Origin of the sequence: Streptomyces sp. NPDC002265 (assembly GCF_040296125.1) — a bacterium.
Lineage (GTDB): Bacteria > Actinomycetota > Actinomycetes > Streptomycetales > Streptomycetaceae > Streptomyces.
This window is the reverse complement of sequence record NZ_JBEOWS010000013.1, coordinates 1-57,671: the sequence shown is the minus strand read 5'-3', so window position 1 is coordinate 57,671 and position 57,671 is coordinate 1. Positions and strand designations below refer to the sequence as shown.

Annotated in this window: 52 protein-coding genes (1 of these 52 running past the window's edge); 35 read left to right on the top strand and 17 right to left on the bottom strand. The window is 72.4% G+C overall.

The genetic code is table 11. The features are described from left to right. Window positions 1-631 carry the 5' portion of a DUF3097 domain-containing protein gene (locus ABT085_RS04305; protein WP_351601809.1) on the bottom strand. 176 nt of this gene lie to the left of the window's left edge, so the window shows 631 of its 807 coding nt (coding positions 1-631); it begins with the start codon at window positions 629-631; its stop codon lies beyond the left edge, outside the window. A gap of 34 nt (window positions 632-665) precedes the next feature. Next, window positions 666-1,556: an MBL fold metallo-hydrolase gene (locus tag ABT085_RS04300; protein WP_351601806.1), complete on the bottom strand. Its 891-nt coding sequence runs from the start codon at window positions 1,554-1,556 to the stop codon at window positions 666-668. A 165-nt stretch (window positions 1,557-1,721) separates the two neighbouring features. Here ABT085_RS04300 and hrcA point away from each other — a divergent pair, with 165 nt between their 5' ends. From hrcA to ABT085_RS04245, 11 genes are all read left to right on the top strand, one after another. Next, window positions 1,722-2,738: a heat-inducible transcriptional repressor HrcA gene (gene hrcA, locus ABT085_RS04295; RefSeq protein WP_351601828.1), complete on the top strand. Its 1,017-nt coding sequence runs from the start codon at window positions 1,722-1,724 to the stop codon at window positions 2,736-2,738. After that, on the top strand, window positions 2,739-3,878 hold the full coding sequence (dnaJ, locus tag ABT085_RS04290; protein ID WP_162469791.1) for a molecular chaperone DnaJ: 1,140 nt from the start codon (window positions 2,739-2,741) through the stop codon (window positions 3,876-3,878). A gap of 167 nt (window positions 3,879-4,045) precedes the next feature. After that, entirely contained in the window at window positions 4,046-5,122 is a 1,077-nt protein-coding gene (locus tag ABT085_RS04285; RefSeq protein WP_351601803.1) for a nitronate monooxygenase, read from the top strand. Then, on the top strand, window positions 5,119-5,859 hold the full coding sequence (locus ABT085_RS04280; RefSeq protein WP_351601801.1) for a 16S rRNA (uracil(1498)-N(3))-methyltransferase: 741 nt from the start codon (window positions 5,119-5,121) through the stop codon (window positions 5,857-5,859). Before ABT085_RS04285 ends, ABT085_RS04280 begins: the two co-directional genes overlap by 4 nt. A gap of 16 nt (window positions 5,860-5,875) precedes the next feature. After that, complete coding sequence (locus ABT085_RS04275; protein WP_351601798.1) at window positions 5,876-6,268, top strand: VOC family protein; 393 nt, start codon at window positions 5,876-5,878, stop codon at window positions 6,266-6,268. A 130-nt stretch (window positions 6,269-6,398) separates the two neighbouring features. Next, entirely contained in the window at window positions 6,399-6,932 is a 534-nt protein-coding gene (locus ABT085_RS04270) for a hypothetical protein (protein ID WP_351601795.1), read from the top strand. 45 nt (window positions 6,933-6,977) lie between these two features. Then, on the top strand, window positions 6,978-10,214 hold the full coding sequence (locus ABT085_RS04265; RefSeq protein WP_351601792.1) for a S41 family peptidase: 3,237 nt from the start codon (window positions 6,978-6,980) through the stop codon (window positions 10,212-10,214). Window positions 10,215-10,353: 139 nt separating this feature from the next. Next, window positions 10,354-11,577 (top strand): RNA-guided endonuclease InsQ/TnpB family protein, encoded by a 1,224-nt coding sequence (locus tag ABT085_RS04260; RefSeq protein WP_351601789.1) that lies wholly within the window; start codon window positions 10,354-10,356, stop codon window positions 11,575-11,577. A 102-nt stretch (window positions 11,578-11,679) separates the two neighbouring features. Then, window positions 11,680-12,033 carry a histidine triad nucleotide-binding protein gene (locus ABT085_RS04255; RefSeq protein WP_351601786.1) on the top strand — a complete coding sequence of 118 codons (354 nt, stop codon included), beginning with the start codon at window positions 11,680-11,682 and terminating at the stop codon, window positions 12,031-12,033. A 6-nt stretch (window positions 12,034-12,039) separates the two neighbouring features. Continuing rightward, window positions 12,040-12,945 (top strand): ribonuclease Z, encoded by a 906-nt coding sequence (locus ABT085_RS04250; protein ID WP_351601783.1) that lies wholly within the window; start codon window positions 12,040-12,042, stop codon window positions 12,943-12,945. A gap of 20 nt (window positions 12,946-12,965) precedes the next feature. After that, complete coding sequence (locus ABT085_RS04245) at window positions 12,966-13,958, top strand: adenosine deaminase (protein ID WP_351601780.1); 993 nt, start codon at window positions 12,966-12,968, stop codon at window positions 13,956-13,958. A gap of 46 nt (window positions 13,959-14,004) precedes the next feature. On the opposite strand, the gene ABT085_RS04240 is transcribed toward ABT085_RS04245, so the two are convergent. Beyond that, complete coding sequence (locus ABT085_RS04240) at window positions 14,005-15,255, bottom strand: MFS transporter (RefSeq protein ID WP_351601776.1); 1,251 nt, start codon at window positions 15,253-15,255, stop codon at window positions 14,005-14,007. 298 nt (window positions 15,256-15,553) lie between these two features. On the opposite strand from ABT085_RS04240, the gene ABT085_RS04235 reads away from it, so the two are divergent. From ABT085_RS04235 to ABT085_RS04195, 9 genes are all read left to right on the top strand, one after another. Next, window positions 15,554-16,849 carry a glucarate dehydratase family protein gene (locus ABT085_RS04235; protein WP_351601774.1) on the top strand — a complete coding sequence of 432 codons (1,296 nt, stop codon included), beginning with the start codon at window positions 15,554-15,556 and terminating at the stop codon, window positions 16,847-16,849. A 234-nt stretch (window positions 16,850-17,083) separates the two neighbouring features. After that, the gene (locus ABT085_RS04230) at window positions 17,084-18,187 is read left to right on the top strand and encodes a carbohydrate kinase family protein (protein ID WP_351601825.1); all 1,104 of its coding nucleotides are present in this window, start codon (window positions 17,084-17,086) and stop codon (window positions 18,185-18,187) included. Between the two features lie 143 nt (window positions 18,188-18,330). Beyond that, window positions 18,331-19,389 carry a PhoH family protein gene (locus ABT085_RS04225; RefSeq protein WP_152884144.1) on the top strand — a complete coding sequence of 353 codons (1,059 nt, stop codon included), beginning with the start codon at window positions 18,331-18,333 and terminating at the stop codon, window positions 19,387-19,389. 13 nt (window positions 19,390-19,402) lie between these two features. After that, complete coding sequence (ybeY, locus tag ABT085_RS04220; RefSeq protein WP_351601771.1) at window positions 19,403-19,900, top strand: rRNA maturation RNase YbeY; 498 nt, start codon at window positions 19,403-19,405, stop codon at window positions 19,898-19,900. Then, on the top strand, window positions 19,897-21,207 hold the full coding sequence (locus ABT085_RS04215; protein WP_351601768.1) for a hemolysin family protein: 1,311 nt from the start codon (window positions 19,897-19,899) through the stop codon (window positions 21,205-21,207). Before ybeY ends, ABT085_RS04215 begins: the two co-directional genes overlap by 4 nt. Further along, complete coding sequence (locus ABT085_RS04210) at window positions 21,204-21,563, top strand: MmcQ/YjbR family DNA-binding protein (protein WP_351601765.1); 360 nt, start codon at window positions 21,204-21,206, stop codon at window positions 21,561-21,563. Before ABT085_RS04215 ends, ABT085_RS04210 begins: the two co-directional genes overlap by 4 nt. Before the next feature lie 49 nt (window positions 21,564-21,612). After that, the gene (locus ABT085_RS04205; RefSeq protein WP_351601762.1) at window positions 21,613-21,966 is read left to right on the top strand and encodes a cytidine deaminase-like protein; all 354 of its coding nucleotides are present in this window, start codon (window positions 21,613-21,615) and stop codon (window positions 21,964-21,966) included. Between the two features lie 147 nt (window positions 21,967-22,113). Continuing rightward, window positions 22,114-23,442 carry a beta-xylosidase gene (locus tag ABT085_RS04200; RefSeq protein WP_351601759.1) on the top strand — a complete coding sequence of 443 codons (1,329 nt, stop codon included), beginning with the start codon at window positions 22,114-22,116 and terminating at the stop codon, window positions 23,440-23,442. Between the two features lie 199 nt (window positions 23,443-23,641). Beyond that, complete coding sequence (locus ABT085_RS04195) at window positions 23,642-24,736, top strand: WxL protein peptidoglycan domain-containing protein (RefSeq protein ID WP_351601757.1); 1,095 nt, start codon at window positions 23,642-23,644, stop codon at window positions 24,734-24,736. Here the strand turns inward: ABT085_RS04195 and ABT085_RS04190 are convergent. Continuing rightward, window positions 24,630-24,968, bottom strand: coding sequence for a P-II family nitrogen regulator (locus tag ABT085_RS04190; RefSeq protein WP_152884130.1), 339 nt, complete (start codon window positions 24,966-24,968; stop codon window positions 24,630-24,632). The two genes, ABT085_RS04195 and ABT085_RS04190, sit on opposite strands and share 107 nt — an antisense overlap. Then, entirely contained in the window at window positions 24,965-26,299 is a 1,335-nt protein-coding gene (locus tag ABT085_RS04185) for an ammonium transporter (RefSeq protein WP_351601753.1), read from the bottom strand. The genes ABT085_RS04190 and ABT085_RS04185 overlap by 4 nt, the downstream gene beginning before the upstream one ends. A gap of 165 nt (window positions 26,300-26,464) precedes the next feature. On the opposite strand from ABT085_RS04185, the gene era reads away from it, so the two are divergent. Then, window positions 26,465-27,427 (top strand): GTPase Era, encoded by a 963-nt coding sequence (era, locus tag ABT085_RS04180; RefSeq protein WP_351601750.1) that lies wholly within the window; start codon window positions 26,465-26,467, stop codon window positions 27,425-27,427. Window positions 27,428-27,525: 98 nt separating this feature from the next. Here era and ABT085_RS04175 read toward each other — a convergent pair whose 3' ends face one another. Genes ABT085_RS04175 through ABT085_RS04160 form a run of 4 tightly spaced genes read right to left on the bottom strand, consistent with a single transcriptional unit; the run spans window position 27,526 to window position 31,536 of the window. Further along, window positions 27,526-28,794, bottom strand: a complete 1,269-nt coding sequence (locus ABT085_RS04175; RefSeq protein WP_351601747.1) for an MFS transporter — start codon at window positions 28,792-28,794, stop codon at window positions 27,526-27,528. Then, window positions 28,791-30,125 (bottom strand): GH1 family beta-glucosidase, encoded by a 1,335-nt coding sequence (locus ABT085_RS04170; protein WP_351601744.1) that lies wholly within the window; start codon window positions 30,123-30,125, stop codon window positions 28,791-28,793. The genes ABT085_RS04175 and ABT085_RS04170 overlap by 4 nt, the downstream gene beginning before the upstream one ends. Window positions 30,126-30,183: 58 nt before the next feature. Then, window positions 30,184-30,450: a protealysin inhibitor emfourin gene (locus ABT085_RS04165; RefSeq protein ID WP_351601741.1), complete on the bottom strand. Its 267-nt coding sequence runs from the start codon at window positions 30,448-30,450 to the stop codon at window positions 30,184-30,186. Between the two features lie 21 nt (window positions 30,451-30,471). Beyond that, the gene (locus ABT085_RS04160; protein ID WP_351601738.1) at window positions 30,472-31,536 is read right to left on the bottom strand and encodes a M4 family metallopeptidase; all 1,065 of its coding nucleotides are present in this window, start codon (window positions 31,534-31,536) and stop codon (window positions 30,472-30,474) included. Between the two features lie 332 nt (window positions 31,537-31,868). Here ABT085_RS04160 and leuA point away from each other — a divergent pair, with 332 nt between their 5' ends. The 6 genes from leuA to ABT085_RS04130 all read left to right on the top strand — a co-directional run bounded on the left by leuA (window position 31,869) and on the right by ABT085_RS04130 (window position 39,993). Further along, window positions 31,869-33,590, top strand: coding sequence for a 2-isopropylmalate synthase (gene leuA, locus ABT085_RS04155; protein ID WP_351601735.1), 1,722 nt, complete (start codon window positions 31,869-31,871; stop codon window positions 33,588-33,590). A 188-nt stretch (window positions 33,591-33,778) separates the two neighbouring features. After that, window positions 33,779-34,477: a TerB family tellurite resistance protein gene (locus ABT085_RS04150; protein WP_351601733.1), complete on the top strand. Its 699-nt coding sequence runs from the start codon at window positions 33,779-33,781 to the stop codon at window positions 34,475-34,477. Window positions 34,478-34,624: 147 nt separating this feature from the next. Next, a complete protein-coding gene (locus tag ABT085_RS04145; RefSeq protein ID WP_351601730.1) occupies window positions 34,625-36,700 on the top strand; it encodes an MMPL family transporter in 2,076 nt (691 codons plus the stop codon). A 203-nt stretch (window positions 36,701-36,903) separates the two neighbouring features. Continuing rightward, window positions 36,904-38,070, top strand: coding sequence for a sensor histidine kinase (locus ABT085_RS04140; RefSeq protein WP_351601822.1), 1,167 nt, complete (start codon window positions 36,904-36,906; stop codon window positions 38,068-38,070). Beyond that, on the top strand, window positions 38,067-38,729 hold the full coding sequence (locus tag ABT085_RS04135; protein ID WP_351601727.1) for a response regulator: 663 nt from the start codon (window positions 38,067-38,069) through the stop codon (window positions 38,727-38,729). The genes ABT085_RS04140 and ABT085_RS04135 overlap by 4 nt, the downstream gene beginning before the upstream one ends. A gap of 79 nt (window positions 38,730-38,808) precedes the next feature. Further along, a complete protein-coding gene (locus ABT085_RS04130) occupies window positions 38,809-39,993 on the top strand; it encodes a sialidase family protein (protein WP_351601724.1) in 1,185 nt (394 codons plus the stop codon). Between the two features lie 66 nt (window positions 39,994-40,059). Here the strand turns inward: ABT085_RS04130 and ABT085_RS04125 are convergent, their stop codons facing one another. The 8 genes from ABT085_RS04125 to ABT085_RS04090 all read right to left on the bottom strand — a co-directional run bounded on the left by ABT085_RS04125 (window position 40,060) and on the right by ABT085_RS04090 (window position 49,042). Continuing rightward, window positions 40,060-40,995: a dihydrodipicolinate synthase family protein gene (locus tag ABT085_RS04125; protein WP_351601717.1), complete on the bottom strand. Its 936-nt coding sequence runs from the start codon at window positions 40,993-40,995 to the stop codon at window positions 40,060-40,062. Beyond that, entirely contained in the window at window positions 40,995-42,014 is a 1,020-nt protein-coding gene (locus ABT085_RS04120) for an oligopeptide/dipeptide ABC transporter ATP-binding protein (RefSeq protein WP_351601714.1), read from the bottom strand. The genes ABT085_RS04125 and ABT085_RS04120 overlap by 1 nt, the downstream gene beginning before the upstream one ends. Next, window positions 42,011-44,014 (bottom strand): dipeptide/oligopeptide/nickel ABC transporter permease/ATP-binding protein, encoded by a 2,004-nt coding sequence (locus ABT085_RS04115; protein WP_351601711.1) that lies wholly within the window; start codon window positions 44,012-44,014, stop codon window positions 42,011-42,013. The genes ABT085_RS04120 and ABT085_RS04115 overlap by 4 nt, the downstream gene beginning before the upstream one ends. Beyond that, the gene (locus tag ABT085_RS04110) at window positions 44,011-44,970 is read right to left on the bottom strand and encodes an ABC transporter permease (protein ID WP_351601708.1); all 960 of its coding nucleotides are present in this window, start codon (window positions 44,968-44,970) and stop codon (window positions 44,011-44,013) included. The genes ABT085_RS04115 and ABT085_RS04110 overlap by 4 nt, the downstream gene beginning before the upstream one ends. A gap of 16 nt (window positions 44,971-44,986) precedes the next feature. After that, entirely contained in the window at window positions 44,987-46,618 is a 1,632-nt protein-coding gene (locus tag ABT085_RS04105; RefSeq protein ID WP_351601706.1) for an ABC transporter substrate-binding protein, read from the bottom strand. 375 nt (window positions 46,619-46,993) lie between these two features. Then, on the bottom strand, window positions 46,994-47,986 hold the full coding sequence (locus tag ABT085_RS04100) for a hypothetical protein (protein WP_351601703.1): 993 nt from the start codon (window positions 47,984-47,986) through the stop codon (window positions 46,994-46,996). Then, complete coding sequence (locus ABT085_RS04095; protein WP_351601700.1) at window positions 47,983-48,531, bottom strand: SigE family RNA polymerase sigma factor; 549 nt, start codon at window positions 48,529-48,531, stop codon at window positions 47,983-47,985. Before ABT085_RS04095 ends, ABT085_RS04100 begins: the two co-directional genes overlap by 4 nt. Before the next feature lie 58 nt (window positions 48,532-48,589). Then, a complete protein-coding gene (locus tag ABT085_RS04090) occupies window positions 48,590-49,042 on the bottom strand; it encodes a GNAT family N-acetyltransferase (protein WP_351601698.1) in 453 nt (150 codons plus the stop codon). 178 nt (window positions 49,043-49,220) lie between these two features. Here ABT085_RS04090 and ABT085_RS04085 point away from each other — a divergent pair, with 178 nt between their 5' ends. From ABT085_RS04085 to ABT085_RS04050, 8 genes are read left to right on the top strand one after another with little or no spacing between them, the layout of a single operon-like run. Beyond that, window positions 49,221-50,015 (top strand): SCO2525 family SAM-dependent methyltransferase, encoded by a 795-nt coding sequence (locus ABT085_RS04085; RefSeq protein ID WP_351601695.1) that lies wholly within the window; start codon window positions 49,221-49,223, stop codon window positions 50,013-50,015. Window positions 50,016-50,055: 40 nt separating this feature from the next. Next, window positions 50,056-51,894 (top strand): SCO2524 family protein, encoded by a 1,839-nt coding sequence (locus tag ABT085_RS04080; RefSeq protein ID WP_351601692.1) that lies wholly within the window; start codon window positions 50,056-50,058, stop codon window positions 51,892-51,894. Between the two features lie 2 nt (window positions 51,895-51,896). After that, on the top strand, window positions 51,897-52,814 hold the full coding sequence (locus ABT085_RS04075) for an SCO2523 family variant P-loop protein (protein WP_351601819.1): 918 nt from the start codon (window positions 51,897-51,899) through the stop codon (window positions 52,812-52,814). Beyond that, complete coding sequence (locus tag ABT085_RS04070; protein ID WP_351601689.1) at window positions 52,811-53,794, top strand: SCO2522 family protein; 984 nt, start codon at window positions 52,811-52,813, stop codon at window positions 53,792-53,794. The genes ABT085_RS04075 and ABT085_RS04070 overlap by 4 nt, the downstream gene beginning before the upstream one ends. A gap of 1 nt (window position 53,795) precedes the next feature. Beyond that, complete coding sequence (locus ABT085_RS04065) at window positions 53,796-54,779, top strand: SCO2521 family protein (RefSeq protein ID WP_351601686.1); 984 nt, start codon at window positions 53,796-53,798, stop codon at window positions 54,777-54,779. Between the two features lie 39 nt (window positions 54,780-54,818). Further along, the gene (locus tag ABT085_RS04060; RefSeq protein ID WP_351601678.1) at window positions 54,819-55,805 is read left to right on the top strand and encodes a hypothetical protein; all 987 of its coding nucleotides are present in this window, start codon (window positions 54,819-54,821) and stop codon (window positions 55,803-55,805) included. 57 nt (window positions 55,806-55,862) lie between these two features. Next, window positions 55,863-56,612 carry a DNA repair protein RecO gene (gene recO, locus ABT085_RS04055; protein ID WP_351601675.1) on the top strand — a complete coding sequence of 250 codons (750 nt, stop codon included), beginning with the start codon at window positions 55,863-55,865 and terminating at the stop codon, window positions 56,610-56,612. Between the two features lie 31 nt (window positions 56,613-56,643). Next, window positions 56,644-57,486: an isoprenyl transferase gene (locus ABT085_RS04050; RefSeq protein ID WP_152884097.1), complete on the top strand. Its 843-nt coding sequence runs from the start codon at window positions 56,644-56,646 to the stop codon at window positions 57,484-57,486. Window positions 57,487-57,671: the final 185 nt, after the last annotated feature.

The window sequence follows — 57,671 nt, the reverse complement described above, 5'->3', positions numbered from 1 at the left end:
GCGGCCACGCCGGGATGCCCAGGGCCGACGGTTTCACCGCCTCCCAGACGTCGATGAACGGGTGGCCCACCACCAGCGCGTGCTCGCTCGTCACCGACGCGGCGATACGGGACTCCTTGGAGCCCGGCACCAGATGGTCCACCAGGACGCCGAGGCGGGCGTCCGGGCCGGGGGAGAACGCGGCGACGATCGACGGGAGGTCGTCGACACCCTCCAGGTACTCCACGACCACGCCCTCGATGCGCAGGTCGTCGCCCCAGACCTTCTCGACCAGCTCGGCGTCGTGCCGACCCTCGACATAGATCCGCCCGGCGCGCGCCACCCGGGCGCGTGCGCCGGGTACGGCGACCGAGCCGGACGCCGTACGGGCGGGCTGCGCAGGGCCGCCCGCGGACGGCCGGACCAGCGTCACCACGGCGCCCTCCAGGAGGAAGCCCCGCGGCTCCAGCGGGAACACCCGGTGCTTGCCGAACCGGTCCTCCAGCGTCACCGTGCCCGCCTCGCAGCGGATCACCGCGCCGCAGAACCCCGTCGCGGGCTCCTCGACCACGAGACCGGGTTCGGCGGGGACCTCCGGTACGGGTCCGGGCTTCTTCCACGGCGGCGTCAGGTCGGGTGAGTACGAGCGCATTCGCACGACGATAGGAGAAGTCGTCGGCGCGGTCTCACGACACGCCGAAACGCCGCGCCAGCGCGTCCCGCTGGGCCCGGACGAAGGCCGCGTCCACCACCGCTCCGTGACCGGGCACGTACAACGCGTCCTCGCCGCCCAGTTCCAGCAGCCGGTCCAGGGCGGCGGGCCAGCGCGACGGTACGGCGTCGGGACCGGCCTGCGGTTCGCCGGACTCCTCGACCAGGTCGCCGCAGAACACCACCACCGGGTCGCTCGCCACCACCACCGCGAGGTCCCGCGCGGTGTGCCCGGGGCCCACGTCCGCCAGCAGGATCCGCGGGCCGCCGGCCGGCTCCAGGGCCAGGGTGCCGTGCACGGTCCGGTGGGGGCGTACGAGGGCGTCGGCGGCCTCCTCCGCGGCCCGGCGGCCGAGGCCGTTGCGCACCGCGTCCGCACACATCCCGGCGCGATCCGCCCCGTAGAAGTCCCCGCCCCGGTCCGCGGTCCCGCGCCCGCCCTCGCGCCCGTGCCCGTCCCCGGCCGCGCTCCCGCCCGCGCTCCCGCGCCCGTGCGCGTCCGCGCGCTCGTTCCCACTCCCGGTCCCGCCCCCGCCCCCGTTCCCCGTGACGGCCGCCCCCGGCGGCGCGGGCGGTGCGCCTTCTCCCGCCGCCACCAGTACCGTCGCGCCCGCGAACGCCGCCGCCCCGAAGACGTGGTCGAAGTGGGGGTGGGTGAGGGCGAGACGGCGCACCCGGCAGCCGGCGAGCGCCTCCGCCTGCCCGCGCAGCCGGGCACCCTCGGCGAGGCTCGACCCGGCGTCGACCAGCAGCGCGGATCCTGCCCCTGTGATCAGTCCCACCGTGCAGTCCCACACCGGCAGCCGGCACCGCCCGACCCCCTCCGCCAGCCGCTCCCACCCCAGCTCTTCCCAAGTCACCGTCATACCGCGACGCTAATGCCGGAAGCGGGCCCGGCACGACGTCGCAGGCCCAGCCTTGCCCGGGGTGTACCCCACGGCCGTACACTGACTCGGGGACCGTTGGCACTCGCGCGCGCAGAGTGCCAGGCGGCAGGCATCAGGGGACGACAGTCTGGAGGTGTGCGCGAGATGCTGAGCGAACGCAGGCTTCAGGTGCTGCGCGCCATCGTCCAGGACTACGTCGGCACCGAGGAGCCGGTGGGCTCCAAGGCGCTGACCGAGCGGCACAACCTCGGTGTGTCCCCGGCGACGGTGCGCAACGACATGGCGGCCCTGGAGGACGAGGGGTTCATCGCCCAGCCGCACACCAGTGCGGGGCGGATCCCCACCGACAAGGGCTACCGGCTGTTCGTCGACAAGCTCGCGGGCGTCAAACCGATGACGGCACCCGAGCGGCGCGCGATCCAGAGCTTCCTCGACGGGGCCGTGGACCTCGACGACGTGGTGGCCCGTACGGTACGGCTGCTCGCGCAGCTGACCCGGCAGGTCGCCGTCGTGCAGTACCCGTCGCTGACCCGCTCGACCGTGCGGCACGTGGAGCTGCTGTCGCTGGCGCCCGCGCGGGTGATGCTGGTGCTGATCACCGACACCGGCCGGGTCGAGCAGCGCGTGGTCGACTGCACGGCGCCGTTCGGCGAGACCTCCCTGGCGGATCTGAGGGCGCGGCTGAACAGCCGGGTCGCGGGCCGCCGGTTCGCGGACGTGCCGCGGCTCGTGGAGGACCTGCCGGACGCGTTCGAGGCGGACGACCGCGGCACGGTCTCGACGGTGCTCTCCACCCTGCTGGAGACACTGGTCGAGGAGAACGAGGAGCGGCTGATGATCGGCGGCACCGCCAATCTGACCCGCTTCGGACATGACTTCCCTCTCACGATCCGCCCGGTGCTCGAAGCGCTGGAGGAGCACGTCGTGCTGCTCAAGTTGCTTGGCGAGGCTGGTGATTCGGGCATGACGGTGCGGATCGGTCATGAGAACGCCTATGAGGGACTCAACTCCACTTCGGTGGTCTCGGTCGGCTACGGTTCGGGCAACGAGGCGGTCGCCAAGCTCGGTGTGGTCGGACCGACTCGTATGGATTACCCGGGAACGATGGGAGCGGTACGCGCAGTGGCACGGTACGTCGGACAGATCCTGGCGGAGTCCTGAGTGGCCACGGACTACTACGCCGTTCTCGGCGTGCGCCGCGACGCGTCGCAGGAAGAGATCAAGAAGGCCTTCCGGCGGCTCGCGCGCGAGCTGCATCCGGATGTGAACCCCGATCCGAAGACCCAGGAGCGGTTCAAGGAGATCAACGCCGCCTACGAGGTGCTGTCGGACCCGCAGAAGAAGCAGGTCTACGACCTCGGCGGCGACCCGCTCTCCCAGTCCGGCGGCGCCGGCGCCGCGGGCGGCTTCGGTGCGGGCGGCTTCGGCAACTTCTCCGACATCATGGACGCGTTCTTCGGCACGGCGTCGCAGCGCGGACCGCGCTCGCGCACCCGCCGGGGCCAGGACGCCATGATCCGGCTGGAGATCGAGCTGGACGAGGCGGCCTTCGGCACCACGAAGGACATCCAGGTCGACACGGCGATCGTCTGCACCACCTGCAACGGTGAGGGCGCGGCGCCGGGCACGACCCCCCAGACCTGTGACATGTGCCGCGGTCGCGGTGAGGTCTCGCAGGTCACGCGGTCCTTCCTCGGCCAGGTCATGACGTCCCGGCCCTGCCCGCAGTGCCAGGGCTTCGGAACCGTCGTGCCCAACCCGTGCCACGAGTGCGCGGGCGACGGCCGGGTGCGCTCCCGCCGGACGCTGACGGTGAAGATCCCGGCCGGTGTCGACAACGGCACGCGGATCCAGCTGGCCGGCGAGGGCGAGGTCGGTCCCGGCGGCGGTCCGGCCGGCGATCTGTACGTCGAGATCCACGAGCTGCCGCACTCCACCTTCCAGCGGCGCGGCGACGACCTGCACTGCACGGTCACGATCCCGATGACGGCGGCGGCCCTCGGCACGAAGGTGCCGCTGGAGACGCTGGACGGCATGGAGGAGGTCGACATCCGGCCCGGCACCCAGTCCGGCCAGTCGATCCCGCTGCACGGCCGTGGCGTCACCCACCTGCGCGGCGGCGGCCGGGGCGACCTCATCGTCCATGTCGAGGTCCAGACCCCGAACAAGCTCGACCCCGAGCAGGAGCGCCTGCTGCGCGAACTGGCCAAGCTGCGCGGCGAGGAGCGTCCGCAGGGGCAGTTCCAGCCGGGACAGCAGGGACTGTTCTCGCGGCTGAAGGACGCGTTCAACGGGCGCTGACCCGAGCGGCCGAGGACATGAAGGGCCCGGGGGCTGCCTGCCCCCGGGCCCTTCGTCCGTACCGCGCGTCCGCTCGCGGCCGCGGCCCGTACGGCACCCGCAGGTCCGGCCGCGGGCCGCGGACGGCCCGATTCGGACTTGTCCGGGGGACGTGACAACATGCCGACATGTCCTCCGCACTGACCGATCTCTGCGCGCATCCGATCGTGCAGGCGCCCATGGCGGGCGGTGTCTCCGTGCCGAAGCTCGCCGCCGCCGTCTGCGAGGCGGGCGGACTCGGCTTCCTGGCCGCCGGGTACAAGACGGCCGACGGCATGTACCAGGAGATCAAACAGCTGCGGAGCCTGACGGCCCGCCCCTTCGGCGTGAACGTGTTCATGCCGCAGCCGGAGTACGCGGAGACCGGCGCCGTCGAGGTGTACGCGCACCAGCTGGCCGGTGAGGCCGCCTGGTACGGCGTGGAGCTCGGCGACCCGGACAGCGGGCGCGACGACGGCTACGACACCAAGCTCGCGGTGCTGCTGGACAACCCGGTGCCCGTGGTCTCGTTCCACTTCGGGGTGCCCGACCGGGACACGCTGGACGCCCTGCGCCGGGCCGGCACCCGCACGATGGTCACCGCGACCACCGTCGAGGAGGCCCTCGCCGTGGAGCGGGCGGGCGCAGACGCGGTGATCGTGCAGGGCGTGGAGGCGGGCGGACACCAGGGCACCCACCGCGACCTCCAGGAGAACGACGGCTGCGGCCTCGCCCTGCTCGCCCTGCTCGCGCAGGTCCGCGAGAGCGTGGGCCTGCCGCTGGTGGCCTCCGGCGGCATCATGCGCGGCAGCCAGATCGCCGCCGTGCTGGCGGCCGGCGCCGAAGCGGCCCAGCTCGGCACGGCCTTCCTGGCCACCACCGAGTCCGGCGCGCACACCGTGCACAAGCAGGCGCTCACCGATCCGCTGTTCGCCCGCACGGAGCTGACCCGCGCGTTCTCCGGGCGGCCGGCCCGCGGCCTGGTCAACCGCTTCCTGCGCGAGCACGGGCCGTACGCGCCCGCCGCGTATCCCGAGATCCACCACCTCACCGCGCCGCTGCGCAAGGCCGCCGCCCTGGCCGCCGACGCGCAGGGCATGGGGCTGTGGGCGGGCCAGGGCCACCGGATGGCCCGCGAGCTGCCCGCCGGGCGGCTGGTCGAGGTGCTGCGCGCCGAACTGGACGCGGCCCGGGCCGCCTTCTCGCAGGGTGGTGAGGTCCGATGACCGCTCCGGTCTTCGTCGTCGACGACGTCCGCGCCGACGGCGCCGGGCAGTACGTCCTCGACGGCCCCGAGGGACGGCACGCGGTGTCCGTGAAGCGGCTGCGGGCGGGCGAGACGGTCGTCCTCACCGACGGCGCCGGACGCTGGGCCGAGGGCGAGGTGGCCGCAGCCGAGGGCAAGGACCGGCTGGTCGTCGACGTGCGCGAGGTGCACGAGGAGCCGGTGCCCACGCCCCGTATCACCGTCGTGCAGGCGCTGCCGAAGGGCGACCGGGGCGAGGTCGCCGTCGAGACCATGACCGAGGTCGGTGTCGACGCGATCGTGCCGTGGGCGGCCTCCCGCTGCATCACCCAGTGGAAGGGCGAGCGCGGGCTGAAGGCGCTCGGCAAGTGGCGGGCCACCGCCCGCGAGGCCGGCAAGCAGTCCCGGCGGGTGCGCTTCCCGGAGGTCGCGGACGCGGCGACGACCCGTCAGCTCGGCGCGCTGCTGGCGGCCGCCGACTTCGCCGCCGTGCTCCACGAGAGCGGCGACGCGCCGCTGGCCGCCGCCGAACTGCCCACCGAGGGCGAGATCGTGCTCGTGGTCGGTCCGGAAGGCGGCGTCTCCCCCGAGGAGCTGGCCCTGTTCGAGCAGGCCGGGGCGCGCCCCTACCGGCTGGGCCCCAGCGTGCTGCGCACCTCGACCGCGGGCACCGCGGCCGCGGCCCTGCTGCTCGGCCGCACCGGACGCTGGTCCTGACCGCAGGGAGGACACCGTGGAACTCGCCCAGGTACGGCTGCTCGTCACCGACTTCGCCGCCTGTTACCGGTTCTACGCCGACGTCCTCGGCCTCAGACCGCAGTCGGGGGCGACGCAGGGGCCGTACGAGAAGTTCGGTCCCGCCGCCGGATCGGCGGGCATCGCCCTCCAGGACCGCGCGACGATGGCCCGCATCCTCGGTGAACTCGGCGACCCGGCGACCGGCCACCGCTCGCTGGTGGTCCTGCGCGTCGACGACCTGGACGCCTACTGCGCGCAGATCACCGCCCGCGGCGCGATCCTGCTGCACGGCCCGGCCGAGATGACCGAGCGGATGCGGGCCGCCCACCTCAAGGACCCCGAGGGCAACATGGTGGAGCTCCAGGAGTGGCTGTTGTTGCGCGACTGACCCGGTTCCCGCGCGCTCCCCTCGCGCCCTGCCCGGTGACCCCGGTACGCCCCCTCGGCGGCCCCCGCAGGCCCCATCGTGACCGTATGCGGTCTACCGCCCCACGCCCAGGAGTGGCACGCTGCCGTCCATGGGGGCATTGAGGTGGATTTGGGGCCGCCCGCGCGGGACGCGGGCGCTGGCCGTGGCGTGGTGCGCGCTGGTCGTCGGCGCGGGTGCGGTGGCGTGCGATCCGGGCGGACTGAGTTCCGCCTCGGTGGCGTACACCACCGACCAGACCGCGACGAAGGAGCTTCAGCGCCGGCAGGTGGACGTGCGCTGGCTGACCTGCACGGCCGCGTTCGGCGACAAGGCGGCCACGGCGAGCGCGAGCACCGTCGCCACCGTCGACTGCCAGGGCAGGACGGGCGACGGCCGGGACATCACCGTCACCGGGAAGGTCACCCGGGCCGTGGACGGCGCCTGTGTGCGCGGCGACCTGACCGCCAAGGTGGGCGGCAAGGTGGTCTTCCACGTGAGCGGCCTCGGCGACTGCAGGACCACCCCCTCGCCCGTCGGCGGCGGTCCCGGCGGACAGCACGGCGGGCCGACCGCCACGGTGACCGTCACCAGGACCGTCTGGTGCGTGGACGATCCGCGGTGCCGGCCCGTCCAGGGCAAGTGAACGTCCCTCTGTTCCCGCGTGCCCCTGGCTGCATAGGGTGACCGCGTGACCCAGCCTGCGGCCTCCGCTCCCCTGTCGGCGTACCTTCGTTTCCCGCATCTGCACGGCGAGTCGGTGGCCTTCACGGCCGAGGACGACGTATGGCTCGCGCCCCTGGACGGCGGGCGGGCCTGGCGGGTCAGCGCCGACAACATGCCCGTGACCATGCCGCGCATCTCGCCCGACGGCACCACCGTCGCCTGGACCTCCACCCGCGACGGAGCCCCCGAGGTGCACATCGCCCCGGTCGACGGCGGCCCCACCGAACGGCTCACGTACTGGGGCAGCGCGACGACCAGGGTGCGCGGCTGGACCCCGGACGGCCGGGTCCTCGCCGTCACCACCCAGGGTCAGGCCAGTTCGCGCCGCAGCTGGGCGCGCGCCGTCCCGCTGGACGGCGGACCGGCCGCCGTGCTGCCGTACGGGCCCGTCGGGGACGTGGCGTACGGACCGCACACCGTGCTGCTGTCCGCGCCGATGGGCCGGGAGGCCGCCTGGTGGAAGCGCTACCGCGGCGGCACGGCGGGCAAGTTGTGGATCGACCGCGGCGGCGACGGCGAATTCGAGCGGCTGCACGAGGAGTTGGACGGCAACCTGGAGTTCCCGGTGTGGGTGGGGGAGCGGCTGGCGTTCCTCTCCGACCACGAGGGCACCGGCGCGCTGTACTCCTCCCTCGCCGACGGCTCCGGCCTGCGCCGGCACACCCCCGTCGACGGCTTCTACGCCCGGCACGCGGCGAGCGACGGCCGCCGGGTCGTGTACGCCTCGGCCGGTGAACTCTGGCTGCTGGACGACCTCGACGGGGCCGAGCCGCGCCGCCTCGACGTCCGCCTCGGCGGGCAGCGCACCGACCGGCGGCCTTACCCGGTCAACGCCGGCCGCTGGTTCGGCTCCGCCTCCCCCGACCACACCGGGCGCGGCAGCGCGGTCGCCGTGCGCGGTGCCGTGCACTGGGTCACCCACCGGGCGGGACCGGCCCGCGCGCTGGCCGCCCGGCCGGGGGTACGCGCCCGGCTGCCGCGCACCTTCCGCACGGAGGGCGAGGAGTGGGTGGTGTGGGTCACCGACGCCGAGGGCGACGACGCCCTGGAGTTCGCGCCCTCGACCGGCCTCGCCCCCGGCGCGACCCCGCGCCGGATCGCCGCCGGACGGCTCGGCCGGGTCCTGGACCTGGCGATGGCGCCCGACGGCAGCCGGGCCGCGGTCGCCGCGCACGACGGCCGGCTGCTGCTGGTCGAGCGGGAGTCCGGCGAGGTGCGCGAGGTCGACCGCAGCGAGCACGGCGACGTGGAGGGCCTCGCCTTCTCGCCGGACTCCGCCTGGCTCGCCTGGTCGCACCCCGGCCCGAGCCCGCTGGCCCAGCTCAGGCTCGCCAACACCACCGATCTGTCGGTCACCGAGGCGACCCCGCTGCGCTTCCAGGACTACGCGCCCGCGTTCACCCTCGACGGCAGGCACCTGGCGTTCCTGTCGACCCGTGCCTTCGACCCGGTCTACGACGAGCACGTCTTCGACCTGTCGTTCGTCGAGAGCACCCGCCCGCACCTGATCACGCTGGCCGCGACCACCCCGTCGCCGTTCGGGCCGCAGCGCCACGGCCGGCCCTTCGAGGCCCCCGACAAGGACGAGACGCCCGACAGCGAGGGCACCCCGGCGACCCGGATCGACCTCGAAGGGCTCGCCGACCGCATCGTGCCCTTCCCGGTCGAGGCCGCCCGCTACTCCACCCTGCGGGCCGTCAAGGGCGGTGTGCTGTGGCTGCGCCACCCGGTGCGCGGGGTCCTCGGCGCCTCCCGCGCCACCCCCGACGACCCCGATCCCAAGACCGAGCTGGAGCGCTACGACCTGGACCGGCAGCGCATTGAGCACCTGGCCGCCGACGCCGACGGCTTCGAGGTCACCGGCGACGGCAAGCGGCTGCTGCTGTGGACCGACGGCCGGCTGAAGGTCGTCCCCAGCGACCGGCGCGCCTCGGGCGACGACGACGGCGACTCCCACACCACCGTCGACCTCACCCGGGTACGGCAGAGCGTCGACCCGGCGGCCGAGTGGCGGCAGATGTACGAGGAGACCGGCCGCATCATGCGGGACAACTACTGGCGGGCGGACCTGGGCGGGACCGACTGGCCGGGGGTCCTGGACCGCTACCGTCCGGTGCTGGACCGGGTGGCCACCCATGACGACCTGGTCGACCTGCTGTGGGAGGTGCAGGGCGAACTCGGCACCTCGCACGCGTACGTCGTCGCGCCCGGGGGCCACGGCGGCGGTGCCCGCCAGGGCCTGCTCGGCGCCGACCTCTCCCGGCACCCGGACGGCACCTGGCGCATCGACCGGGTCCTGCCCTCGGAGACCTCCGACCCCGACGCCCGCTCCCCGCTGGCCGCTCCGGGTGTCGCGGTGCGCGCGGGGGACGCGGTCGTCGCGGTCGCCGGACATCCGGTGGACCCGGTGACCGGCCCCGGCCCGCTCCTGGTGGGCACGGCAGGCAAGCCGGTGGAGCTGACGGTCTCCCCGGCCGACGGCGGCGACCTGCGGCACGCGGTCGTGGTACCGACCGCCGACGAGGAGCCGCTGCGCTACCACGCCTGGGTCGCCGGCCGGCGGGCGTACGTGCACGAGCTGTCCGGCGGCCGGCTCGGCTATCTGCACATCCCCGACATGCAGGCGCCCGGCTGGGCGCAGATCCACCGCGACCTGCGGGCGGAGGTGGGCCGCGAGGGCCTGGTGGTGGACATCCGGGAGAACCGGGGCGGCCACACCTCCCAGCTGATCGTGGAGAAGCTGGCGCGCCGGATCGTCGGCTGGAACGTGCCGAGGGGCATGCGGCCCCTGAGCTATCCGCGTGACGCGCCCCGCGGACCCGTCGTCGCCGTCGCCAACGAGTTCTCCGGCTCCGACGGCGACATCGTCAACGCGGCGATCAAGGCGCTGGGCATCGGACCGGTCGTCGGCACCCGCACCTGGGGCGGTGTCGTCGGCATCGACAGCCGCTACCGCCTGGTCGACGAGACCCTGGTCACCCAGCCCAAGTACGCGTTCTGGCTGGAGGGTTACGGGTGGGGCGTGGAGAACCACGGGGTGGATCCCGACATCGAGGTGGTGCAGCGCCCGCAGGACCACGCGGCCGGACGGGACGTCCAGCTCGCGGAGGCCGTCCGGATCGCGCTGGAGGCGCTGGAGACGACACCCGCCAAGTCCCCGCCGGACCTACCGGATCTCCCCGGCGGCCCGGACGCCGGGTGACACTCCGGCTCGCTACCGGAGTTCATTCGCAGTGCATTGGCCTGACCAAGACCAAATGCACATGGATCACGAAAGTACAGTGCCGACCAGTTCTGATCTCTGCATCTGACCCGTAGCCCAAGTATGTAGCGTGACGGACGTGCAGCTCAGGTACAGCTTCCGTCTCTACCCGGACACCGGTCAGCAGGCGGCGTTGGCGAAGGCGTTCGGGTGCGCCCGCGTCGTGTTCAACGATGCCGTGCGCGCCCGTGAGGACGCCCGCAGGGCTGGGCTGCCGTTCCCGAAGGCCGGTGTGCTGTCCACCCGCCTGATCACCGAAGCCAAACGGACACCGGAACGGTCCTGGCTGAGTGAGGTCTCCGCGGTGGTGCTCCAGCAGTCCTTGCGTGACGCCGAGACCGCATACCGCAATTTCTTCGCCTGCCTCAAGGGCACCCGCAAGGGTCCCAGGACTGGTGCGCCCCGGTTCAAGTCCCGCAAGGACAGCCGTCAGTCGATCCGGTTCACCGCCAACGCCCGCTGGTCGGTCACCGGCGGCGGCAGGCTGAACCTGCCGAAGATCGGCGCGGTGAAGGTGAAATGGTCCCGCGCCCTGCCCACCGCTCCCTCCTCGGTCACCGTGATCAAGGACGCGGCCGGGCGGTACTTCGCCTCCTTCGTCATCGACACCGACCCGGCCGTCGACGCCGCCCGGATGCCCGACACCGATCAGACGGTCGGCATCGACCTCGGCCTGACCCACTTCGCCGTGCTCTCCGACGGTACGAAGATCGGCTCTGCGCGGTTCCTGCGCCGGGCGGAGAAGAAGCTGAAGAAGGCCCAGCGGGAGCTGTCCCGCAAGCAGAAGGGATCCAGGAACCGGGAGAAGGCCCGCCTCAAGGTCGCCCGCGCCCACACCAAGGTGGCCGACGCGCGCCGTGATTTCCTCCACCAGCTCTCCACCAAGCTGATCCGCGAGAACCAAGCGATCGGCGTGGAGGGCCTGGCGGTGAAGGGACTCGCGCGTACCAGGCTGGCCAAGAGTGTGCATGATGCGGGCTGGGCACAGTTCGTGGCCATGCTGGAGTACAAGGCGGTCAGGTACGGTCGCACCCTGGTCAAGATCGGCAGGTTCGAGCCGACCTCCCAGACCTGTTCCACCTGCGGCGTCAAAGACGGCCCCAAAACTCTGAACACCAGGGAGTGGACGTGCCTGGCGTGCGGCACCCTCCATGACCGGGACCACAACGCCGCGATCAACGTGAAGACGGCCGCCGGACTGGCGGCATCGGCCTGCGGAGCGCCGGTAAGACCAGGAGCGATCCCGGCACAGCGCGAAGAAACAGGAAGCCGCGGACTCTCGCCCGAACCCTGTGCCGCATAGCGGCGCAGCAATCGGCGGAGAGGGCCGGAATTCTTGGGCTTCGGCCCGAGGAGCATGTCAAGATGCGCTGGTACGCGACCGACCGCGCGAGGAGGCACACGCATGGCAGGGGAGCCGCAGGACGACTGCCTGTTCTGCAAGATCGTGGCGGGGCACGTCCCGGCGACGATCGTCCGTGAGACGGAGACGACCGTCGCGTTCCGGGACATCAACCCCCAGGCGCCGACGCACGTCCTGGTGATCCCCAAGGCGCACTACGCGAACGCCGCCGAGCTCGCCGCCGCCGACCCCGCGCTCACCGCGGACGTGCTGCGCGAGACGCAGACGGTCGCGGACGAGGACAAGCTGGAGAGCTACCGCGTCGTCTTCAACACCGGCGCCGGCGCCGGCCAGACCGTCTTCCACGCCCATGCGCACGTCCTGGGCGGGCGCGGCATGCAGTGGCCCCCCGGGTAGGCGGCGGTGTCCGTACGCGAACTGGTGGTCCTCGGCACCGCCAGCCAGGTGCCCACCCGGCACCGCAACCACAACGGCTACCTGCTGCGCTGGGACGGCGAGGGTCTGCTCTTCGACCCCGGTGAGGGCACCCAGCGCCAGATGCTGCGGGCCGGGGTCGCCGCCCACGACCTGAACCGGATCTGTGTCACCCACTTCCACGGGGACCACAGTCTGGGTCTGGCCGGGGTGATCCAGCGCATCAACCTCGACCGGGTGCCGCACGAGATCACCGCGCACTACCCGCGCTCCGGCCGGTACTTCTTCGAACGGCTGCGCTATGCCACGGCCTACCGTGAGACCGTCGACATCAAGGAAGTCCCCGTCGCCGAGGACGGCACGCTCGCCGTGACGGACACGTACCGGCTGGAGGCGCGCAGGCTCTCCCACCCCGTCGAGTCCTACGGCTACCGGCTCGTGGAGCCCGACGGCCGCCGGATGCTGCCCGAGCGGCTCGCCGCCCACGGCGTCAAGGGCCCGGACGTGAGCCGGATCCAGCGCGAGGGCGCGATCGGCTCCGTCCTGCTGGAGGACGTCAGCGAGGTGCGGCGCGGGCAGCGGTTCGCGTTCATCATGGACACCCGGCTCTGCGACGGCGTGCACGCGCTGGCCCAGGACTGCGACCTGCTCGTCATCGAGTCCACCTTCCTCGACGAGGACGAGGACCTCGCCGTGGAGCACGGGCATCTGACGGCCGGCCAGGCGGCCCGGGTGGCCCGGGACGCGGGCGTACGGCACCTGGTGCTCACCCACTTCAGCCAGCGCTACACCGAACCGGACGAGTTCGAGCGGCAGGCGCGGGCTGCGGGCTTCGAGGGGGAGCTGAGCGTGGCGCACGACCTGCTCCGAGTGCCGGTTCCGAAGCGCAGATAAAACCCCCGTACCATGCTTTGATGCCCCTCCCCAAAGCTGAACTGCACCTGCATATCGAAGGCACCCTGGAGCCCGAGCTGGCGTTCGCGCTGGCCGCGCGCAACGGTGTCACGCTGCCGTACGCCGACACGGAAGAGCTCCGCGAGGCGTACCGGTTCGACGATCTCCAGTCCTTCCTGAACCTGTACTACGAGCTCATGGCGGTGCTGCGCACCGAGCGGGACTTCGAGGACCTCGCGAACGCCTACCTCGCCCGCGCCGCCGCGCAGGGCGTGCGGCACGCGGAGATCTTCTTCGACCCGCAGGCCCACCTCGCCCGGGGAGTGGCGATGGGCACGGTCGTCGAGGGGCTGTGGCGGGCCCTCGGCCGCAGCGAGGAGAACCACGGGGTCTCCACCCGGCTGATCCTGTGCTTCCTGCGCGACGAATCCGCCGAGTCGGCGATGGAGACCCTGGACGTGGCGAAGCCGTACCTCGACCGGATCACCGGGGTCGGCCTGGACTCCGCCGAGGTCGGCCACCCGCCGGTGAAGTTCCGCGAGGTGTACGAGGCGGCCGCCGCCCTGGGTCTGCGCCGCGTGGCGCACGCCGGCGAGGAGGGCCCGCCGCAGTACGTCACCGAGGCCCTGGACGTGCTCGGCGTCGAGCGCGTCGACCACGGACTGCGCTGCATGGAGGACCCGGACCTGGTCGAGCGGCTGGTGCGCGAGCGCATCCCGCTGACCCTGTGCCCGCTGTCCAACGTCCGGCTGCGCACGGTGGACGTGCTGGCCGACCACCCGCTGCCCGCCATGCTGGACGCCGGTCTGCTGTGCACGGTCAACTCCGACGACCCCGCCTACTTCGGCGGCTACGCGGGCGACAACTTCGACGCGGTGCGCGCCGCCCTCGGCCTGGACGAGGACCGGCTGCGCGAGCTGGCCCGCAACTCCTTCCTCGCCTCCTTCCTGGAGGACGACGAGGAGCGGCGCTCGCGCTACCTCGCCGAGGTGGAGGCGTACGAGTTCCCGTAGGTCCGGTCCGGTCCGGCCCGTCCCGCCCGCCCCCGCGGACGGGCGTTCAGCCGACCGTCTCGAAGGCGCTGCGGGCGGGGACGGGCGGGGCGTCCGGCGTCGCCTCGACGACGCGCACGCCCGCGCCCCGCCGCCGGACCGCGTCCGGCAGCAGCGGGCGCCCGGCGGCGCGCAGCGCCACGGCCGTCATGGGCACGGCGGCGAGGAGCAGTACGGCGGCGAGCACCACGCCCATGACGGGGAACCCGGCCCGCGCCGCCAGCAGGCTCCCGGTCAGCGGTCCCGCCGCCGTGCCGAGCGAGGCGGCGGACCCGACGAGCACCGCCCAGCGGCCGCACGGGGCGAGCGAGGCGGCGAGCCCGATGACGTACGACATCACCACCGGGTAGACCGTGTTCCAGGCGATCTGGCCGATCGCGAAGGTCGTCGGTCCGGTCGCGGACGCGCTGAGCGCGACACAGCCGGCGATGAGCGCGGTACCGGCCCCGATCGGCAGCGCCCGCCCCAGCCGCGGCCCCAGCGCCCGTGCGCCCAGCACCCCCAGCAGCGCCGCCCCGAGCGCGACGGCGAAGACCACGCCGACGGCCGCCTCGGTGAGGTGCGCCTGGGTCAGTCCTATCCGGCCGCTGACCCCCCACAGGGAGTTCTGCACCAGGGACCAGCAGGGCATCACCGAGACCAGCACGAGACCGGAGCACGGCCGCAGCCGCCGGGGCCGTTGCCGCCGGGCCCGCTGCCTCCGGGGGACCGGGGCGGCGGCCGCGGGCGCCGGGAGACGGCCCGTCAGGGGCCAGACGGCGAGCGCGGTCAGGGCGAGCGCGAGCAGCGGCCGGCCGTGCCCCGGACCGAGGTGCGGCAGCGTCAGATAGAGGAGTCCGGCGAGCCCGGAGACGCCGAGCAGGCCGAGAGCCGAGGCGCGGTGCGGGTCGGGCTGCGTGGCGATCCGGGTGGCGGCCACCGCGGTGAGCGTGCCGGACCCGAACCCGCCCAGCAGCGCGCCGAGCACGACGGCCGGTACGGCGCCGGTGAGTGCCGCGCCGCCGTAGCCGATCGCGGCGAGGGCGAGGCCGACGCGGGCCAGTCGCCGCGCCCCGATCCGGTCCACGCGCGAGGCGAACAGGAATCCGGCGGCGGCCGAACTCAGCAGCAGGGCGCTGCCGACCGCCCCGGCCTGGGTGGCCGACAGGGGCAGTCCGGAGTCCAGTCGGCCGACCAGGGTGGGCAGCAGGTACGGGGCGAGGCAGCCGGCCGTGAACAGCGCGACGAGGGGCCAGGGGCTGGTGCGAGGGGTGGACACGGGCGTTCCCGGGGCATGCGAGAGGAGCGGCTCAGCGGCTCACGGCGGGGGAGGGGCGACGCCCGTCGACGGACGGGAACGTGCGGGCAATTTGTATCAAAAGCGCCGTTCGGGAAGAAGAGTTCAGGATGGGATGTGAGGAACGTCCCGTTTGGGGCGCCGGGGTGCCGTGAGACGGCATCGTTGACGGTGTCCGTTCGCGTATCTAACCTTCATTTTCATATGTAGATGATGTTCCGATGGCTGCCCCGACCGCCCGGCCGGCGGCCACCGGACCCGACCTCGCAGGAGCCACCCCGTGACGCGCGACCTGACCATCACCGAGGTACGGCTGACCCCGATCCTGGTGGCCGACCCGCCGCTGCTGAACACCCAGGGCGTGCACCAGCCCTACACCCCCCGCCTGATCGTCGAGATCGTCACCGCCGACGGCGTCACCGGACTCGGCGAGACCTACGGCGACACCAAGTACCTGGAACTCGCCCGGCCCTTCGCCGACCGTCTCGTCGGCCGCCGGGTCAGCGACCTGAACGCGCTGTTCCCGCTCGCCGACGAGGTCGCCGTCGACGACTCCCGCACCTCCGGCCGGGTCGACGTCGGCGGTCTGCGGGGCGTGCAGACCGCCGACAAGCTGCGTCTGTCCGTCGTCTCCGCCTTCGAGGTCGCCTGTCTCGACGCCCTCGGCAAGGCCCTCGGTCTGCCCGTGCACGCCCTGCTCGGCGGCAAGGTCCGCGACACGGTCGAGTACAGCGCGTACCTCTTCTACAAGTGGGCCGCCCACCCCGAGGGCACGGCCTGCGAGAAGGACGACTGGGGGGCCGCGCTCGACCCGGCCGGGATCGTCGAGCAGGCGCGCAGGTTCACCGAGCGCCACGGCTTCACCTCCTTCAAGCTCAAGGGCGGTGTCTTCCCGCCGGACCAGGAGATCGCCGCCGTACGCGCCCTCGCCGAGGCGTTCCCCGGGCACCCGCTGCGGCTGGACCCCAACGGCGCCTGGAGCGTGGCGACCTCGCTGCGGGTCGCCGAGGAGATCGGCGGCCTCCTGGAGTACCTGGAGGACCCCGCGCTCGGCACCCCCGCCATGGCAGAGGTCGCCGCCCGCACCGGCGTACCGCTGGCCACCAACATGTGCGTGACGACCTTCGCCGAGATCCCGGAGGCGTTCGCCGCGGGCGCCGTGCAGGTCGTCCTGTCCGACCACCACTACTGGGGCGGGCTGCGCAACACCCGGCAGCTCGCCGCCGTCTGCCGCACCTTCGGCGTCGGGATCTCCATGCACTCCAACACCCACCTGGGCATCAGCCTGGCCGCCATGACCCATGTCGCGGCCACCGTCGCGGACCTCCACCACGCCTGCGACTCCCACTACCCCTGGCAGTCGGAGGACGTCCTCACCGAGCGCCTCGCCTTCGACGGCGGCAGGGTCGCCGTGCCGGACGCCCCGGGCCTCGGCGTCACCCTCGACCGCGAACGCCTGGAGTTCCTCCACCGGCGCTGGCTCGACGACGACGGCCGGCTGCGCGAGCGCGACGACGCGGCCGCGATGCGCGCCGCCGACCCGCACTGGGTCACCCCGGCCGTCCCCCGCTGGTGACGACCCCGGCCGTTCCCTGCCGGTGACGCCCCGGCCGACCCCGCATCCGGCCGCAGGCGGGGCGGGCGGGGTGCGTGGGGCGGGCGGTCGCGGGCGGGTCCCCGCCGTGCCGGCGGCCGGACGTGACGCACGGCGCGCTGTCGGTGCCGTGGTGCACACTGGCCAGAACCGCACCATGCCAGGGAGCGCCACGTGATCGCTTACGACGCCTACGACGGAAAGGGACCGTCGCCCATCACCCCGGGCCCGCACTGCCAGGCCCACATCGATCCGCTGTCCGCCCTGCGCACACCCGAGGATCCGCCCTGGGACGTCTACCTCACCGGCGACGTCTTCCTGGACATCATCTTCACCGGGCTCGACTCCGCCCCGGTTCGCGGCACCGAGTCCTGGGCGCGCGGGATGGGATCGAGTCCCGGCGGCGTCGCCAACATGGCCACCGCGCTGGCCCGCCTCGGCCTGCGCACGTCCCTGGCGGCCGCCTTCGGCGACGACCACTACGGCGAGTACTGCTGGGACGCCCTTGAGCAGGGCGAGGGCATCGACCTCACCCCGTCCCGCACGGTCCCCGGCTGGCACTCCTCGGTCACCGTCTCCATGGCCTACGAGGGCGAGCGCACCATGGTCTCGCACGGCCACGAGCCGCCCCCGGTGGAGACCGCCCCCGAGCACGCCCCGCAGGCGCGCGCCGCCGTCGCCTCCCTCACGCCCGGGCGGCGCGCCCCCTGGATCGCCGAGGCCGCCCGCGCCGGCACCCGGATCTTCGCCGACGTCGGCTGGGACGACACCGGCGCCTGGGACCTGGCGGGCCTGGCCGACCTCGCGCACTGCGAGGCGTTCCTGCCCAACGCCGAGGAAGCCATGCGCTACACCGGCGCCGACTGCCCCCGCGCCGCCGCCCACGCCCTGACCGCACACGTGCCGCTGGCCGTCGTCACCCTCGGCGCGGACGGCGCGTACGCGGTCGACCGGCGTACCGGCGAGAGCGCCGAGGTCCCGGCGATCGCCGTCGAGGCCCTCGACCCGACCGGCGCCGGCGACGTCTTCGTGGCGGGCTTCGTCACCGGCACCCTGGCGGGCTGGCCGCTCGCCGACCGGCTGGCCTTCGCCGGGCTGACCGCCGCCCTCTCCGTCCAGGAGTTCGGCGGCTCCCTGTCGGCGCCCGGCTGGGCGGAGATCGCCGCCTGGTGGCGCCGGGTGCAGTCGGTCGACGAGCAGGATCCGGCCGCGCTGCGGCGGTACGCGTTCCTGGACCGGCTGGTGCCGGGGGAGGAGCGGGTCAGGCCCTGGCCGCTGCGCCGGGCGGTGCCGACGATCGGGTTCGGGCGCTCGGCGTGAGCGCGGCGGACGGTGCCCGTGGGACCGCGGTGCAGAAAAGCCCTACGGCGCCGACGGTGCACCGTCGTACCCTTGGAATCGCGAGGCCGCCCTCAGCTACGCGGCCCTGACGAGGAGGAACCGCAGGCCTACAGAGCCGGCCCATGACTCAGACACCCACCGCTCGCACCCCTGCTCAGGGCCAGGCGAGAGCACAGTTCACCGTTCCCGCGCAGCACCCCATGGTGACCGTACTGGGATCCGGCGACTCCCTGTTGCGCGTGATCGAGAAGGCCTTCCCGGCGGCCGACATCCACGTCCGGGGCAATGAGATCAGCGCCGTCGGCGACGGGCGTGAAGTCGCCCTCGTACAGCGCCTGTTCGACGAGATGATGCTGGTGCTCCGCACCGGGCAGCCGATGACGGAGGACGCAGTGGAACGCTCGATCGCCATGCTGAGGGCGAGCGAGAACGGGACGAGCGACGGCCAGGAGACTCCGGCCGAGGTGCTGACGCAGAACATCCTGTCCTCGCGAGGCCGCACGATCCGCCCCAAGACCCTCAACCAGAAGCGGTACGTCGACGCGATCGACAAGCACACGATCGTCTTCGGTATCGGTCCCGCGGGTACCGGCAAGACCTATCTCGCCATGGCGAAGGCGGTGCAGGCCCTGCAGTCCAAGCAGGTCAACCGCATCATCCTGACCCGCCCCGCGGTGGAGGCCGGCGAACGCCTCGGCTTTCTGCCCGGCACGCTGTACGAGAAGATCGACCCGTATCTGCGTCCGCTGTACGACGCGCTGCACGACATGCTCGACCCGGACTCGATCCCGAGGCTGATGGCCGCGGGGACGATCGAGGTCGCGCCGCTGGCCTACATGCGCGGCCGTACGCTCAACGACGCCTTCATCATCCTGGACGAGGCCCAGAACACGAGCCCCGAGCAGATGAAGATGTTCCTCACCCGGCTCGGCTTCGACTCGAAGATCGTGATCACGGGTGACGTGACCCAGGTCGACCTTCCCAACGGGACCAAGTCCGGCCTCCGGCAGGTGCAGGACATCCTGGAGGGTCTGGACGACGTCCACTTCTCCCGGCTGTCGTCCCAGGATGTCGTCCGGCACAGGCTGGTCGGCCGTATCGTCGACGCGTACGAGAAGTACGACAGCGAGAACGGTACGGAGAACGGCACCCACAAGGGCGGCCGCACCAAACGGAAGTAGACAAGTCAGCACCATGTCGATCGACGTCAACAACGAGTCCGGAACCGAGGTCGACGAGCAGGCGATCCTCGACATCGCCCGCTACGCGCTCGCGCGGATGCGCATCCACCCGCTCTCCGAGCTCTCGGTGATCGTCGTGGACGCCGACGCCATGGAGCAGCTGCACATCCAGTGGATGGACCTGCCGGGGCCCACGGACGTCATGTCCTTCCCGATGGACGAGCTGCGTCCGCCGTCGAAGGACGACGACGAGCCCCCGCAGGGCCTCCTCGGTGACATCGTGCTCTGCCCCGAGGTCGCCGAACGCCAGGGCAAGGAGGCGCCCACGGAGCACTCCATGGACGAGGAGCTCCAGCTGCTCACCGTCCACGGCGTGCTGCATCTGCTGGGCTACGACCACGAGGAGCCCGACGAGAAGGCCGAGATGTTCGGCCTCCAGGCGGCCATCGTGGACGGCTGGCGTACGGAGAACGGCCTGACCGGCCCGTCTCCGGCTCCCACCGTTTCATGAGTGGGCCACTCGTCCTCGGCGCGATCGCGCTGATCGTCGTCGCCTGGCTCGCCGCCTGCGCGGAGGCGGGCCTGGCACGCGTGTCCAGCTTCCGCGCCGAGGAGGCGGTGAAGTCCGGCCGGCGCGGCAGCGCGAAGCTGTCCCAGGTCGCCGCCGACCCCACCCGCTACCTCAACGTGGCGCTGCTGGTCCGCGTCGTCTGCGAGATGGCGGCCGCCGCGCTGGTCGCCTACGGCAGCCTGAACGAGTTCGGCAGCACCGCCGAGGCGCTGCTGATCGCCATCGGGATCATGGTCCTCGTGTCGTACGTCGCCGTCGGCGTCTCCCCGCGCACCATCGGCCGCCAGCACCCCCTGAACACCGCGACGGCGGCGGCGTACGTCCTGCTGCCGCTCGCGCGGATCATGGGCCCGATCCCCTCGCTGCTGATCCTCATCGGCAACGCGCTCACCCCCGGCAAGGGCTTCCGGCGCGGCCCGTTCGCCTCCGAGGCCGAACTGCGCGCGCTGGTCGACCTCGCCGAGAAGGAGTCCCTGATCGAGGACGACGAGCGCCGCATGGTGCACTCGGTCTTCGAACTGGGCGACACGCTCGTGCGGGAGGTGATGGTCCCGCGCACCGACCTCGTCGTCATCGAGCGCTTCAAGACCATCCGGCAGGCCCTCACCCTCGCCCTGCGGTCCGGCTTCTCACGCATCCCCGTCACGGGCGAGAGCGAGGACGACATCGTCGGGATCGTGTACCTGAAGGACCTGGTCCGCAAGACGCACATCAGCCGGGAGGCGGAGAGCGAGCTGGTCTCGACGGCCATGCGGCCCGCCGCCTTCGTCCCCGACACCAAGAACGCCGGCGACCTGCTGCGCGAGATGCAGCAGGACCGCAACCACGTCGCCGTCGTCATCGACGAGTACGGCGGCACGGCCGGCATCGTCACCATCGAGGACATCCTGGAGGAGATCGTCGGCGAGATCACCGACGAGTACGACCGGGAGATCCCGCCGGTGGTGGAGCTGGGCGAGGACCGCCACCGGGTCAGCGCCCGCCTGGACATCACCGACCTCGGCGAGCTGTACGGTCTGGAGGAGTACGACGACGAGGACGTGGAGACCGTCGGCGGACTGCTGGCCAAGGCGCTGGGCCGGGTGCCCATCGCCGGGGCGTCGGCGGCGGTCGAACTCCCCGACGGCCGTGCGCTGCGGCTGACCGCGGAGGCCTCCGCCGGCCGCCGGAACAAGATCGTGACGGTTCTGGTGGAGCCGGTGGGCCTCGCCGGACCGGGCGACGAGAAGGAGACGAAGCCGGAGTGACCCCCCAGGAGCTGCGCGCCCTGTGCCTGTCCTTCAACGCGACCGTGGAGGACTTCCCGTTCAACCCGGAGACCTCCGTCTTCAAGGTCCTGGGCAAGATGTTCGCCCTGTCGAACCTGGACGCGCGGCCCCTGACGGTCAACCTCAAGTGCGACCCGGAGGACGCCGTCCGGCTGCGGGACGAGCACCCCGCACTGATCGTCCCCGGGTACCACATGAACAAGCGCCACTGGAACACCGTGACGGCCGACGGGGAGCTTTCCGACCGGCTGGTCGGGGAGCTCGTCGAGGACTCCTACGACCTGGTGGTGGCGGGCCTGCCCAGAGCGCAGCGGCTGCGCCTGGACCGGCCGTGATTCCTGCCCGGCTCGTCGTCTGCGGTCCGGCTCTTCGTATGCTCGGGGCATGACCGACAGCAACGCGCTCGACCCCGAGGACCGCAAGATCGTCACCCTGGCCCGGTCCGCCCGCGCCCGCAACGGTGTGCCCGAGGGGGCGGCCGTACGCGACGAGACCGGCCGTACGTATGTGGCAGGCACCGTCGATCTCGACTCCCTGAAGCTGAGCGCCCTCCGGACGGCGGTGGCCATGGCGGTGGCGTCCGGCGCGAAGTCGCTGGAGGCGGCGGCGGTGGTGACCGAGGCGCAGTCCGCGTCCGCGCAGGACCTGGCGGCGGTACGGGACCTGGGCGGACCCGGGACGCCGGTACTGGTGGCCGCACCGGACGGCACGGTCCGCGCGACCGTGGCCGCGGGCTGAGCCCGGGTGAGCCCACGCGGCAAGGAAACTGATACAGCGTCAGTTTCCTTGTCGCGTCTCCATTGACTTCTCACGCGACCTGCACATCAATGGCCCCCTGTCGGCGCAGACGAGCCGCTGCGCCCGCATCCCTCGGAGGGGGCAAGCATGGGTCCAGAACCCCGGAGATCCCTATGGCGCCGGTGGGCGTCGCTGCTCGGGGCGACCGCGCTCGCGGTCACCGCGGGCGGCGCACTCGCCTGTCCGGCCGGAGCCGCGTCCACGAACGTGGACTTCGCCGCGCACTGCATCCCGCCCGCGATCGCGGGCCTCCCGCCGATCGACGGCACCACCACCGCGAACATCACGGTGGACAACGCCAGCCCCAAGGTCGGCGACACCGTCACCGTCACCTACACGGTGGTCACGGCCGCCGCGAGCAACCCCACCGATCTCGCCCTGCCGGCCGACATCATGACGCCGACCGGCAAGGTCACCCTCGGCGGGGCGCAGACGGGCAGCGTCACGGTCGCCGGGCCGAAGAAGAACGACCCGGTACCGGGCCGGGGTGCCTTCCCGTCGTTCTCCATGACCGGCACGTTCACGGTCACCGCGCCCGGCGCGATCACGCTCTCGCCCGGCGACTACAACATCCACACCAGCTACATCCTGGAGCTGGACACCCCCTGCACGGTCATCACCCCGCCCGCGCCGGTCTCCGAGACCGTCACCGCGACGGACGTGAGCCAGCCCAACACCCGTGCCATCACGCTCGGTTCGGCCTCCGGCAACCCCGGTGACAGCGTCACCGTCACCGGCAGCAACTTCACCCCGGGCGCGAGCGTCACCCTGGCCGGCCGGGCCGGGACCGTCCAGACCGCGGACACGGCGACCGTGACCGCGAACGCCCAGGGCGCCATCAGCGGCGCGCTCGTCGTCAACGACCGGACGACCACCGGGGTCGTGGCGTACGAGGGCGGCGCGTGGAGCTCGGACAAGGGGGCGGGACCCGCCGCCTACGTCGTCGTCGACAACACGCCCGTACCCGAGGGCAGTCAGAAGCTGACCACCACCGTCAGGGCGGGGACGCTGTCCATGTCCCAGGCCGGTGACGCGGTGCAGCTGTCGGCGGTCGACTTCGGCCAGGGCGGCGCCTCGGCCGGATCCCTCCAGACGGTGACCGTCAAGGACTTCCGCGGCGGACCCGCGGGCTGGTCCCTGACCGGCAAGGTCACCGACTTCACCGGCCCCGGCGCCAAGATCGACGCCGGTAGGCTGAGCTGGACCCCCGCCTGCGCCACCAAGGCGGGCAGCCCGAGCACCTGCCAGGCCGGTTCGGCGGGCACGGTGGGCACCTCGGGGGCGACGCTGGCCGCCACCCCCGACTCCGCGCTCACCGGCGGCGAGTTCACCGTGGACGCCCGGCTGTCGCTGGACGTACCGGCGTTCACCCCGCCGGGCACGTACTCCGGCATCCTCACGCTGACGCTCACCTGACCGCGCCCTTCCGAGGACGGGCGCCCCACCCCGGGTCCGCACCCGCCCGTCCCACCTCGGCAAGGCCCACCCGGCCGGTCCCGTCCACGTCGGCCGGTCCCCTCCGGTCGGTCCACCACGGCCGGTCCCGTCCGGCGGCTCGTCCGTCCGGCGGCTCGTCCGGCTCGGCCCGATCACCTCAGCGGGGGGGTCCGCACCCATGCGCAAGCCGTACCTGCACCTGCCTCCGGCCCCACGTCCGGCCGCCGTGCTCCCGGCGTCACGTCCGTCCCCGGCGCTGTCCCCGGCCCTGGCCCTGGCCCTGCTCCTGGGTCTCTTCCTCGCCGTCACGGCAGCCCCCGCGCGCGCCGCCGACAACGGCAGCTGGTCCGTCTACCCGGCCTCCCCGGCCGCCGCGGCCCGCCCCTACTTCTACGTCTCCGCCGATCCGGGCCAGACGATCGAGGACAAGGTCGTCGTCGCCAACAGGACCGGCACGCCCCTGACCTTCCGCCTCTACGCGGCCGACGCCTACAACACCGCCCGCGACGGAGGCTTCGCCGTGCGGACGCTGAAGGAGCGGATGCGGGGTGTGGGCGCCTGGGCGAAGCCGGCCCGCGACCGGGTCACCGTGCCCGCCCACGGCTCGGTCACCGTGCCCGTCACCCTGACGGTGCCCCGGGACGCCGAACCGGGCGACCACCCCGGCGCCATCGTGGCGCTCGACGAACGCGTCGACGCCGGTTCCGGATCGCTCGCCGTCGGGGTGCAGCGGGCCGTCGGCGCCCGGGTCTACCTGCGGGTGAGCGGCCCCGCCCTGCCCGCGATCTCCGTCGAGGACGTCCGGATCAGCCACCACCAGCCGCTCGTGCCCGGCCTCGGCGCCGGCACGGCGACGATCTCCTACACCCTGCGCAACACCGGCAACGTCAGCCTCGACCCGAAGGTGCAGCTGACGGTCCGGGGCCTGTTCGGGCGTACGCTCCTCAGCCGCGCGCTGACCAGGATCCCCGCCGAGCTGCTGCCGGGGCAGCGCGTGCGGCTCAGCGAGCCCTGGCACGGCTCGCCCCAGTTCGACCGGGGCGAGGTCACCCTGACGGCCAGCGCCCAGGGCACCCGGGAGTCGGCGAGCGCGTCGTTCCTCGCGCTGCCGTGGCTGCTGGTGGCGTTGGCGTTCGTTGCCGGAGTCGCCGGCGGGGTGCTGCTGGTCAGAGTGCGTCGGGGCCGCGCTCGCCGGTCCGTACCCGCACGACCGTCTCGACCGGAGTCGCCCACACCTTCCCGTCGCCGATCTTCCCCGTCCGCGCCGCGTTGACGACGGCGTCGATGACGGCGTCGGACTCGGCGTCGTCGACGACGACCTCGATCCGGACCTTGGGCACCAGGTCCACCCGGTACTCGGCGCCCCGGTACACCTCCGTGTGTCCGCGCTGGCGGCCGTAGCCGCTGGCCTCGGTGACGGTCAGACCGTGCACACCGAGCTCCTGCAGAGCGGTCTTGACCTCGTCGAGGCGGTAGGGCTTGACGATCGCGGTGATGAGCTTCATGCCTGGGGCTTGACCTTCTGCGCGGAGGGGAGGGCGGAGTGGCCGACCGGGGCGCCATGGCCCAGGACCCCGTGACCGTAAGCCGTCTCGGCGTGCACCGTAAGGTCCAGTCCGGTGTGCTCCTGCTCCTCGCTCGCCCGGAACCCGAGCAGCCGGTCCAGCAGCCTGCCGATGCCGTACGTCACGGTGAACGCGTACGCCGCCACGGCCACGACGGCCACCGCCTGCCGGCCGAGCAGCCCGAGCCCGCCGCCGTCCAGCAGGCCCGCGACGCCGCCGGTCATCCGCGAGGTGGCGAACACGCCGATGAGCAGGGTGCCGGTGACTCCGCCGACCAGATGGACCCCGACGACGTCGAGGGAGTCGTCGTAGTCGAACCGGAACTTCCAGCTCACTGCGTACGAGCAGACGACACCGGCGGCGAGGCCGACGGCCAGCGCGCCGAGCAGCGAGACCGAGCCGCAGGAGGGGGTGATGGCGACCAGGCCCGCGACCGCGCCGGAGGCGGCGCCCAGGGTGGTGGGGTGGCCGTCGCGCCGCTGCTCCACGAAGAGCCAGCCGAGCAGTCCGGTGGAGCCGGCGACCAGGGTGTTGAGGAGGGCGGCGGCGGCCAGTCCGTCGGCCTTCAGCGCCGAGCCCGCGTTGAAGCCGAACCAGCCGAACCACAGGAGACCGGCACCCAGCATGACCATCGGGAGGTTGTGCGGGCGCATCGCGTCCTTCTTGAAGCCCAGCCGGGGGCCGAGCACCAGGCACAGCGCGAGGCCGGACGCACCGGAGGCGATCTCGACGGGGAGCCCGCCGGCGAAGTCGAGGGCGCCGAGGTGCTGCACGATCCAGCCGCCCGGGCCCCACACCCAGTGGGCGACGGGCACGTATACGAGCAGCGCCCAGACGGGGACGAACACCAGCCACGCCCCGAACTTCACCCGGTCCGCGACCGCGCCGCTGATCAGCGCGGCCGTGACGATCGCGAAGGTGAGCTGGAAGGTGGCGAAGAGCAGGGTCGGCACGCTCCCGTGGACGCTGTCGGGGCCCAGGTCCGCCATGCCGAGGTGGCCGAGCCCGCCGATGAGCCCGCCCGCGACGTCGTCGCCGAAGGCGAGCGAGTAGCCGGCGACCAGCCACACCACCGTGACCAGGGCTATCGACACGAAGCTCATCATCAGCATGTTCAGGACACTCTTGGTGCGGACCATGCCGCCGTAGAAGAGGGCCAGACCGGGGGTCATCAGCAGGACGAGGGCGGTGGCGGCGAGCAGCCAGGCGGTGTCGCCGGTGTCCAGGCGCCCTTCGGCGAGAGGGGCGGAGAGGGGCGCGGCCAGGGTCACGGTGTCTCCAACGGGATGGGGGCTCGTCAGAGGTTCACCGGTGGGCGTTTCCGGTTGTGCACAGGGATGTTTCGGCAGAGTTTCCTATTGCCGGGAGGTTTCCGGGAGCTCACCGTCGGGGGGAGCCTGGCGCTGCGTGCAGCCGGGGTCCGTGGATCAGGGAGAATGGGCCTCATGAGCGTTCGTACCCCGTCACCCGAACAGTCGGCCGAGGCCGCCCACCGCGCCGGCTTCGCCTGCTTCGTGGGCCGCCCCAACGCGGGCAAGTCCACCCTCACGAATGCTCTGGTCGGCCAGAAGGTGGCGATCACGGCGAACCAGCCGCAGACCACGCGGCACACGGTGCGCGGCATCGTGCACCGGCCGGACGCCCAGCTGATCCTGGTGGACACCCCCGGCCTGCACAAGCCGCGCACTTTGCTCGGCGAGCGGCTCAACGACGTCGTGCGCACCACCTGGGCCGAGGTCGACGTGATCGGCTTCTGTCTGCCGGCGAACGAGAAGCTCGGTCCCGGCGACCGCTTCATCGCCAAGGAGCTGGCGTCGATCAAGAAGACGCCGAAGATCGCGATCGTCACCAAGACCGACCTGGTCGACGGCAAGGCGCTGGCCGAGCAGCTCATCGCGATCGACCAGCTCGGCGCGGAGCTCGGCTTCGAGTGGGCCGAGATCATCCCCGTGTCGGCGGTCGCCGACCAGCAGGTCGACCTGCTCGCCGACCTCATCGTCCCGCTGCTGCCGGAGGGGCCCGCGCTCTACCCCGAGGGCGACCTGACGGACGAGCCCGAGCAGGTGATGGTGGCGGAGCTGATCCGCGAGGCCGCGCTGGAGGGCGTACGGGACGAGCTTCCGCACTCCATCGCCGTGGTCGTGGAGGAGATGCTCCCGCGCGAGGACCGCCCCGCCGACAAGCCCCTCCTCGACATCCACGCCTTCGTCTACATCGAGCGCCCCAGCCAGAAGGGGATCATCATCGGCCCCAAGGGCAAGCGCCTGAAGGAGGTCGGCATCAAGTCCCGCAAGCAGATCGAGGCGCTGCTGGGCACGCCGGTCTTCCTCGACCTGCATGTGAAGGTGGCGAAGGACTGGCAGCGCGACCCCAGGCAGCTGCGCAAGCTCGGCTTCTGAGCCCGGCGGCGGCAGGCCCGGCGGGCCCGGTGGGCTCATCGGGCCGGGCCGCCTCGCCCCAGCCGCCTCGGCGCGCCCCCGGCCCGCCGCGCCCCGGCTCAGTCGACCCCGCGGATCCGTCCCACCAGCACCGCCCCGGCCAGCCCGATCAGCGCCGCCAGCGCGTACAGCATCCGGTAGCCGCCCAGGTACGTCACCACCGGCGCCGCCAGCACCGGGGCCGCGACCTGGGGCAGGGCGTTGGCGATGTTGATGACGCCCAGGTCCTTGCCGCGGTCCAGGGCCTTCGGCAGGACGTCGGTCATCAGGGCGAAGTCGACGGAGGTGAAGACACCGAAGCCGATGCCGAGGACGGCCGCGGCGGCGATCGCGCCGGGCCAGGTCTGCCAGCAGGCCAGCGCCGCCGTCGCCACCGCCATCAGGATGCCGGACCAGATCACGAACGGCTTGCGGCGGCCCAGCCGGTCCGACCACACCCCGCCCACCACGACGGTGGCGAGGAGCGTGATCCCGTTCACCGCGGTCAGCACGAGGACCCCCTGCTCGGGGTCGTCGAGGTGCAGCCGGTCCCGCAGGTAGTAGAGCAGGTACAGCAGCACGAGCGCGTTGCTGAGGTTGATCAGGAAGCGGGTCAGCCAGGCCCACGCCAGGTCCGGGTGCTCGCGCGGACTCAGCCGGAACGAGGCGAGGAACGCCCGCCCCGACCAGGGCGGCCGCGCCGACGCCGGCAGCCGCAGGTCCTCGAAGCGCAGGACGTACGGCAGGACGCCCACCAGGGTGAACACCGCGCACGCCGCGTACCCGCCGCCGGTGCCCCCGGCCACCGTCGCCAGCCCCGTGCCGCCGACCACGCCGAGGATCTGCGCCGCGCCCAGCCAGCCGCCCACGCTGCCGCGCTGGAGCCGCGGCACCCGGTCCGGGACGGCCGCGGTGACCGCGGCGAACGCGGCGTTCAGGGTGAGCTGGACCAGGCACCAGCCCGCCGCCATCGTCCACACCCCGCCCGCGCCCGCGAGGAGCAGCAGGGACAGCGCGCCGCCGGCCGCCCCGGCCGCGATCCACGGCGTACGGCGGCCCCACCGCGCGGTCGTGCGGTCGGACAGCGCGCCGAAGAGCGGGTTGGCGACCAGCGAGACCACCGCGCCCGCACCCGTCACCCAGGCCAGCATCGTCTCCTTGGACATGCCGGAGCCGGGCGCGAAGTCCTCCGCCTGGGAGGCGAGGAGGATCTGGAGCGGGCCGTACCAGCCCACCCAGATCGCCCCGTTGGCGAGACAGAGCGCCGAGGTCCAGCCCCGGCCCACCCGCTCGGCCGGTTCGGCGAGGGCGGAGACGGGCACGGGCACGGCCGGTTCGGCCGCGGTCATCTCTGCGCCCGCAGGACGTCCCGCAGCCAGTGGTACGAGGCCTTCGGGGTGCGCTCCAGGGTGTCGTAGTCGACGTGCACGAGGCCGAAGCGGCGCGCGTACCCCTCCGCCCACTCGAAGTTGTCCATCAACGACCAGACGAAATAGCCGCGTACGTCGACTCCCTGCTCCAACGCCGCGTGCAGCGCCCGGACATGACCGTCGAGGAAGGCGATCCGCTCCTGGTCGTCGAGGCCTTCGTAACTGCAGCCGTTCTCGGTGATGACGACGGGCGGGAGCCGGTCGCCGTAGCGCTCGCGGAAGCCGGTGAGCAGCTCGGTGAGCCCCTCGGGCACCACCGCCCAGCCGAAGTCGGTGACCGGGTATCCCTCCAGTTCCTTTACGGTGAAGGGCAGTTCGGCGGGCAGGGTCAGTCCGCCGAACTCGATCTCCGAGCCCTCGGGGGCGCCCACCCTGGTCGGCTGGTAGTAGTTGATCCCGTACCAGTCGACCGGCTCCCCGATGATCTTCAGGTCCGCCTCGACGTCACCGGGCATCAGCTCGGCGATGCCGTCGGGGTAGCGGCCCAGCAGGACGGGGTCGGCGAAGAGCCGGTTGAGCAGGAGGTCGTAGAAGTCGGCCGCCGCCACGTCCTCGTCGCGGTCCGAGGCCGCCCAGGTCGGGCCGTGCGAGTTGGCGATCCCGAGGTCGCCCGCCCCGGCCGCGCGCAGCGCCCGTACGGCCAGGCCGTGGGCGAGGAGCTGGTGGTGGGCCGCCGGCAGGGCGTCGAACATGAGCTGCCTGCCGGGGGCGTGCGCGCCGAGCGCGTGGCCGAGCAGGGTGTGCTCGGCGGGCTCGTTGAGAGTGATCCACTTCTTGACCCGGTCACCGAGGCGTCCGGCCACCACCGAGGTGTACTCGGCGAACCGCTCTGCGGTGTCCCGGTCCAGCCAGTCCAGCTCCACGGGCAGGTCCCAGTGGAACAGGGTCGGCACGGGTCGTACGCCCGCCGCGCACAGGGCGTCGACCAGGCGGTCGTAGAAGTCGAGGCCGCCGGGGGAGTTCACCCGCGGCCAGGAGACCGAGAAGCGGTACGCGTCCACGCCGAGGTCCTGGAGGAGGGCCACGTCCTCGGGGTAGCGGTGGAAGTGGTCGCAGGCCACCGCCGCCGTCGAGCCGTCCTTGATGTGTCCGGGCCCGGCGCTGAAGGCGTCCCACACGGACGGCCCGCGCTCGTCCACGGCCCCCTCGATCTGATGGGCCGAGGTCGACACCCCCCACAGGAAGCCGTCGGGGAAGCGGGGCATCGGGTGCGCGGCAGCGCGCGCTTGAGTCGCCATGCGCCGGATCATCGGTACCGCCGGTAACCGAAGTCAACGGTCCTGCGCGAACCGCGGCCGGGACAAGTCCCTAAGCCCCTTCCTTCAGGACCCGGGAGACGAGCGTGCGCTGCTCCTCGGTCAGCCGGGGGTCGGCCGCGTACACCGTCCGGCCGTCCACCGTGATCTCGTAGCGGAAGCCGTCCGGGACCCCGGTGGGCGGCACGCCCCGGCCCGCGGCCAGTGCCTTCTCTGCCAGGGCATGCCACTCGGGCGCGTCGGGCCGCCCCGAGGTGTCCACCTCGGCGGCCCGCTCGATGCCCGCGAACCCGCCCGTGCGCCTGATCCGAATACGCATGGGTCTGTGTCTAGTACGGAATCAGAGCGTGCGCACCCCGACCTGTTCCCAGGCCTTCAGCACGGCCTGGAGTTCCTCGCCCGCGCCGTAGCGGGTCCGCGCCGCGGCCGCGGTGAGCGTGGCGAAGTCGGCGAACTGCGCCTCCTGCTTCAGTTCGCCGCCGGTCAGCACGTCGTACCAGACCTGTCCGGCCCGCTCCCAGGCGTGCCCGCCGAGCGCGGTGGCGGCGAGGTAGAAGGCGTGGTTGGGGATGCCGGAGTTGATGTGGACGCCGCCGTTGTCGCGGCCGGTGCGCACGAAGCCGTCCATCGTCGCGGGCTGCGGGTCCTTGCCGAGGACGTCGTCGTCGTACGCGGTGCCCGGAGCCTTCATCGAGCGCAGCGCGGTGCCGGTGACCCGGGGGGCGAGCAGGCCCGCGCCGATCAGCCAGTCGGCCTCGGCGGCGGTCTGGCCGAGCGTGTACTGCTTGATCAGCGAGCCGAAGACGTCCGACAGCGACTCGTTGAGGGCGCCGGACTGGTCGAAGTAGGCGAGGTTGGCGGTGTACTGGGTGACGCCGTGGGTGAGTTCGTGGCCGATGACGTCCACCGGGAGGGTGAAGTCGAGGAAGATCTCGCCGTCACCGTCGCCGAACACCATCTGCTCGCCGTTCCAGAAGGCGTTGTTGTAGTCCCGGTCGTAGTGCACGGTCGCGTTCAGCGGCAGTCCGGCGCCGTCGATCGAGTCGCGCCCGTAGGCGCTGACGTACAGCTCGAAAGTGGCGCCCAGACCCGCGTACGCGCGGTTGACGGTGGCGTCCTTGACGGCCCGGCCGTCCTCGCCGCGGACCTTGTGGCCGGGCAGGTCCGTGTGGTGGCGGGCGTCGTAGAGGGTGCGGTGCGGCTTGCCGGTCGCGGCCGGTGCGGCGACGGCCGGGGCGCCCACCACGGTGGTCAGCCGGCGGCGGGTGCGCTCCAGGGCGTCGTGCTCCAGGGAGCGGCGGGCGGGACCGGAGAGCGCGGGGTCCTCGTGCCGGGCGAGCTTGTCGAGGACGTGCGGCGGGACGATCGTGCAGAAGACGGGCTCGGAGCCCCCGTGTGTCGTCATGCCCGGCACCTTCGCACCGCGTTGTCCGGATGTCACTACCCGCAACCATGATTGGTGAAATACAGGGACAAACGACCTCGTCTTGGTCACGGAGTGGTATGAGACACCTTTTTGTCCGTTTAGTTCCCTACGTCCATCCGGTCCCGCATACTGGAACACCCCCGCGCCATCGGTGCGGCTCGGCTAGGCTGCGCAGCATCATGCGTTTCGGGCTGCTTCTCCTTAGCTGCCGCGGCGAGGGCCTGTAGTCGAGGCCGACCCCCTCCCCGCGGAGCTTGGCGTTGCGTCGTCGGCCGTCCTGTAGGACACCTTCACGAGGAGCCCACGCCACCATGGCCAACCGCCAGCAGCCCAGTTCCATGCCGATCCACAAGTACGGCCAGTACGACCAGGTCGACATCCCGGACCGCACCTGGCCGGGGAAGCGGATCACCGCAGCGCCCCGTTGGCTCTCCACCGACCTGCGCGACGGCAACCAGTCCCTGATCGACCCCATGTCGCCCGAGCGCAAGCGCCGGATGTTCGACCAGCTGGTCAAGATGGGCTACAAGGAGATCGAGGTCGGCTTCCCGGCCTCCGGCCAGACCGACTTCGACTTCGTGCGCTCGATCATCGAGGAAGAGGGCGCGATCCCGGACGACGTGACGATCTCCGTACTGACCCAGGCCCGCGAGGACCTGATCGAGCGGACGGTGGAGTCCCTGAAGGGCGCCAGGCGCGCCACTGTCCACCTGTACAACGCCACCGCCCCGGTCTTCCGCCGGGTCGTCTTCCGCGGCTCCAAGGAAGAGATCAAGCAGATCGCCGTCGACGGCACCCGGCTGGTCGTGGAGTACGCCGAGAAGCTGCTGGGCCCCGAGACGGAGTTCGGCTACCAGTACAGCCCCGAGATCTTCACCGACACCGAGCTGGACTTCGCGCTGGAGGTCTGCGAGGCGGTCATGGACGTCTACCAGCCCGGCCCGGGCCGCGAGATCATCCTGAACCTGCCCGCCACGGTCGAGCGCTCCACCCCCTCCACGCACGCGGACCGCTTCGAGTGGATGCACCGCAACCTCTCCCGCCGTGAGCACGTGTGCCTGTCGGTCCACCCGCACAACGACCGCGGCACCGCCGTCGCCGCCGCCGAGCTGGCGCTGATGGCCGGCGCCGACCGCGTCGAGGGCTGCCTGTTCGGCCAGGGCGAGCGCACCGGCAACGTCGACCTGGTCACCCTGGGCATGAACCTGTTCTCCCAGGGCGTCGACCCGCAGATCGACTTCTCCGACATCGACGAGATCCGTCGTACGTGGGAGTACTGCAACCAGATGGAGGTCCACCCGCGCCACCCGTACGTGGGCGACCTGGTCTACACGTCCTTCTCCGGCTCCCACCAGGACGCCATCAAGAAGGGCTTCGACGCGATGGAGGACGAGGCCAAGGCCAAGGGCGTCACCGTCGACGACATCGAGTGGGCGGTCCCGTACCTGCCCATCGACCCCAAGGACGTCGGCCGCTCCTACGAGGCCGTCATCCGCGTCAACTCCCAGTCCGGCAAGGGCGGTATCGCCTACGTTCTGAAGAACGACCACAAGCTGGACCTGCCGCGCCGGATGCAGATCGAGTTCTCGAAGATCATCCAGGCGAAGACGGACGCCGAGGGCGGCGAGGTCACCCCGAAGGACATCTGGGCGGCCTTCGAGGACGAGTACCTGCCCAACCCGGAGAACCCCTGGGGCCGCTTCCAGGTCCGCACGGGTCAGTCGACGACCGACACCGACGGCGTGGACACGCTGACCGTGGAGGCGACCGTCGACGGCGAGGACACCGTCCTGACCGGCTCCGGCAACGGTCCGATCTCGGCCTTCTTCGACGCGCTGGAGTCGATCGGCGTCGACGTACGCCTGCTGGACTACCAGGAGCACACGATGAGCGAGGGCGCCTCCGCCCAGGCCGCCTCGTACATCGAGTGCGCGATCGGCGACAAGGTGCTGTGGGGCATCGGTATCGACGCGAACACGACGCGTGCCTCGCTGAAGGCGGTCGTCTCGGCCGTCAACCGCGCGACCCGCTGACACCGCCTCCGACGAGGCCCTTCCGGTGCCCCGACCGCCCGCCCGGGCGGCCGGGGCACCGTCGTGTACCGGCCAGCCGACCGGACAGGTCACGGACAGGTCTCGTACGGGGTACTGACGTGGCCTCACCGATGTGGCTAACATCACGCAAGCGCGGCGATGTTGCCGCGGGGTTACGGAGGTGCGACGTGCTGCCAGTCCGGGAACAAGACGGCCGTGCCACCAGGTTTGCGCGCATCCTGGGCACCCGCACCTCATGGACACCCGTCGGCGACGGCGAGTTCTTCTGTCCCGGCTGCGGAGGCGACCGCAACTACCAGCGGCTGACCGGCCGCCGGCGCTTCACCCTGCTCGGCGTGCCCGTGCTGCCGCGCGGCGAGACCGGGCCGGTCGTCGAGTGCGCGGCCTGCCGCCGCCACTTCGGCGCCGACGTCCTGGACCACCCGACCACCACCCGCTTCTCCGCCATGCTGCGCGACGCCGTGCACACCGTCGCCCTCGCCGTCCTGGCCGCCGGCGGCACCTGCGCCCCCGCGTCCCTGGAGGCGGCCGCGGCCACGGTCCGCGCGGCCGGCTTCGAGGACTGCACACGGGACCAGCTCGGCGCCCTCGTCGAGGCCCTGGCCGCGGACACCGGGCGCGTGATCGGCCCGCCCTGCGGGGCCGGCCTCGCCATAGAGCTGCACGAGGCCCTGGACCCGCTCACCCCGCACCTCGCCGCCGTCGGCCGCGAGTCGATCCTGCTGCAGGGCGCCCGCATCGCCCTGGCCGACGGCCCCTACACCCCCGCCGAACGCGACGTCCTGGTCACCGTGGGCGCGGCACTGGCGATCTGCACGGACGACGTCACCCGCCTGCTGGCGGCAGCGGCCAGGACACCGTCGTAGGACGCCGTACTCCCCGGGGAGTAACGACGGCCCCGGGCCACCCGCCGCAGTAGGCCCCGGCTCGCTCCCGCGCCGGACGAAAACCGCTCCCCGCCCCGGAAGTCTGGACGACGTCAGCAGACGACCGGACCGGAGGGAGCCCTGTCCATGGGGGCCTTGGAGACACGTACGCGGACACGGCGGCGGGCCGTGCCCTGGGCGGTGCTCGCACTGTGGATCGGGCTGCTCGCGGCCGTCGCCCCGTTCGCGGCGAAACTCGCCGACGTGCAGCACGACCGGATCACCGACTACCTGCCGGCGAGCGCCGATTCCACCCGGGTGGCCAGGATCCAGGACCGGCTGCCGGGCGGCGAGACCACCGAACTGGTGCTGGTCTACCGCCGCGACGGCGGACTCACCGCGGCCGACCGGTCCCGTGCGGGGGAGCAGCTCGCCCGGATCGCCGGACGGCACACGCTGACCGCGACCCCGCGGGGCGTGCCCTCCGCGGACGGCACCACCCTGATGTACCCCGTCGCCAGCAACGAGCCCGGCACCGACGAGGACGCGCGCAACGCCCTCGTCGACGACGTGCGCGAGGTCGCCCGGGGCGGGGACGGGCTGAGCGTCCAGGTCGGCGGGCCGGGCGCGCTCGCCACCGACGCCGCCGGGGTCTACGACTCGCTCGGCGGGCCGCTGCTCTACACGACCGTCGCCGTCGTGGCCCTCCTGCTGATCCTCATCTACCGCAGCCCCGTGCTGTGGCTGCTGCCGCTCGTCGTCGCGGGCGTCGCCGACTTCCTGTCCACGGGCGTCGCCTACGGACTCCACCAGGTCTTCGGGACGACCGTGTCGGGCCAGAACTCCGGCGTCATGACCATCCTCGTCTTCGGCGCCGGCACCGACTACGCGCTGCTGCTCGTCTCCCGCTACCGCGAGGAGCTACGGCGCCACGAGCGGCCGTACGACGCCATGCTGGCCGCCCTGCGCGGCTGCGGGCCCGCCGTGCTCGCCTCCTGCGCGACGGTCGCCGCCGGACTGCTGTGCCTGCTCGCCGCCGACCTCAACAGCAGCCGCGGAATGGGCCCGCTCGGCACGGTGGGCGTGCTGTGCGCGCTCGCGGCGATGCTGACGCTGCTGCCCGCGCTCCTCGTGCTGCTGGGGCGCCGCGTGTTCTGGCCGCTCGTGCCCGCCTACGGCAGCACGCCCAGGGCCCGCCGGTCGCTGTTCGCCGCGATGGGCACCTCCGCGGGCCGGCGCCCGCTGGCCGTCCTGGCCGGCGGCGCCGCCCTGCTCGGCGCGCTCGCCCTGGGGACGCTGAACCTGCCCGGCGGGCTCAAGCAGACGGACACCTTCGTCGACCGGCCCGAGTCGGTGGCCGCCCTGCAGACCCTGGCCCGCGCCTTCCCCGAGCGGTCCAGTCAGCCCATCACCGTCATCACCCCGGCCGGCCGCGCCGGCGCGACCCTGGACGCCGTCCGCGCCGTCCGGGGCGTCGACAGCGCCGAGCCGGGTCGTACCGGGGACGGCTGGACCGAGATCTCCGTCATCGCGCGGGGCACCCCCCAGTCGGCGGCCGAGACCCGCACCATCGAGGACCTGCGGCACGCCCTGCCCGGCTCCTACGTCGGCGGACCCAGCGCCCAGCAGCTCGACCTCGTCGACACCAACGCCCGCGACCGGCTGGTCGTCGTACCGCTCGTCCTCGCCTCGGTGCTGCTGATCCTGGTCCTGCTGCTGCGCTCGCTCGTCGCGCCGCTGATGCTGGTCGCCGCGGTCGTCGCGGTGTGGGGCGCGGCGCTCGGCATCGGCGGGCTGGTGTTCGGGCCGCTGTTCGGCTTCGGCGGCACGGACCCGGGGCTCGGACTGCTGTCCTTCGTGTTCCTGGTGGCGCTCGGTGTCGACTACGGCATCTTCCTGATGCACCGGATGCGGGAGGAGTCCACGCGCGGCGCGCAGCCCTCGGCCGCCGCGCTGACCGCGCTGCGCACGACGGGCGGGGTCATCGCCTCGGCCGGACTGGTCCTCGCCGCGACCTTCGCGGTGCTGACCAACATGGGGCTGGTGCAGCTCGTCGAGCTGGGCTTCGTGATCGCGGTCGGCGTGCTGCTGGACACCTTCCTCGTACGGACCTATCTGGTGACCAGCGCGAGCGTGGCACTGGGCCGCAAGGTGTGGTGGCCGGGCCCGCTGTCACGGACACCCGCACCGGCACGGACCGAGCGGCAGCCGGAGCCCGTGTGACGGAGCCCGCGTGACATCAGGGCGTCCCTCCCTGCCGGAGGGGCGCCCTCCTACCGGAAGATGAACCCGTGCATCCCGACCATTCCGCGCAACCCGCTCAGTCCGTGCCGTCCGTGCCGTCCGTGCCGTCCGTGCCGTCCGCGCAGGCCGTGCCGCCGGCGCGGGCCGGCACCGGGACGCCGCCCCGCCGGATCGAGCGGATCATGGCGGTGGTCAACCGCGACCCCCGGACCGCCCCGCACGCCACCCGCAACGACGCGTGGCTGGCGGCGGCCGCCGCCGTGTTCGCCGCGGTGGTCGCCCTCTGCACCGACGAAGCGCGCCGTCCGGACGGGCTCGGCTGGACCCTGCTGCTGGCCGCCGCCGTGCCCCTGGTGTGGCGGCGGCGCCGGCCGCTGCTCACCCTCGCCCTGGTGGTGGCCCTGGTCGCGCCCTACCACGCCCTCGACAACAACCACGCGGCCCCGACGGCGGCCGAGTACATCGCGCTCTACACCGTCGCCGTCACCGGCCGCCCGCTGCGCACCGTGCTGACCGGTCTGACCGTCCTCACCATCTCCATCAGCGTCATGCTCACGGTCAGCACCCACCAGGCCCTCAGCCTGCTGCGGGTCTCCGGCTGGATGATCGCGGTGCTCTTCCTCGGCGTCGACGTCCGCTACTACCGCCAGTACGTGGCCGCGATCGTCGAACGCGCCGAGCGCGCCGAACGCACCCGCGAGGAGGAGGCCCGCAGACGGGTCGCGGAGGAGCGGCTGCGGATCGCCCGCGACCTGCACGACCTGCTCGCGCACAGCATCACCCTGATCGGCGTCCAGACCTCGGTGGCCGCGCATGTCCTGGCCACCGACCCCGACCGCCTCGACCGCGCCGCCGTCGCCCAGGCCCTCGACGACATCGCCGAGACCTGCCGGACGGCACGCGGCGAGCTGCGCACGACCCTGGAGGTGCTGCGCGAACCCGACTCGCCCGAGGCGCGCGGACCGCTGCCCGGCCTGCACGGTCTGCCCGACCTCGCGCAGGCGGCCCGGCTCGCGGGCGCACGGGTCGAACTGGCCGTGCGCACCGGCGAGGCCCCGCCCGCGGTCGGCGCCGCCGCCTACCGGATCGTGCAGGAGGCGCTGACCAACGCCGTACGGCACGGCGGCCGGGACGACCTCACCGTCCGGGTGAGCGTGGACGACGGCGAGGGCGCCCTGCGGGTACGCGTCAGCGACGACGGAACGGGCGCCGGGCCCGGCACCCCCGGCTTCGGGCTCGTCGGGATGCGCGAACGCGCCCGCAGCGTCGGCGGGACAGTACTGGCCGGACCGGGCGCCGACGGAGGCTTCGAGGTGACGGCACTGCTGCCGCTGGGAGGGACCGCATGACCGTCCGGGTACTGCTCGCCGACGACCAGACCCTGGTACGGGCCGCGTTCGCGATGCTCGTCGAGTCGGCGGGGGACATGGAGGTCGTGGGACAGGCGGGCACCGGCCGGGAGGCCGTGGAGCTGGCCCGGGCCCGGCGCGCCGACCTGGTCCTGATGGACATCCGCATGCCCGGCCTGGACGGCATCGAGGCGACCCGGCTGATCGCGGCCGACGAGGACCTGGCGGGCGTGCGGGTGCTGGTCCTGACCACCTACGACACCGACGAGAACATCGTCGAGGCGCTGCGGGCCGGTGCCTCCGGCTTCCTGGTGAAGGACACCCGGCCGGCCGAACTCCTCGACGCCATCCGCACGGTGGCGGCCGGGGAGGCGCTGCTGTCCCCGGGGCCGACCGCGCGGCTGATCGCGCGGTTCCTGCGCAGCCCCTCGGCACCGGCGACCGGCGGACCTGAGTGCCTGTCCGACCGCGAGCGGGAGGTGCTCGCCCTGGTCGGGCGCGGACTGAACAACACCGAGATCGCCGAGGCGCTGGGGCTGAGCCCGCTGACCGCGAAGACCCATGTCAGCCGGATCATGGGGAAGCTGGGGGCACGCGACCGGGCCCAGCTGGTCATCGTGGCCTATGAGTCGGGGCTGGTGACGCCGGGCAGGATGTGACGGAGACAGGCCGGCGTCCCGCGCGGGGCGCCGACCGGCCGGCGTCCCGTGCGGGACGACACCCGCACAAGGGAGAACGATGACCCGGCTGAGCCGCACCCTCCTGACCGCCGTCGTGCTCCTCGCCCCGTGGGCGGTCACCGCCCGGACCGCCTCCGCCGCCACCGGCTGCACCTCCTCCGTGCCCTACGTCTCGGGCGTGGGCGGCTACGCCACCTATCGCATCCCCGCCGTCGTCCGCACCCGTACGGGCACGGTCCTCGCCTTCGCCGAGGGCAGGCGCGACGGCGCCGCCGACACCGGGGACATCGACGTCGTGCTGCGCCGCTCCGCCGACGGCGGCTGCACCTGGGGCCCGACGACCGTGGTCGCCGCCGGGCACGGGGACACCCGGGGCAACCCCGCGCCCGTGGTCGATCCGCGCACGGGCGCGGTCGTGCTGGTCACGTCGTACAACAGCGGTGCCGTGACCGAGGCGCAGATCATGCGCGGCGAGGTCCCGCCCGCGCGGGGCCGGCGGGTGTTCGTACAGCGCAGCCGGGACGACGGCCGGCACTTCGGGCCGCCGCGCGACATCACGGCCGAGGTGAAGCCGGCGGGCTGGCGCTGGTACGCGACCGGGCCCGGCCACGCCCTCGCCCTGACCCGGGGGCCGCATGCCGGCCGGCTGGTCGTCGCCGCCGACCACTCCGTCGCCCCGCCGGCCGGGTCGCCCGACACCGGCCGGGAGGCCAGGTACTACGGCGCGCACGCGTTCTACAGCGACGACGGCGGGTACAGCTGGCGGCTGGGTTTCGTCGCCGGTCCCGCCGACGGCCCGCACCACCCCAACGAGACCGGTGCCGCGCAGCTGCCCGACGGACGGATCTACTTCAACGCCCGGAACCAGAACGGCACCGGCGTCGGCCACCGCCTCGACAGCCACTCCCGCGACGGCGCGCGGACCCTGGTCCGGCCCTACGCCGTGCAGCCCACGCTGAACGACGTGCCGGTGGTCCAGGGCAGCGTCCTGCAGCCGTGGGGCCGCGCCGCCCCGCTGCTGTTCTCCGGCCCGTCCGTGCCGACCGCCCGCCGGGCCCTGGCGCTGTGGCGCAGCACGGACGGCGGCGGGAGTTTCACCAGGGCGATGACGCTGTCGGACCGGCCGGCGGCCTACTCGGACCTGGTGCAGACGGGGTCACGGACGGTCGGGGTGCTGTACGAGACGGGGGCGGCGGGGCCGTACGAGACGATCACCTTCCGCCGGGTGACGCTGCCGGACTGACGGGACGTCCGCCATCCGCCCCGCGGCAGGCCGGACACGCCCTGGAGCAGGCAGGCCGGACACGCCCTAGAGCAGGCCCGCCGCCGCCAGGTGCTTGCCCACCCGTTCCGTCTCCTCCGGCGACAGCGGCACCTGGGGCTCCGCCGTGGCCGGGCAGTCGATGACCCCCCGCAGGTACAGGGCCGCCTTGAACGCCCCGAGCGCCGTCGAGCTGCCGCCCATCCGCGCCGGATCGCCCACCCCGGTCATCCCGAACAGCGCGCACAACCGCTCCTGTTCGGCCCGCGCCCGCGGCCACTCGCCGTCCCGGCAGAGCCGGTCGAGGCGGACGTAGCCGTGCGGGTCGACGTTCGCGAGACCGGGCACCGCGCCGTCCGCGCCGAGCGCGAGCGCGCTGTCGACGACCAGTTCGGAGCCGGTCAGGGCGCTGAAGCCGGTGATGCCGGGATGGGCGCGGGCGCCGGTGACGACCTCGCGGAAGCCGGCGAGGTCGCCGCTGGAGTCCTTGAGGCCGGCCAGCACACCGTCCGCGGCCAGCTCCAGGACGAGCGCGGCGGGGAGCTTGGTGTGGACGGCGGACGGGATGTCGTAGGCGATGACGGGAACGGACGCGGCGGACGCCACGAGCCGGTAGTGGCGGGCGATCTCCGCCGGATGGGTGCGGGTGTAGAAGGGGGCGGCCACCACGACCGCGTCCGCGCCCGCCTCGGTCACCGCCCGCACGTGGTCCAGGACCCGGGGCGTCGTCATGTCGATCGCGCCCGCCAGCACCGGCAGCCGCCCGGCCACGTGCCCGGCCACCGTCTCCACGACCAGCCGCCGCTGCCGGTCGGTCAGATAGGCCGCCTCCGAGGTCGAACCGAGCACGAACAGCCCGTGCACCCCGCCCGCCGTCAGATGGTCGACCAGTCTGCGCAGCGAGGGGACGTCCACCTCGCGGTCCGGTGTCAGGGGGGTGCAGACGGGCGGGACGACACCGGTCGGCGGGGCGGGGATCGTCATCAAGGCTCCCTGGGGTGCTGGCTCTGCCGTACGAGGTCGCGGGTCGGCCGGTCCTCCTCCACAGGATGGTGGCAACGGTAGCGATGCGCGGGGTCCGACGCGGCCGAGAAATCCGGCATGACGGACACGCACTCCTGGTCGGTCCGCCAGCACCGGGTGCGGAACGGGCAGCCGCTGGGCGGCCGGGTCGCCGAGGGGACCGGTCCGGTCAGCGGGATCGGGTCGACCGGGTCCAGCAGACCGGGCGTGGCGGAGAACAGTGCGCGGGTGTACGGGTGCCGGGCGTGGTCGGTGACCCGTCCGGCCGGGCACTCCTCGACGATCCGGCCCAGGTACATCGTGATCACCCGGTCGCTCATCCGGCGTACCGTCTGGATGTCGTGCGAGACGAACACCAGGGCCAGACCCAGGCGTTCCTTCAGGTCCAGCAGCAGGTTGAGGATCTGCGCGCGGACCGACACGTCCAGCGCGCTGGTCGGCTCGTCGGCCACCACCAGACCCGGTTCGAGGGCCAGCGCGCGGGCGATGGCCACGCGCTGGCGCTGGCCGCCGGAGAGCTGTCCGGGCAGCGCGTCGGCCAGCGCCCGCGGCAGACCGACCAGCTGCATCAGTTCCCGTACGCGCTCCTCCCGCGCCGCGGCGGTGCCCCGGGCGTGCACGTCCAGCGGGTCGCGCAGGATCCGCCGTACCGTCAGCCGGCGGTTCAGGGCCGTGGACGGATCCTGGAAGACCATGCCGGTGCCCGCCCCGACGGCCGTCCGGCGTTCGGTGGGCGGCATCGACCACAGGTCGCGGCCCCGGAAGGACACCGTGCCCGACGTCGGCCGCTGCACGCCCACCAGCACCTTCGCCAGCGTCGACTTGCCGCAGCCCGACTCGCCGACCACGCCGACCGTCTCCCCGGGCGCCACGGAGAGACCGGCCCCGGTCAGGGCGTACACCCTGTCACGGGCGAACAGTCCGCCGCTGCGGGCCTTGTGCACGACGTGCACGTCGGACAGTTCCACCAGGGCCGTCATGTCACCGGCTCGCTCTCCGAGCTCTGCGAGCCCTCGGGGTCCTGCCCGGACGGCAGACCGGCCGCCGGGTGGTGGCACGCCGCGGTGTGCCGGGCGCCGCCCACCAGGTCCGGTGCCGTCGTACGGCAGACGTCGTCCGCCCGCGGGCAGCGGGAACTGAAGCGGCAGCCGGGCGGGAAGTCCGCGGGGGCGGGCACGACCCCCCTGATCTGGGTCATGCGCGCGGCCGCCGACTCCAGGGACAGCACGCTGCCGAGCAGCCCGCGCGTGTAGGGGTGGGCGGGCGCCTCCACCAGGTCGGCGGTCACCCCGCTCTCCACGATCTGCCCGCCGTACATCACCACGATCCGGTCCGTGACGTCCGCGACCAGCGCCAGGTCGTGCGAGACCAGGACCAGCGCGAAGCCCAGCTGCGCCCGCAGCGTCAGCAGCAGCTCCATGACCTGCGCCTGCACGGTCACGTCGAGGGCGGTGGTCGGCTCGTCCGCGACGATCAGCCTCGGCTCGCGGGACAGGGCCATGGCGATCAGGACCCGCTGGCGCTGGCCGCCGGACAGCTCGTGCGGATAGCTGCGCAGGACCCGGTCGGGGTCCAGGCCGACCAGCGCGAGCAGCTCCGCGGGCTCCCGGCTCCCGCCCCGGCGCACGAGCTGCCCGAGCTGCGCGCGGATCGTCATCGCCGGGTTGAGGGACGACAGGGCGTCCTGGTAGATCATCGCCATCTCGTGGCCCAGCAGCCTGCGCCGCACCCGCATCGGCTCGGCCGACAGGTCCCGCCCGCCGAACCGGATCCGCCCGCGCACCCGGGCGCCCTTGGGCTCGAGACCCATGACGGTGAGCGCGGTGAGCGACTTGCCGCAGCCCGACTCGCCGACCAGGCCGAGGATTTCGCCGGGGCGCACCTCGAAGCCGATGCCGTCGACGACGTCGACGCCCCCGTGACGGCCGGCGAAGCCGACGGCGAGGTCCTCGACCACGAGCACCGGCGGCCCCTCGGGCAGCGGGCGGGCCCGCGCGCGCAGCCGGTCCGCCGCCTCGGCCAGCGACGGCAGCTCCAAGGTCTCGCCGCCGCCCGGTCCGGCCTGCTCCAGCCCGTCCTCCCGCGCGTCCGGTGCGACCTCCCGCGGAGCCGGGGCCGCCCACGCGTCGGAGACGCCCTCGGACAGGATGTTCAGCGACAGCACCGTGACCAGCATCAGCAGGCCGGGGAAGACCGTCGCCCACCAGCCGCCGGTCAGCACCATGTTCTTGCCGTCCGCGATCACACTGCCCCAGGACGGGTCCGGCGGCCGTACGCCCGCCCCGACGAAGGACAGCGACGCCTCGAAGACGACGGCCTCGGCGACCTGGACCGTGCAGAACACCAGGACCGGTGCCGCGCAGTTGACGGCCACGTGACGCAGCACGATGTGCGGGGTGCGGGCGCCGATCACCCGCTCCGCCGTCACATAGTCCTCGCCGTACTGGTCGAGCACGTTCGCCCGTACGACCCGGGCCACCGGTGGGGTGAACAGGAACGCGATCGCGCAGATCAGTACGGTGATGCCGCCGCCGAAGACCGCGACGAGCACCGCCGCCAGCGCGATGCCGGGGAACGCCATCACCACGTCCAGGGCGCGCATCAGCGTCTCGTCGACCCCCTTGCGGGAGGTCGCCGCGACCGCGCCGAGCAGCGCGCCGACGACCAGCGCGAGCGCGGTCGCGCCCAGTCCGATCGCCAGCGACCAGCGGGCGCCGTACATCAGCCTGCTGAGGATGTCCCGGCCGAGGCTGTCCTGCCCCATCCAGTGCGCGGCCGACGGATGTCCGGTGTCGTCGACGGGCGGCTGCTGGTCGAGCGGGTCGTGCGGCGCCAGCAGCGGGGCGAACAGCGCCGCCAGGACGACGACGGCCAGCAGACAGACGGCCGTCCGCGACAGCGGCGGCAGCCGGCGCCAGCCGCGCAGCCGGATGCCGGGCCGGGACAGGGTCCGGGCCAGGCCCTCGCGGGTGAAGGTCATGCGGCCTCCCTCAGACGCGGGTTGACCAGCAGATGGAGGACGTCGATGACGAGGTTGACGACCACGAAGCCGGCCGCGGTCGTCAGGACCACGCCCTGGACGACGGCCGGGTCGCCGTTCTGCACGGCGTCGATCATCAGCTTGCCCATGCCGGGCAGCGAGAAGATCGTCTCGATGACGACGGCGCCGCCCAGCAGATAGCCGACCCGCAGCCCGAGCACGGTCAGCGGATTGACGAGCGCGTTCCTGAGCACGTTGCGGCCCACCACGACCCGCGGCGGCAGCCCGCTGCCGACCGCGGTCCGTACGTAGTCCTTGTCCAGCTCCTCCACCACCGCCGTGCGCACCACCCGGGTGAGCTGCGCGGCCACCGGCAGGGACAGCGCCAGCGCCGGGAGCGTCATCGTGCGCAGCCAGCCGGTGAGGGAGTCGGCCGGGTTGACGTAGCCGCCGGCCGGGAACCAGCCCCGGCCGACCGCCAGGTACTGGATCATCAGCAGGGCCAGCCAGAAGGACGGCGCGGCGACCCCGGTCAGGGACACGACGCGGATGACCTGGTCCGGCGGCCGGTCCCGGTACAGGGCGGCGGTCACCCCGCCGGCCAGCGCCAGCACCACCGCGATGCCGAGCCCCAGGAAGGTCAGCTGGAGGGTGAGCGGCAGCGCGGTGGCGACCTGGTCGGCGACCGGGGCCCGGGTCAGGGCGCTGGTGCCCAGGTCGCCGTGGAGCAGGTCGCCGACGAATTCGGCGTAGCGGACGGGCAGCGGGTCCAGCAGTCCGTTGCGCTCGCGGAAGTCGTGCAGCTGCCGCGGGGTCGGGTTGGCGCCCTGGAAGAACGCGGACGCCGGGTCGACGTCGGAGAAGCGCATCACCAGGAACACGAACAGCACGATGCCGAGCAGCAGTGGCACGAGCAGGGCGAGACGGCGGGCCAGGATCCTGACGACGGCGATCACGAGGACGGCTTCCCTGTCACTGGGTCCACTTGGCCTGGAGGAGGTTCACACCGGGGTACGGCTGCGCCCTTATCCCGGTCAGCTTCCTCGGGTTCCAGGCGGTCATCAGCTCGTTGTGGACGACCGGGTAGAGCACGGCCTGCTCGGCGACGACGTCGAGATAGTCCTGGATCAGCGCCAGCTTCCGCGCGGGGTCCGGTTCCCGGGTGGCCCGGTCCATGTCCTTGAAGAGCTTCCTGGCGACGGGGTCGCCGGCCCAGCGGGCGTACTGCATCCAGAGGTTCTGCGGGCCGTAGTTGTAGTGCATGATCAGGTCGGCGTCGAGGCCGAACTGGTTGGGGTTCGAGGCGGCCGCCACGACCTGGTAGTCCTGCTTCTGGTCCAGCTTGGTGAAGACGGCCGTGGTCTCCTGCGGGGAGAGCGTGGTCCGCACGCCGATCGCGTCCCAGGAGGCCTTGATGGTCGGCAGGCAGTCGGCGATCCAGCTCACGTTCACCGCGAGGAGGTCGACGTGCAGCCCGCTCACCCCGGCCGCCTTCAGCAGGGCCTTCGCCCGCTCGGGGTCGTGGTCGTAGACCGTCCTGGCCCGCCGGTAGGACGGGTTGCCCTCGTCGAGGAAGGACGAGGCCGGCCTGCCGTGGCCCTTGAGGGCGGCCTGCACCATCTTCTCGGTGTCGACGGCGTAGTGCAGCGCCTGGCGCACCCGTACGTCGTCGAAGGGCTTGTGCCGGGTGTTGAACATCAGGAACAGGTTGTTCATCCCGGCCCCGCCGGCCACCGACATGCCGCCCTTCTGCAGCTGCCGGATGTTGGCGTACGGGATGTTGTCGGCGATCTGCGCGCCCGCGGCGGCCCCCGAGATCCGGGCGACCCGCGAGGCGGCGTCCACGATCGTCAGCCAGTTCATCCTGTTGAAGGCGGGCCTGCGCGGGCCGTTGTAGCCGGCGAACGCGGCGAAGGTGGTGTTGGACTTCGGGTGGTGGGCGGTCTGCCGGTACGGGCCCGAGCCCACCGCCTTGCCCCGGATCGCGTCGTCCCAGGCGCCCGGCCGCTCGTACACGTGCTTGGGCATGATCTTGGCGAGGGTGAGCCGTGACACCCCTTCCGGGAAGGGGAACTTCAGCACCAGCTCGACGGTGCGCGCGTCGATCCTGCGGACGTCCTCCAGCCAGCTCGCGAAGAAGCCCTTGGCGAGGGTCTGGGTGTCCGGGTCGAGGATCCGGTCGAAGACGAACACGACGTCGTCGGCGGTGACCGGCCGCCCGTCGTGGAACGTGGCGCCCGGCCGCAGCGCGAACCTCCACGAGGTGCCCGAAAGGTTCTCCGGCGTCCGGGTCGCCAGCGCGGCGTACGGCTCGCGGGTGATCGGATCGGTGTCGACCAGCCCCTCGTAGATGTGGTTGTTGGCGGCCATGGCGAAGGCGGACGCCGTCTGCGTCGGATCCCAGCTGCCGTCGTTGCCGTAGCCGATGACCGCGGTCAGGGTGCGCTGCGCGCCGGCGCCCGACCCGGTGTCGTTGGTGGACTCCGGCCCGGCCGAGCAGGCCGCCAGCGACGACGAGAGCGCCGCGGCCGCGCCCAGGGCGCCGGTGTGCTTCAGGAACGACCGGCGGTGCAGCGCCGGAACGTCGTGGGTCACGTCGCGCACGGTTCCTCCAGCGAAGGGGTTTCGGGGGAGAGGAGGGCGGGGGGTTCGGGCCCGGAGCGGGTGAATTGTCCGCGGAGATACGACGTCCTACGTCCGATTGGTCAGCGCGACCATAGGAGCGGCCGTGAGGGTGGTCAAGGGCCCGCACACGAATGGCGGTATCCGCCGGAGGTCCGGCCAATGGCACAGTGCAATGGCGGCAATTGACGACTTATCAGGCTCTACGGCCCCTGGGCACCGCCGGACGTGTGACACGGGACGTCCGACCGTCCCGCGTCGCGGGGCGCCCACATGACGGCGCTGCGCGCCCGTGTTGCCGAGGGCGCGCAGCGCGCGGTGAAACGTCCGCGGTTCCCGAAGTCCCCGAGGCAGGCCCTAGGGCAGCGTCTTCTCGTAGTACTTGTCCTGGTCGGAGTCGTACACGAGCTTGCCCGCCGCGTCGTAGCCCTTGACGTGCGGAGCCCTGGTGACCTGCCGGTCCAGGGTGCCGTGGGCGACGAACCAGCCGTGGTCCAGGACGGTCTCGCCGGTGGCGTCGCCGTAGGAGACGGTCACCTTCGTCACCTTCGGGCCGACCGTGCCGATGATCGCCCAGCCGAACGGCAGCCTCCAGTGCCCGCGGTCGATGACCGACTGCTGGTAGAGCTTGCCGCTGTTCATGTCGACGGACACGGGGCCGCCGTCCTCGGGGGCTTCGTTGCCCACGCTGGTGTTGCCGCCGGTCGCCGCGCCGTCCTTGACGGTGCAGATCAGCCGGATCGACTGCGCGGCCGGCGCCTGCTTCGAGACCGCCACGACGTACATGCCGTCACCGGGGGCGTTGGAGTCGCCGGTGCTGTTCATCGCCAGGAGGATCCGGTAGTCCGCGGCCTTGCCCAGGCTCCGTTCGCCCGCGGACCGGAACGACTCGTTGTAGGCGATGCACTTCTGCAGCCCGTCGGCGGCCTGTGCCCAGGTGATGCCGTCCAGCAGCTGTCCCTCCGTGGCCGGGCGGGCCGGCTCCGTGGCCGGCGCCGACACCGGCGCGGACGAGACCGGCAGGGGGCTGCGCGGGGCGCCGGCGGAGGGCCGGGGCGAGGCCGTGTCCGACCTCCCGCCGACATCCACCGCGTACGCCCCGACGGGCAGCGCGGCCAGCGTCACCAGCATCGCGCCCGCCGCCGCCACCCGGCGGCGCCGCTCGGCCACACCCCGGCGCCGTACCGCGGCATAGGGCGCGGGCGCGGGCCGGAAACCGTACGCGTCCTCGGCCAGCAACTCGCGCACCTGCTCCTCGAAGCGGGGGTCGATGTCCTCGCCGCCCGCCGGCGTGCCACCGGATCCGGCGCCGGAACCCGCCTGCGACGACCGCCGCTCTTCCTCGCTCACCTGCTGTCTCCCTGTCCGGCCGACGTACGGCTGGGCTCCGGCGCGTCCGCGACCAGCCCCAGCCCCGGATAGACGCGCAACTTCGCCAGCGCCTTGGACGCCTGGCTCTTGACCGTGCCGACCGAGCAGCCGAGCACCTCGGCGACCTCGCCCTCGGACAGGTCCTCCCAATAGCGCATGACCACCACCGCCCGCTGCCGGGGCGGCAGTCCGGCCAGCGCGGCCATCAGCACACCGCGCTCCTCGACCCGCCCCACCGCGTCGTCCCGCCTCGCCCGCTCCGGCGGTGCCGAGGTCAGCGCCTCGGCCACCCGCCGCTTGCGGAAGCGGTCGCTGTTGCAGGTGACCAGCATCCGGCGGACGTACGCCTCCGGGCTGTCGCTGCGCGCGACGCGCCGCCACGACCGGTACGCCTTCGCCAGCGCGGTCTGCGTCAGGTCCTCGGCGTGGTGGGCGTCGCCGGTGAGCAGATAAGCGGTCCGCACCAGGCGTGACCATCGCGCTCTGACGAACTCCTCGTACTGGGCCTCAAGTTCGGCCTGCATCAAGCACCCTCCTCGCCCACCAGACCACCGTGCGGGCGGATTCGGTTGCCCGCGGTTCTCAGAGGAGGAGCGCCATGCGCAGACGGTGCTGGTGCGGGCCGAAGTAGTCCTTGCGGGGCGTGCCTTCCGGTGCGAAGCCCAGCGAGCGGTAGAGGAGGACGGCCGTGTCGTTGCCGGGCTCGACGGTGAGCCAGACCTCCTTCACCCCCTCGGAGCGCAGGTGGTCGAGGATCTCGGACATCATCCTGCGGCCGAGCCCCTGGCCCTGGAGGCCCGGGGTGATGGCGAGACTGAGGATCCAGCTCAGGTCGCGGTTGGGTGCGGTGGCGAGCACGTAGCCGAGCAGGCTCGCGCCGTCGTCCAGGACGAGCATGTGGTCGCCGTACGCGTCGAGGAACTGCCGCAGGACGAAGTACGGATACGGTCCGGAGGGGAAGGCCTCCGCGTCCAGGCGGACCAGTTCCGGAAGATCCGCTTCGGTGACCGCTCTGATCTGCAGAAGAGGAGGCATATCGTCCCCTTGTGGAAGATTCGAAGATGCATACCAATGATGGGATATGCATACCGAACGGGATGGGCGCGCATGTTTCCCTATCTTCGCCTGACGTCTTCTGGTCGCTCAAGACAGGAACGGGACTTGACGTGATTGGCTGGCCCGCTGCACGGGCGCCGTGCGCTACATTGAGCCAATGACCTCGGGATCGCTGACTGGCGCGGATAAGCTGAACGCTGATGTCGACTGGGACAAATTTGACCCCCAGGAATACATCCACCGCAACTACCTCGCGCTTCATCCTGACGACAAGCAGATCCTCTCGGTCGTCCGCGATCACTTCGGTGATCATTTCCGGAGGAAGCCGGGTCGTGTCGGGTCCGGTATCGACGTGGGCGCGGGACCGAACCTGTATCCCGCCTTCGCCATGCTTCCCTGGTGCGAGACCATCACCCAGTACGAGTGGTCGGCCGCCAACGTGGCCCATCTGCGCAGAGAGATCCCCGGCTACGCCGCCACCTGGGACCCGTTCTGGGAGGTCCTGTGCGAGGGCGAGGGTGGCGAGGGCTACGCCGCGCTCGGCCCGGACCCCAGGGAGCGGTTCCGGCAGACCGTCACTGTCCGGTCCGGGAACCTGTACGACCTCGGCAGGCCGGGCCCCGACGGCGAAACGGAACGCTGGGCCATGGGCACGATGTTCTTCGTCGCGGAGTCGATCACCGAGTCGCGGGACGAGTTCGCGGACGGCGTCGCCTGTTTCATGAACGCCCTGGAACCGGGTGCTCCGTTCGCCGCCGCATTCATGGAGAATTCCCGTGGATATCCCGTGGGCGGGGAGGACTTTCCGGCGAGTTACGTCGGCGCCGTGGAGATCAGGAACCTGCTGAAGGGTTTCGCGAGCGATGTCGATCCCATGCACCTCGGAAAACCGGACGACCTTCGCGACGGCTACACGGGAATGATTCTGGCCTGCGGTCACCGCAACGACTGACCGCGGCTGTTTTTCGCACCTGTGTGAGGGGGCATGGGGAATGCAGATCAAACCGCGCGCGCAGCTTCTCGACGTATGGCAGGCCATCGCCGGCCATACCTTCGAGAGCGGCGAATGGAACTGGGGTGAATGGGGCGGCCGCAGCAGCGTCGCCGACGCCGAACGTCTGCTGTGTCTCATGTATCCCGCCACCGAGATTCCAGAATTCGGCCTGGACAATCCCGACGTCACCGAGGAGGACGTGGAGCAGGCCCTGAAGGAGGCGGGGGACGCCACCGAGATTCCCGGGAACCTGGTCCGGGTGCTCAACGATTTCATGGCCAAGCACCACGGCGGCGACCTCGGTCCCACGTTCGCCGGCGGCTACTACTTCCTCCCCGCCGACCCCGAGCAGGAACTCACCAAGGAGCAGCGGGAATTCGGGGTCGTCGACTCCTTCTCGATGTCCGTCACCCTGTGCCTGGCCACCCTCGGTTTCCTCCGGGTCTACCGGACGAGAACGACCCGCCCCGAGACGCAGAGACTGATCCAGGGGCTCTGGGACACCACCAGCATGCGGCTCACCTCCGCCATGGTGAGCCTGCTGCGCTCCTTCACCGTCAACGTCTTCGAGGTCGACTCCTCCCAGGGACAGGCCATGTGCCGTCTCCTCGGCCGGGGGCGCGCCTCCGACCGGGTGGTGCTCCAGCGGTTCCAGGACCGCTTCAAGGCACTGCGCGCCGTCATCGGCGAGAGCCTGATCCTCGGCGTCGAGGTCGAGGAGCAACTGCGCAACGACAACCGCCTGTTCGAGTGCGGCTGGGCCTGGAGCCTGGTCCAGGACGCGCCCGAGGTGGAGACCACCGACGAGATCGGGGTCCAGCCGCCGGGCGCGGCCGACGCCGTCCCCTACCTCTACTTCACCGTCGTCGCCCTCGACGGCATCCAGGACCTGTTCTCCGAGCGCACCCTCACCCTCGCGCTGCTCAACCCCGAACAGCAGCGGCTGGCCGAGGCGTTACGGCTGCGGTGGGAGATCACCCAGCAGTACTGGTCGGGCATCGCCCGCTTCGGCGACGACCGCTGGCCCCTGGAGGACATCCCCTGGCGGACCACCGGCCAGCAGCTGGAGTCGGAGTACTTCTCGCTCTGCGTGGCCTCCATCCTCGTCCACGACCTGGTCCGCCGCCGCGCCACCGACGACGACCTCGCCCGCACCGTCGACGTCATGGAGCGGCTCGCCGAACGCGGCCGCATCACCAGCCGGGCCACCGACGACGACCCGGCCGTCCGTCTGCACAACCCGGGCGTCTCGCTGCCCCTGCTCGGCAGCGACCGGCACGGCCCGGCCATGCAGTGGGCCATGACCGACTTCTCCGCCCAGCTGCTCAAACGGACCATCCAGCTGTGCTCCCTGTCCCGCAGCCTCACCTCCCGCGACCGGCTGCTCCAGCTCGCCGAGGACATCCTCGGCCATCTGTGGCGGCGGCGCGTCGGCGAGGGCGAGGGCGCCGGCCTGTGGGACAACGTCCACGCGGTCTACCCCAGTTCGCAGGAGCGCACCGGGCCGCTGTCCTGGAGCATCACCGAGCGCGTCACCGAGTGCATGGTCGCCGCCTCCCAGCTCTACGACCAGTCGCCGATCCGCAGCACCGAACTGACCGCGCTCGCACGGGCCCTGCTCAGCGAGGCCACCCACCTCCTCGGCAAGGAGCAGATGAAGCCCGCCCCGCCGGCCAAGAGCCGCGGCGGCGAGGAGCTGACGAGCGTCGTGGCGGACCTGCGCCGCGCCCGCCTGGTCCTCGACAACCAGCCGGGCACCGCCTGCGCCCTCGCCTACGGGGTGCTGCGCAGGCTCGACATCCTGGCCCGGGCCAGGGACACCGGTTCGGGGGTGTGACCGTGCTGGTCTTCGCCGCCTCCGACAAGGGAGGAACCGGCCGCTCGGTCACGAGCGCCAACCTCGCCTACCGCAGAGCCCTCGCCGGGGTCGACGTCTGCTACCTCGATTTCGACTTCGGCTCGCCCACCGCCCCGGCCGTCTTCGACCTGCCCGACGTCCTCAAGGAAGCCGAAGGGTGCGGCCTGCACTCGTATCTGAAAGGCGAGACGGGGGAACCGATGCGCGTCGACGTCTGGGCGCGCACGGAGCATTACGTCCTGCGTGACAAACCCGACCGCTCCGGACGGCTCGTTCTGCTGCCCGGGGACCGCAGCGGCGGTGAATTCGTCACCGACACCGAGAACCTCCACCGCTGCGTGGATCTGATCCTCGGACTGAAGCGCGAATTCGACGTGATCGTGGTGGACCTGAGCGCCGGCCGCAGCTATGCGATGGACCTCGCTCTCGCGGCCACCGCGAGCGAGGAGTTACGGCGCATCAAGACCCGCTGGCTCGTCTATCACCGCTGGACCCGCCAGCATGTGACGGCGGCCGCCGAACTCGTCGGCGGCCGACAGGGCATCGTGAGCGCCGGCGAGGTCATGGGGCACGACCGGCAGACCCTGCTCGGCTCCATCCGTTTCGTACGGGCGGCCGTGCCCGATCTCAAATCGGCGCTGTGGTCGGAGGTGCCGCCCGCCCAGTCGGCGTGGATGCGCGAGTACAACAAACAACTGGAGACCATTGCCGCGGATCTGGGCATCGGCAGGAGCCGGGTTCTCGGATCGGTCCCGCTGGAACCCGTCCTGCAATTACGCGAACAACTCATCACCGACCGGGATGTGTTCGACAGGGGGATCGCCAACGTCGAGACCTGGCAGGCGATGGGCGAACTCGCCGAGCGGCTGGCCGACGACAAGTACTGGGGGCAGCTGTGAACCGAAGCGGAGCCGTGTTCCGGGAGACCAGCGCCCAGCCGCGCACGGAGGCCGTGCCTTTCTCCCATCTGTCCCTGGAACTCGGCCACTTGTACATGGAGGACTTCGCGGAGGGCCCCGAGCGGCTGTACCACCACTTCACCGCCGTACGGCCCTGGGTGCAGGCCGCGCGCGACTCGCTGCCCGCCCTCCCGGACGGCAGGCCGCCCCGGGTGAGCACCTGCTTCCTGATCGACGACTACTTCAGCCGCCTGGCCACCCCCGCCGAGCTCCTGCCGCCCCTGCTGAAAGCGGCCGAGCGGGCCGGTCTGGGCATCGACTACCTGGCCCGCGAGTCCGGCTGCGCCCGCACCGACGCCCGGCGGCCCGAGCGCGGCGGGCTCGCCGACGCCGTCCTGGACCGGCTCGTCGAGACACCGCCGCCCGGCAGCAGGGGCTTCCGCCCGCCCCTGGGCCTGACCGGCTGGCTCAGCAACGGCCGCCGCGCCCCCGACCGGCGCACCACGGCCGCCCTCGACACCGCGGCCGCCTGGCAGCCGCCCAGCGAGACCGGCGCCCGCGGCCACTCCGTCTTCGTCGACGTCGAACTGTGGCAGGAGCACACCGGCGGCCGCGTCTGGTCCTGCGCCTTCCTGGCCGCCGTGTGGCAGCTGGCCCGGCTGGGCCTGCTGCGCGACAAGGGGGACGCCGTGCTCGTCCCCGAGAACCGGGAAGGGGCCGTCTTCCCCGAGGACTGGGACGCGCTGCCGAGCCTGCTGCGGCTCGACCCCTCGGCGGCGCCCTTCACGGCGTACCGCACGTGCAGCGTGCTCCCGTCCCGCTTCCTGCCCGTCGAGCACGCGGTCCGGGTCATCCTCGAACAGACCCAGGTGGACGCCGGGGCACAGGCCCAGGTCGTCGCGCGGGCCGCCGCCGAGGGACACCCCGTGCCGGAGGGCGTCGTGGAGCGCACGTCCTACGTGTTCCCGCCGGGGCTGTGACATGGGCGCGACGGGGGAGACGGCGCGCCGCCCGCACCTGGCCTGCGGCGAGGTGCGCACCTGTCTGCTGCCGTGCCGGGACGCGGTGGGCGCGGCCGTCTCCGAACGGCTGCTGCAACTGCGCGCCGACGACCGGATCCGCACCTCGAACCGCCCCAACCTGTACGTGGTGTCGCCCGAGGTGCTCACCGGCGTCGACTGCCGGCTGCCCACCGCCAACGGGGCCAAGGTCCGCGTGGTCGGCACGGTCGCGGCCCGCGCGAGCCTCACGGACGGCCGCGTCCTGCAGGCGTCGGCGTACTTCTCGGCCCCCGCGGCGGGCCCGGACCGGCGCCGGCCGTGGGGCTACTACCTGGTCCGGCCGGGCGTACTGGTCCCCGTCGGCAGACTCCCCGCCACCGCGGCCGCGCACGGTTTCCTGAGCCACGACCGGACGGCCGGCGGCGACGCGCTCGACGTCGGTTCCGTGGCCGAGGGGCTCCTCGGCAGGATCTCCCGCAGCCGTCTGCTCGTCGACTACGACGTGCCCCTCACCTCCCGCACCACCGGCCTGCGCTGGGCCGCGCTGCCCGCGGCGGCGGGCGCGGGCGTGTCGCTCGAACGCTTCACGGTCGCCGAAGGAGGGGTGCGGCTGGCCGAGTTCAGAGTGCCGGACGACATCGAACCCGCCGCGGTGGCCCGGCTCGCCGAGGATTTCGCGGTACACGACTGGTTGTTGACGACAGTCGTTGACAAACTCGACGGTATCCGGATCGGATCCGCGGACGGGGCAGCCGCGCTGAAGGTGCTGGGCCCGCTCGTCGACCATCTGCTGCACCTGTGGATGCCGAGAGCGCGGGTGGACCGAAGGCTCGTCGCCCTGTGGGACGTACTCGAGGACGACCCCGGGTTCAGCCGGCAGTGGCACACCCAGGTACAGCGCGTCCGGGACCAGCTCGCCCTGCGGGCCGCATCGGCGCAGCGGGAGTCCCTCATGGCGCCCTGACCGCGCACAGCACCTCGATCCCGACGGGGGAGAAACGAGATGAACGCTCCGACATCTACGCGAATCAACAGCACCACGGCCGGCCGGGGAGACCGGGGATCCGACGAAAGCGCGCGGTCACTGCTGCGCAAACTCCTGATCACCGTGGCGACGGGAGGCGGGGCCTATGTGCTGACCAACGTCATCTCACCGGGCCCGGACGACCTGTGGCGGGTGGTCCTGTCCGTCCTGTTCGGCGGCGCGATCCTGATCGTCCAGTTCATGATCACCTTCGCGCAGCAGCTGGGTGATCTGCGCGGCGTGGTCGAGCAGCGCTTCGTGGACATCGGCGAGGCCACCAAGCTCTTCAACGAGGTGGAACAGCTGCGGGGCGACGGGGTGCCCCGGCTGGCCGAGTACGCCACGAAAGTGGTCGCCAACGGGCCCAAGATCCTGCACGACTTCGCGGGCCAGGAGATCGAGCGCCTGGCCGGCTACATGTACAACTTCGCCAACCTCAACGCCAAGTCGCCGGGCGAGAACCACGACTGGCTGCTGACGCTCACCAAGTGCGCCACCACCTCCATCGACGCCATCAGCACCTCCCCCGTCGACGGCGACTTCTGGAACAGCGAGCCCGCCGGCCGGTATCTGGAGGCACAGCGCGTCGCGATCGACGACCCGCAGCGCAGGGTCAAGGTGCGGCGGCTGTTCGTGGTGAAGCAGCCCGAGGACATCGCGACCCTCGACGCGCTCTGCGAGGAGCAGCGCAGCATCGGCATCGAGGTGCGGGTCGTGGCCCTGCCGCATCTGCCGATCAACGCCCAGCGCGGCAAGATGATCGACTTCATCATCTTCGACGGCGCCCTGTCCTACGAGATCACCGCGGACCAGATGGGCGTGCCCTCCTGGACGACGGTGGACGCGACCGAGAAGGAGGTGCAGGAGCGGGTCAAGCGCTTCGCCGAGCTGTGGAGCATCAGCCAGAACGGATTACCGGACTCCGTGCGGGCGACGACGACCCCGCCCGAGCCGGGTGCCTCCTGACTCCCTTCTCCCCGACTCCGTCCCCGGAGCACATCCGCCGTAGGCGACAATGGGCCCATGAGTCTGTTCCGCGACGACGGCATCGTGCTGCGCACCCAGAAGCTGGGTGAGGCGGACCGGATCATCACGCTGCTCACCCGCGGCCACGGCCGGGTGCGGGCGGTGGCCCGCGGGGTGCGGCGCACGAAGTCGAAGTTCGGGGCCCGCCTCGAACCGTTCTCCCACGTGGACGTGCAGTTCTTCGCGCGGGGCAGCAGCGAGCTGGTCGGCCGCGGGCTGCCGCTGTGCACCCAGAGCGAGATCATCGCCGCGTACGGCGGCCCGATCGTCACCGACTACACCCGGTACACCGCCGGGACGGCCATGCTGGAGACCGCCGAGCGGTTCACCGACCACGAGGGCGAGCCGGCCGTCCAGCAGTACATGCTGCTCGTCGGCGCCCTGCGCACTCTCGCCCGGGGCGAGCACGCCCCGCATCTCGTCCTCGACGCGTTCCTGCTGCGCTCCCTCGCCGTCAACGGCTACGCGCCGAGCTTCGACGACTGCGCGAAGTGCGGAATGCCCGGACCCAACCGTTTCTTCTCGGTGGCCTCCGGGGGCTCCCTGTGCGTGGACTGCCGGGTGCCGGGAAGTGTCGTACCCTCACCGGCGACCCTGGAACTGCTCGGCGCGCTGCTTACGGGAGACTGGGAGACTGCGGACGCCTGCGAGCCGAGGCACGTCCGGGAGGGCAGCGGACTGGTGTCCGCCTACCTGCACTGGCATCTGGAGCGCGGGCTGCGCTCGCTTCGGTACGTTGAGAAATAAGCGTCAGGCCGTAAGAGGAGACGAGAAGCACATGGTGGTACGCGGGTTCCTGGGACGCCAGCGCCGCGAGTACAAGGCGCCGGAGCCGCACCCGTCCGGCGCCCGCGCGCCCAAGCTCCCCGGCGAGCTGGTCCCCAAGCACGTGGCGATCGTCATGGACGGGAACGGCCGCTGGGCCAAGGAGCGCGGACTGCCGCGCACCGAGGGCCACAAGGTCGGTGCCGAGCGCGTGCTCGACGTGCTCCAGGGCGCGGTCGAGATCGGCGTGGGCAGCATCTCCCTGTACGCCTTCTCCACCGAGAACTGGAAGCGCTCGCCCGACGAGGTGCGCTTCCTGATGAACTTCAACCGCGACTTCATCCGCAAGACCCGCGACACCCTCGACGGGCTCGGCATCCGGGTGCGCTGGGTGGGCCGGATGCCCAAGCTGTGGAAGTCGGTCGCCAAGGAGCTCCAGGTCGCCCAGGAGCAGACCAAGGACAACGACGCGCTCACGCTGTACTTCTGCATGAACTATGGCGGCCGCGCGGAGATCGCCGACGCGGCGCAGGCCCTCGCGGAGGACGTGAAGGCGGGCCGGCTCGACCCGTCGAAGGTCACCGAGAAGACCCTGCAGAAGTACATGTACTACCCGGACATGCCGGACGTGGACCTGTTCCTGCGCCCGAGCGGCGAGCAGCGCACCTCCAACTACCTGCTCTGGCAGAGCGCGTATGCCGAGATGGTGTTCCAGGACGTGCTGTGGCCGGACTTCGACCGCCGTGACCTGTGGCGCGCCTGCGTCGAGTTCGCCTCGCGCGACCGGCGGTTCGGCGGCGCGATCCCGAACGAGGAGCTGCTGGCGATGGAGGGCGGGGACCCGGCCGCCGAGTAGGACAGGTCCCGGCGTCGCCCGCGGCCATCTCGGGGCCACCGGGGGTTCACGGCGGTCGTCGACGATCCGCCCATGAGACGCCTGACTCCCACCGTTCCTAAAGACTGAGCGGGAGTGAGTCCTGTCTCCAGGACTGTGGTTGCTCAGCCGAACGCCCCGAACGGTGTTGGGCATTCTGGTCGCCC

Bases quoted from the DNA above. Each gene is read 5' to 3' on its own strand.
- ABT085_RS04300 (WP_351601806.1), bottom strand. From the start codon at position 1,556: ATGACGGTGACTTGGGAAGAGCTGGGGTGGGAGCGGCTGGCGGAGGGG.
- hrcA (WP_351601828.1), top strand. From the start codon at position 1,722: ATGCTGAGCGAACGCAGGCTTCAGGTGCTGCGCGCCATCGTCCAGGAC.
- ABT085_RS04285 (WP_351601803.1), top strand. From the start codon at position 4,046: ATGTCCTCCGCACTGACCGATCTCTGCGCGCATCCGATCGTGCAGGCG.
- ABT085_RS04280 (WP_351601801.1), top strand. From the start codon at position 5,119: ATGACCGCTCCGGTCTTCGTCGTCGACGACGTCCGCGCCGACGGCGCC.
- ABT085_RS04270 (WP_351601795.1), top strand. From the start codon at position 6,399: ATGGGGGCATTGAGGTGGATTTGGGGCCGCCCGCGCGGGACGCGGGCG.
- ABT085_RS04255 (WP_351601786.1), top strand. From the start codon at position 11,680: ATGGCAGGGGAGCCGCAGGACGACTGCCTGTTCTGCAAGATCGTGGCG.
- ABT085_RS04245 (WP_351601780.1), top strand. From the start codon at position 12,966: ATGCCCCTCCCCAAAGCTGAACTGCACCTGCATATCGAAGGCACCCTG.
- ABT085_RS04225 (WP_152884144.1), top strand. From the start codon at position 18,331: ATGACTCAGACACCCACCGCTCGCACCCCTGCTCAGGGCCAGGCGAGA.
- ybeY (WP_351601771.1), top strand. From the start codon at position 19,403: ATGTCGATCGACGTCAACAACGAGTCCGGAACCGAGGTCGACGAGCAG.
- ABT085_RS04215 (WP_351601768.1), top strand. From the start codon at position 19,897: ATGAGTGGGCCACTCGTCCTCGGCGCGATCGCGCTGATCGTCGTCGCC.
- ABT085_RS04205 (WP_351601762.1), top strand. From the start codon at position 21,613: ATGACCGACAGCAACGCGCTCGACCCCGAGGACCGCAAGATCGTCACC.
- ABT085_RS04200 (WP_351601759.1), top strand. From the start codon at position 22,114: ATGGGTCCAGAACCCCGGAGATCCCTATGGCGCCGGTGGGCGTCGCTG.
- ABT085_RS04195 (WP_351601757.1), top strand. From the start codon at position 23,642: ATGCGCAAGCCGTACCTGCACCTGCCTCCGGCCCCACGTCCGGCCGCC.
- ABT085_RS04190 (WP_152884130.1), bottom strand. From the start codon at position 24,968: ATGAAGCTCATCACCGCGATCGTCAAGCCCTACCGCCTCGACGAGGTC.
- era (WP_351601750.1), top strand. From the start codon at position 26,465: ATGGGCCTCATGAGCGTTCGTACCCCGTCACCCGAACAGTCGGCCGAG.
- ABT085_RS04175 (WP_351601747.1), bottom strand. From the start codon at position 28,794: ATGACCGCGGCCGAACCGGCCGTGCCCGTGCCCGTCTCCGCCCTCGCC.
- ABT085_RS04170 (WP_351601744.1), bottom strand. From the start codon at position 30,125: ATGATCCGGCGCATGGCGACTCAAGCGCGCGCTGCCGCGCACCCGATG.
- ABT085_RS04165 (WP_351601741.1), bottom strand. From the start codon at position 30,450: ATGCGTATTCGGATCAGGCGCACGGGCGGGTTCGCGGGCATCGAGCGG.
- ABT085_RS04160 (WP_351601738.1), bottom strand. From the start codon at position 31,536: ATGACGACACACGGGGGCTCCGAGCCCGTCTTCTGCACGATCGTCCCG.
- leuA (WP_351601735.1), top strand. From the start codon at position 31,869: ATGGCCAACCGCCAGCAGCCCAGTTCCATGCCGATCCACAAGTACGGC.
- ABT085_RS04145 (WP_351601730.1), top strand. From the start codon at position 34,625: ATGGGGGCCTTGGAGACACGTACGCGGACACGGCGGCGGGCCGTGCCC.
- ABT085_RS04140 (WP_351601822.1), top strand. From the start codon at position 36,904: ATGGCGGTGGTCAACCGCGACCCCCGGACCGCCCCGCACGCCACCCGC.
- ABT085_RS04135 (WP_351601727.1), top strand. From the start codon at position 38,067: ATGACCGTCCGGGTACTGCTCGCCGACGACCAGACCCTGGTACGGGCC.
- ABT085_RS04130 (WP_351601724.1), top strand. From the start codon at position 38,809: ATGACCCGGCTGAGCCGCACCCTCCTGACCGCCGTCGTGCTCCTCGCC.
- ABT085_RS04125 (WP_351601717.1), bottom strand. From the start codon at position 40,995: ATGACGATCCCCGCCCCGCCGACCGGTGTCGTCCCGCCCGTCTGCACC.
- ABT085_RS04120 (WP_351601714.1), bottom strand. From the start codon at position 42,014: ATGACGGCCCTGGTGGAACTGTCCGACGTGCACGTCGTGCACAAGGCC.
- ABT085_RS04115 (WP_351601711.1), bottom strand. From the start codon at position 44,014: ATGACCTTCACCCGCGAGGGCCTGGCCCGGACCCTGTCCCGGCCCGGC.
- ABT085_RS04095 (WP_351601700.1), bottom strand. From the start codon at position 48,531: ATGCAGGCCGAACTTGAGGCCCAGTACGAGGAGTTCGTCAGAGCGCGA.
- ABT085_RS04090 (WP_351601698.1), bottom strand. From the start codon at position 49,042: ATGCCTCCTCTTCTGCAGATCAGAGCGGTCACCGAAGCGGATCTTCCG.
- ABT085_RS04085 (WP_351601695.1), top strand. From the start codon at position 49,221: ATGACCTCGGGATCGCTGACTGGCGCGGATAAGCTGAACGCTGATGTC.
- ABT085_RS04080 (WP_351601692.1), top strand. From the start codon at position 50,056: ATGCAGATCAAACCGCGCGCGCAGCTTCTCGACGTATGGCAGGCCATC.
- ABT085_RS04065 (WP_351601686.1), top strand. From the start codon at position 53,796: ATGGGCGCGACGGGGGAGACGGCGCGCCGCCCGCACCTGGCCTGCGGC.
- ABT085_RS04060 (WP_351601678.1), top strand. From the start codon at position 54,819: ATGAACGCTCCGACATCTACGCGAATCAACAGCACCACGGCCGGCCGG.
- recO (WP_351601675.1), top strand. From the start codon at position 55,863: ATGAGTCTGTTCCGCGACGACGGCATCGTGCTGCGCACCCAGAAGCTG.
- ABT085_RS04050 (WP_152884097.1), top strand. From the start codon at position 56,644: ATGGTGGTACGCGGGTTCCTGGGACGCCAGCGCCGCGAGTACAAGGCG.